The sequence below is a fragment of the Nocardia sp. NPDC047038 genome, from assembly GCF_040644075.1.
GTDB lineage: Bacteria > Actinomycetota > Actinomycetes > Mycobacteriales > Mycobacteriaceae > Nocardia > Nocardia sichangensis.
The window spans coordinates 1-57671 of the sequence record NZ_JBEYVQ010000016.1 but is presented as its reverse complement, the minus strand read 5'-3'; the positions used below and the strand labels follow the sequence as shown (position 1 = coordinate 57671).

Annotated in this window: 52 protein-coding genes (1 of these 52 running past the window's edge); 13 read left to right on the top strand and 39 right to left on the bottom strand. The window is 67.4% G+C overall.

Annotation, left to right across the window (positions count from 1 at the left end):
* The 28 genes from mobF to ABZ824_RS32915 all read right to left on the bottom strand — a co-directional run.
* A protein-coding gene (mobF, locus tag ABZ824_RS33050) for a MobF family relaxase (RefSeq protein ID WP_356967994.1) crosses the window boundary here: on the bottom strand, positions 1–5584 show its 5' portion. It extends 479 nt beyond the left edge of the window; the window shows 5584 of its 6063 coding nt (coding positions 1–5584); the start codon lies at positions 5582–5584; its stop codon lies beyond the left edge, outside the window.
* Between the two features lie 356 nt (positions 5585–5940).
* Positions 5941–6357, bottom strand: a complete 417-nt coding sequence (locus tag ABZ824_RS33045; protein ID WP_356967992.1) for a DUF4326 domain-containing protein — start codon at positions 6355–6357, stop codon at positions 5941–5943.
* A 98-nt stretch (positions 6358–6455) separates the two neighbouring features.
* Positions 6456–6851: a hypothetical protein gene (locus tag ABZ824_RS33040; protein WP_356967990.1), complete on the bottom strand. Its 396-nt coding sequence runs from the start codon at positions 6849–6851 to the stop codon at positions 6456–6458.
* Between the two features lie 99 nt (positions 6852–6950).
* Entirely contained in the window at positions 6951–8555 is a 1605-nt protein-coding gene (locus ABZ824_RS33035) for a hypothetical protein (RefSeq protein WP_356967988.1), read from the bottom strand.
* 372 nt (positions 8556–8927) lie between these two features.
* Positions 8928–9320, bottom strand: coding sequence for a hypothetical protein (locus ABZ824_RS33030; protein ID WP_356967986.1), 393 nt, complete (start codon positions 9318–9320; stop codon positions 8928–8930).
* 151 nt (positions 9321–9471) lie between these two features.
* Positions 9472–9900 (bottom strand): hypothetical protein, encoded by a 429-nt coding sequence (locus ABZ824_RS33025; protein ID WP_356967985.1) that lies wholly within the window; start codon positions 9898–9900, stop codon positions 9472–9474.
* A gap of 19 nt (positions 9901–9919) precedes the next feature.
* Positions 9920–10438 carry a hypothetical protein gene (locus ABZ824_RS33020; protein ID WP_356967983.1) on the bottom strand — a complete coding sequence of 173 codons (519 nt, stop codon included), beginning with the start codon at positions 10436–10438 and terminating at the stop codon, positions 9920–9922.
* An 84-nt stretch (positions 10439–10522) separates the two neighbouring features.
* The gene (locus ABZ824_RS33015) at positions 10523–10732 is read right to left on the bottom strand and encodes a hypothetical protein (RefSeq protein ID WP_356967981.1); all 210 of its coding nucleotides are present in this window, start codon (positions 10730–10732) and stop codon (positions 10523–10525) included.
* Between the two features lie 136 nt (positions 10733–10868).
* A complete protein-coding gene (locus ABZ824_RS33010) occupies positions 10869–11396 on the bottom strand; it encodes a single-stranded DNA-binding protein (RefSeq protein ID WP_280185884.1) in 528 nt (175 codons plus the stop codon).
* A gap of 54 nt (positions 11397–11450) precedes the next feature.
* Positions 11451–12434, bottom strand: coding sequence for a DNA-processing protein DprA (locus tag ABZ824_RS33005; protein WP_280185883.1), 984 nt, complete (start codon positions 12432–12434; stop codon positions 11451–11453).
* A gap of 542 nt (positions 12435–12976) precedes the next feature.
* The gene (locus ABZ824_RS33000; protein WP_356967978.1) at positions 12977–13411 is read right to left on the bottom strand and encodes a hypothetical protein; all 435 of its coding nucleotides are present in this window, start codon (positions 13409–13411) and stop codon (positions 12977–12979) included.
* The gene (locus ABZ824_RS32995) at positions 13408–14175 is read right to left on the bottom strand and encodes a hypothetical protein (RefSeq protein ID WP_356967976.1); all 768 of its coding nucleotides are present in this window, start codon (positions 14173–14175) and stop codon (positions 13408–13410) included. The genes ABZ824_RS33000 and ABZ824_RS32995 overlap by 4 nt, the downstream gene beginning before the upstream one ends.
* A 31-nt stretch (positions 14176–14206) precedes the next feature.
* The gene (locus tag ABZ824_RS32990) at positions 14207–15079 is read right to left on the bottom strand and encodes a bifunctional DNA primase/polymerase (RefSeq protein ID WP_356967974.1); all 873 of its coding nucleotides are present in this window, start codon (positions 15077–15079) and stop codon (positions 14207–14209) included.
* The gene (locus ABZ824_RS32985) at positions 15076–15411 is read right to left on the bottom strand and encodes a hypothetical protein (protein ID WP_356967972.1); all 336 of its coding nucleotides are present in this window, start codon (positions 15409–15411) and stop codon (positions 15076–15078) included. The genes ABZ824_RS32990 and ABZ824_RS32985 overlap by 4 nt, the downstream gene beginning before the upstream one ends.
* 99 nt (positions 15412–15510) lie before the next feature.
* Entirely contained in the window at positions 15511–17421 is a 1911-nt protein-coding gene (locus ABZ824_RS32980) for a ParB N-terminal domain-containing protein (RefSeq protein WP_356967970.1), read from the bottom strand.
* 104 nt (positions 17422–17525) lie between these two features.
* On the bottom strand, positions 17526–17837 hold the full coding sequence (locus ABZ824_RS32975) for a hypothetical protein (protein WP_356967968.1): 312 nt from the start codon (positions 17835–17837) through the stop codon (positions 17526–17528).
* Between the two features lie 183 nt (positions 17838–18020).
* Entirely contained in the window at positions 18021–18239 is a 219-nt protein-coding gene (locus tag ABZ824_RS32970; RefSeq protein WP_356967966.1) for a hypothetical protein, read from the bottom strand.
* A gap of 65 nt (positions 18240–18304) precedes the next feature.
* Entirely contained in the window at positions 18305–19543 is a 1239-nt protein-coding gene (locus ABZ824_RS32965; RefSeq protein WP_356967965.1) for a hypothetical protein, read from the bottom strand.
* A gap of 209 nt (positions 19544–19752) precedes the next feature.
* Entirely contained in the window at positions 19753–20181 is a 429-nt protein-coding gene (locus ABZ824_RS32960) for a hypothetical protein (RefSeq protein ID WP_356967963.1), read from the bottom strand.
* Positions 20182–20227: 46 nt separating this feature from the next.
* Entirely contained in the window at positions 20228–20800 is a 573-nt protein-coding gene (locus tag ABZ824_RS32955; protein WP_356967961.1) for a hypothetical protein, read from the bottom strand.
* A 50-nt stretch (positions 20801–20850) separates the two neighbouring features.
* Positions 20851–21672 (bottom strand): methyltransferase, encoded by an 822-nt coding sequence (locus ABZ824_RS32950; protein WP_356967959.1) that lies wholly within the window; start codon positions 21670–21672, stop codon positions 20851–20853.
* A gap of 121 nt (positions 21673–21793) precedes the next feature.
* Complete coding sequence (locus tag ABZ824_RS32945) at positions 21794–22432, bottom strand: hypothetical protein (RefSeq protein ID WP_356967957.1); 639 nt, start codon at positions 22430–22432, stop codon at positions 21794–21796.
* A 145-nt stretch (positions 22433–22577) separates the two neighbouring features.
* Positions 22578–23261 carry a hypothetical protein gene (locus tag ABZ824_RS32940; RefSeq protein WP_356967955.1) on the bottom strand — a complete coding sequence of 228 codons (684 nt, stop codon included), beginning with the start codon at positions 23259–23261 and terminating at the stop codon, positions 22578–22580.
* A complete protein-coding gene (locus ABZ824_RS32935) occupies positions 23258–24247 on the bottom strand; it encodes a DNA-processing protein DprA (RefSeq protein WP_356967953.1) in 990 nt (329 codons plus the stop codon). The genes ABZ824_RS32940 and ABZ824_RS32935 overlap by 4 nt, the downstream gene beginning before the upstream one ends.
* Positions 24248–24334: 87 nt before the next feature.
* The gene (locus ABZ824_RS32930) at positions 24335–24859 is read right to left on the bottom strand and encodes a hypothetical protein (RefSeq protein WP_356967951.1); all 525 of its coding nucleotides are present in this window, start codon (positions 24857–24859) and stop codon (positions 24335–24337) included.
* 175 nt (positions 24860–25034) lie between these two features.
* Complete coding sequence (locus ABZ824_RS32925; protein WP_356967949.1) at positions 25035–26555, bottom strand: ATP-binding protein; 1521 nt, start codon at positions 26553–26555, stop codon at positions 25035–25037.
* 286 nt (positions 26556–26841) lie between these two features.
* Positions 26842–28257: a DUF3560 domain-containing protein gene (locus tag ABZ824_RS32920; protein WP_356967947.1), complete on the bottom strand. Its 1416-nt coding sequence runs from the start codon at positions 28255–28257 to the stop codon at positions 26842–26844.
* Positions 28258–28346: 89 nt separating this feature from the next.
* A complete protein-coding gene (locus tag ABZ824_RS32915; RefSeq protein ID WP_356967945.1) occupies positions 28347–29087 on the bottom strand; it encodes a hypothetical protein in 741 nt (246 codons plus the stop codon).
* A gap of 224 nt (positions 29088–29311) precedes the next feature.
* On the opposite strand from ABZ824_RS32915, the gene ABZ824_RS32910 reads away from it, so the two are divergent.
* From ABZ824_RS32910 to ABZ824_RS32890, 5 genes are all read left to right on the top strand, one after another.
* Positions 29312–29956 (top strand): hypothetical protein, encoded by a 645-nt coding sequence (locus ABZ824_RS32910; RefSeq protein WP_356967943.1) that lies wholly within the window; start codon positions 29312–29314, stop codon positions 29954–29956.
* A 444-nt stretch (positions 29957–30400) separates the two neighbouring features.
* Positions 30401–31126: a hypothetical protein gene (locus ABZ824_RS32905; RefSeq protein ID WP_217441043.1), complete on the top strand. Its 726-nt coding sequence runs from the start codon at positions 30401–30403 to the stop codon at positions 31124–31126.
* The gene (locus ABZ824_RS32900) at positions 31123–32703 is read left to right on the top strand and encodes an AAA family ATPase (RefSeq protein WP_356967940.1); all 1581 of its coding nucleotides are present in this window, start codon (positions 31123–31125) and stop codon (positions 32701–32703) included. Before ABZ824_RS32905 ends, ABZ824_RS32900 begins: the two co-directional genes overlap by 4 nt.
* A complete protein-coding gene (locus tag ABZ824_RS32895; protein ID WP_356967938.1) occupies positions 32700–33194 on the top strand; it encodes a hypothetical protein in 495 nt (164 codons plus the stop codon). The genes ABZ824_RS32900 and ABZ824_RS32895 overlap by 4 nt, the downstream gene beginning before the upstream one ends.
* A gap of 18 nt (positions 33195–33212) precedes the next feature.
* Positions 33213–35279 carry a hypothetical protein gene (locus ABZ824_RS32890; protein WP_356967936.1) on the top strand — a complete coding sequence of 689 codons (2067 nt, stop codon included), beginning with the start codon at positions 33213–33215 and terminating at the stop codon, positions 35277–35279.
* Positions 35280–35486: 207 nt separating this feature from the next.
* Here the strand turns inward: ABZ824_RS32890 and ABZ824_RS32885 are convergent, their stop codons facing one another.
* The 7 genes from ABZ824_RS32885 to ABZ824_RS32855 all read right to left on the bottom strand — a co-directional run bounded on the left by ABZ824_RS32885 (position 35487) and on the right by ABZ824_RS32855 (position 42368).
* A complete protein-coding gene (locus tag ABZ824_RS32885) occupies positions 35487–36740 on the bottom strand; it encodes a hypothetical protein (RefSeq protein WP_356967934.1) in 1254 nt (417 codons plus the stop codon).
* A 174-nt stretch (positions 36741–36914) separates the two neighbouring features.
* Complete coding sequence (locus ABZ824_RS32880) at positions 36915–37706, bottom strand: methyltransferase (RefSeq protein WP_356967932.1); 792 nt, start codon at positions 37704–37706, stop codon at positions 36915–36917.
* A gap of 192 nt (positions 37707–37898) precedes the next feature.
* Positions 37899–38195, bottom strand: a complete 297-nt coding sequence (locus tag ABZ824_RS32875) for a hypothetical protein (protein ID WP_356967930.1) — start codon at positions 38193–38195, stop codon at positions 37899–37901.
* Between the two features lie 87 nt (positions 38196–38282).
* Entirely contained in the window at positions 38283–38825 is a 543-nt protein-coding gene (locus tag ABZ824_RS32870; RefSeq protein WP_356967928.1) for a hypothetical protein, read from the bottom strand.
* A gap of 116 nt (positions 38826–38941) precedes the next feature.
* On the bottom strand, positions 38942–39901 hold the full coding sequence (locus tag ABZ824_RS32865; protein ID WP_356967926.1) for a phosphoadenosine phosphosulfate reductase family protein: 960 nt from the start codon (positions 39899–39901) through the stop codon (positions 38942–38944).
* Positions 39902–39993: 92 nt separating this feature from the next.
* Positions 39994–41103 carry a hypothetical protein gene (locus ABZ824_RS32860; RefSeq protein ID WP_356967924.1) on the bottom strand — a complete coding sequence of 370 codons (1110 nt, stop codon included), beginning with the start codon at positions 41101–41103 and terminating at the stop codon, positions 39994–39996.
* 200 nt (positions 41104–41303) lie between these two features.
* Positions 41304–42368, bottom strand: coding sequence for a DUF4192 domain-containing protein (locus ABZ824_RS32855; RefSeq protein ID WP_356967922.1), 1065 nt, complete (start codon positions 42366–42368; stop codon positions 41304–41306).
* 324 nt (positions 42369–42692) lie between these two features.
* Between ABZ824_RS32855 and ABZ824_RS32850 the strand changes: the two genes are divergently transcribed.
* The gene (locus tag ABZ824_RS32850) at positions 42693–43178 is read left to right on the top strand and encodes a hypothetical protein (RefSeq protein WP_356967920.1); all 486 of its coding nucleotides are present in this window, start codon (positions 42693–42695) and stop codon (positions 43176–43178) included.
* A gap of 200 nt (positions 43179–43378) precedes the next feature.
* Here ABZ824_RS32850 and ABZ824_RS32845 read toward each other — a convergent pair whose 3' ends face one another.
* Positions 43379–43990 carry a hypothetical protein gene (locus tag ABZ824_RS32845; protein ID WP_356967918.1) on the bottom strand — a complete coding sequence of 204 codons (612 nt, stop codon included), beginning with the start codon at positions 43988–43990 and terminating at the stop codon, positions 43379–43381.
* Between the two features lie 897 nt (positions 43991–44887).
* Between ABZ824_RS32845 and ABZ824_RS32840 the strand changes: the two genes are divergently transcribed.
* Positions 44888–45052: a hypothetical protein gene (locus ABZ824_RS32840; RefSeq protein ID WP_356967917.1), complete on the top strand. Its 165-nt coding sequence runs from the start codon at positions 44888–44890 to the stop codon at positions 45050–45052.
* Between the two features lie 284 nt (positions 45053–45336).
* Here ABZ824_RS32840 and ABZ824_RS32835 read toward each other — a convergent pair whose 3' ends face one another.
* From ABZ824_RS32835 to ABZ824_RS32825, 3 genes are all read right to left on the bottom strand, one after another.
* Positions 45337–48519 carry a type I restriction endonuclease subunit R gene (locus ABZ824_RS32835; RefSeq protein ID WP_356967915.1) on the bottom strand — a complete coding sequence of 1061 codons (3183 nt, stop codon included), beginning with the start codon at positions 48517–48519 and terminating at the stop codon, positions 45337–45339.
* Between the two features lie 131 nt (positions 48520–48650).
* Positions 48651–49250: a restriction endonuclease subunit S gene (locus ABZ824_RS32830; RefSeq protein WP_356967913.1), complete on the bottom strand. Its 600-nt coding sequence runs from the start codon at positions 49248–49250 to the stop codon at positions 48651–48653.
* Positions 49243–50850, bottom strand: a complete 1608-nt coding sequence (locus ABZ824_RS32825) for a class I SAM-dependent DNA methyltransferase (RefSeq protein WP_356967911.1) — start codon at positions 50848–50850, stop codon at positions 49243–49245. The genes ABZ824_RS32830 and ABZ824_RS32825 overlap by 8 nt, the downstream gene beginning before the upstream one ends.
* Positions 50851–51261: 411 nt before the next feature.
* Between ABZ824_RS32825 and ABZ824_RS32820 the strand changes: the two genes are divergently transcribed.
* The 6 genes from ABZ824_RS32820 to ABZ824_RS32795 all read left to right on the top strand — a co-directional run.
* Complete coding sequence (locus ABZ824_RS32820; protein WP_356967909.1) at positions 51262–52059, top strand: hypothetical protein; 798 nt, start codon at positions 51262–51264, stop codon at positions 52057–52059.
* Between the two features lie 59 nt (positions 52060–52118).
* Positions 52119–53246 (top strand): hypothetical protein, encoded by a 1128-nt coding sequence (locus tag ABZ824_RS32815; protein ID WP_356967907.1) that lies wholly within the window; start codon positions 52119–52121, stop codon positions 53244–53246.
* Positions 53243–54712, top strand: coding sequence for a hypothetical protein (locus tag ABZ824_RS32810; protein WP_356967905.1), 1470 nt, complete (start codon positions 53243–53245; stop codon positions 54710–54712). The genes ABZ824_RS32815 and ABZ824_RS32810 overlap by 4 nt, the downstream gene beginning before the upstream one ends.
* Positions 54709–56025, top strand: a complete 1317-nt coding sequence (locus ABZ824_RS32805) for an AAA family ATPase (RefSeq protein WP_356967903.1) — start codon at positions 54709–54711, stop codon at positions 56023–56025. The genes ABZ824_RS32810 and ABZ824_RS32805 overlap by 4 nt, the downstream gene beginning before the upstream one ends.
* A gap of 82 nt (positions 56026–56107) precedes the next feature.
* Positions 56108–57361, top strand: coding sequence for an exonuclease SbcCD subunit D (locus tag ABZ824_RS32800; protein WP_356967901.1), 1254 nt, complete (start codon positions 56108–56110; stop codon positions 57359–57361).
* Positions 57358–57671, top strand: a 314-nt coding sequence (locus tag ABZ824_RS32795) for an AAA family ATPase (protein ID WP_356967899.1), incomplete at its 3' end; no start/stop codon positions are given. The genes ABZ824_RS32800 and ABZ824_RS32795, both read left to right, overlap by 4 nt.

The following is a 57671-nucleotide window of genomic DNA, read 5'->3' as shown; positions in this document are numbered from 1 at the left end:
CGGAACGGGTGGCGTGCAGTGCGCGAGTCGCTTCGTCTAGACGGTGTTTGGCATCGAGTGCTGCGAGGATCGCGGTTTGTGCGTCGCGGTGGCGCAGGAGCAGCTCATCGATATTGACGCTGTCGGATTGTTCGGGCGATGCCGGCGCGTAGGCGGCGGCGTAGGTGTCGGTGAGCGTGAGCTGCTGGTACAGATCGGTCAACCGGTCCGCGAGTTGAGCGTCGGTGAGCGCGAACAGCGGATCGGTGATCGGGGGCTGGTGCTCGACTTCGCCGCTCGGCGCGGGGTGAGTGCGGATCCAGGCTTCGATCTGGGCGCGTCGTCCGGGGTCGGTGGCGGCTTTCCAGTCTCGGCGCAGGATGGCGTGCACGGCGGGAAGGGGTTTGGCGGCCGCGAGGTGGTCGGCGCGCGCAGTCATGTGCTGGGCGGGGTCGTGATCGGGGATCCCGGGTTCGCCGTTGTCGCGGCATTCTCCGCAGAGTCCGTCGTCGGAGCGCCGCGGCGGCACCGGTGTCGCGTCGCGCGGGCGGCGTTCGATGCTGCACGCGACGCATTCCAGGCCGCGGGCGCGATGGGTGGCGGCTTTGTCGTAGTCGAGTGAGTACGCGGCGGGGGTGGGATCTTTGGCTTCGTCGCGGCGGTAGCTGCGCCCGGCGAGGTCGGCTTCGCGAGGCGTCGGGGTTGCTTGCCGTGGTAGCGGTGGCAGGTGGGAGTCGGGGAGTGCGGGGTCGTCGGTGAGACCACGGACCTCGTGCGCATCAGGACGCGCCCAGGGTTGATCGTCGATTCCGGCGCGGGTGTCGTGGTAGTCCTGCTCGTGTCGGCGGGCACGGACCTGCGGGTCGGGCAGCGGGTCGCGGACGAGGTCACGGTCGTGTTGGGTGAGGTGGTCACGAGGCGCTTGGTGACGGCGTGCGCGATCGAAGACCGGTGATGGCGGTTTCCGGTCGGGTCGGTCGTCGTGAACACCGGGATCGGTGGCCGGGGTGCAGGCGTCGATGAGTGCCCGATGTTGGGGAAATTGCTGCCCGGCGTGGCGTAGGCGAGCGGTGGCGACGGGGAAGGCGTAGCGGTAGAGAGTGTCGGTGACCGCGCTGATCACCCAACGCTGCTCGTCGGTGAGCTGGTTCTCGAACTGCCGGAAACGGTGCACCGCCGCACGGATTCGGCCTTCGCGATACAGCTGCGCGATGGCAGCGAGCTCCGGATCGAAACCGGAGGCGACGAGGTTCGCCGGAGTGGACGACACCGGTACCGGTGCGGGTGCGGTTTTTTCGTGTTGGCTGTCGGGCGGTTCGATATCGGGTGGATGCTCGCGGGCGGTCGGTGCGGGGGATTGGGTGGTGGTGTTTTCGCTCATGGGTGCTGTGGTTTCGGTGTGTGGGGTGGTGGGTGTGTGGTGTAGGAGTGCGTCGATGCGCCAGGCGAGAGCGGCGGCGATCTGGTCGGGGCGCAGGCCGGTGCCGTCGTCAGGGGTGGCGGCAAGCAGCAGCTCGTGCGCGGTCGCAAGGATTTGGTGAGGTGTCCATGACGTGCGGCTGGCGCGGTCGACCGCGGCCACGACCCGAGGCCAGGCCGGGTCGTCGACGACCCGGTCGGCGGTGTCGGCGCCGAGGACGTCGGTGAGGTCGGTGAGCCAGTCCGGGCGCAGGTTGTGGTCACGGGCGTCGAGTGCAGAGGCGTCGAGTTCCAGGCGCGCCCACAGTGCGGCGGCGGGCATCTCATCCGGTAGTGGTCGTAGGGCGGCGGCGGTGTGGAGTCGTTCGGTTATGTCGATGCCTGCGCGGGCGGCGAGGTCGATGCGTTCGGCGATCGCGGGCCAATACGGGTCGGCGAGAATTCGCGGCTCGATTCCGTGCACGGTCTCGGCCCACCGATTGACCGGGCGTGCCGGGTCGCCGAGCGCGGTTTCGACGCGATGGTCGAGGACGTCTTGGTGGTCGCGTTCACGCACGGGGTAGCGGCGCGGACCGGTCGGGCGGATATCGGTGTCGTCGGAGTGCAAGCTCGCCCGCCAGACCGCCAGCTCGGCCAACAATGCGGGGTCGGTGCCGAGCAGTGGACGCGCCCAGACGGGCGCGGTCAGCGGTGTCCATTGCGTGGTCGCGGCCCGGATCTGTGCGGCGAGTTCGGCCAGAACACGCGCGCGAGCGTCAACCTGGGTGGTGCTGGTATCGAGTCCGGGTGGTATCGCGGGTGTCCACGGGAACGGCCCCGTCCCGGTGGAGTGCGCACCACTCGGGTCCAGACGCCAGTCCAGGACCGCGGCGGGGTCGCCGGCGGTGTCGAGTTCGCGCTCATCGATCGCGTCGCGTAAGGCGTTCACGGGATCGGTGCCGCTGACGGCGAGGGTGGCGAGGTGTTGGCGCAGAGTCGGGTAAGCGGGACTGCCGGTGAGCCCGGGATGCAGTCGTTCAGCGGCGGCATCGAGGCGTGTGAGGGCGGGCTCGCCGAGGGTGTGTTCGGCGGCCAGGCCGAGGACATCGACGTAGATGTCGAGCGCGCGACCGATGCGCCGGTGCGGATCGAGCGCGTCACGCAGCTGGGTATGCGCCGACTTCTGCGCGCCGTCACGGCCCAGAACCCGCACCAGGTTCTCGACCGCGGTGTGCGGGAATACCGCGTCCTCGCTGTAGAAGGAGCCTTCCTCGCCGCTGAGCGCGGAAGGAATGTAGGCGTGGTTGGCGTGGGTGCCGCGGGTCATCGCGACGTAGAACTGCTGTCGGGTTTCGCTGCCGGTGAGCGCGACATGACAGGCGGCGGTGGTGATTCCTTGCGCGGAATCGATCGTCGCCGCGTACCCGAGACGCACATTGTGTGCGACGTAGTCGGCCGGTAACCGCACATGCGCGCCGGTGTCACTGTGGTGTCGGGCGGTGACACTGCCATCAGGGTGGACAGCTTCGACGGTCCACGCGTAGCCGTTGCGCACCCAATCCCGTGCACTGAAGCGCAGTTTCGGCGCGTTCTGGAGGGTGCGGATCGTGTCGCCGACCGAGGCGGCGGTGCCGTCGGCGAGCGCCACTTCGGGGCCGTCGAGGCCGCCCTCGCGGGCGATTCTGTCGGCGCGGGCGCGTTCGTTGAGCGCGGTGACGGTGTCGTGGTTGGCGGCCAACATGATCGCGCTACGCCCCGCCGCGTGGTCGGCTGCCCAGGCGGTGTAGGCGTCGTCGTGGGTCGAGCCGGTGTGTCCGCCGTGGATTCGGCCGTTGTCCAGATACCAGCCCAGCGCGGCGGGATCGCCCTCGCGCAGCATCAAACTCGCCGACGCCTCGGCCGTGGAGGCAAACCGCACGACGTGGGTGAGCGTGAGCGAAGACTCCGGTGCCGCAGCGGTCATGTCGGCATCGACGCCACCAGCCTCGATCGCGGCAAGCTGGCGATCATCGCCCAGGCAGCGGATCGTCGCACCGCGATCGGCGAGGAATTGGAGCAGTTTCAGGCGTTTGAGGGTGCCGATCTTGACGTGTTCGTCGACGACCACGAGCGTGTCGGTATTGATGTCGAGGACCCACTGCGGCAGCGGCGGCGGATGCTCACCCTCGCGAACCTCGTGTCGGCCGGGGGTGTGGAGGTCGATGACGGTGAGGAGTTTGTCGACGGTCTCGCAGCGCGCGCCGATGGATTCGCCGAGAACCGCGGCGGCGTTGGCGGTGGGCGCGAGCCCGAGCACCGTCCCACCACTGCGTGTCCAGGCGGTGGTCAGCACGGCCATGCCAGTGGTCTTGCCGGTGCCGGCGGGCGCGTTGGCGGTGTGCACGCGCAGCCCGGAGCTGGCGAATCCTTCGATCACGCTGCGCTGCCCGGCATTCAACCGTCGATCCGGATTCGCGGTGTCGTAGTCACCAATCGCCGCGGCTACCACCGCGGACTCCAGCACGCGGGCGCCGGGCTCCACCGATAGTGCGATGAGTGCGTCCTCGGCGGCCAGGATTCGGGTGGACGTGTAGATCCGGGCGCCGGCCGGGGTGTAGACGCTGGAGAAGTCGCGGCGCGCCAGGGACTTGGGGACTGTGGCGAGTTCGGGCTCGTCGGCGATATCGGGATCGCCCATCGGTATCGACCGCGCCGGATCCAGCGCCGCATCCAGCACGGCCCCGCTGACCCGCTCCCACTGGTCACTGGTGATTCTGCCGCGGATCTGGCGTTCGACCTCGGCGCGCACGTTCGCCGAACGCCAGGTCGAACGCTGCTCCGCGACGGTCTCGAGAACCCGATCCGCTGTCCGCGCGATCCACTCCCGCGTCACGTTGACCCGCGGCGAGCGCACCGGATTCAGCGCCGCCGACACCATCGCCGCGACCGCGCCCCGGCCGCCGAGCAGCGCGACAGCCTCCTCGCGCCAACTGCGCCGTTGCTGCGCGAACGACCGCAACAGGTGTTTCGCGGGCCGGGTTTCCAGGGTCGCTTGTTGGGCCAGATCACGGATCTCGATCGGGGTCGGCTCGCGACCGTGAGCCTGTTGGAACACCGCAGCCAGCTCACCGACGCGGGCCCGGATCGCGGTTTCGCGCCGCGACCACGCCTCGAGCAACCGCAGTGGAATTCCGACGATCTCGCGGATCGGGCGCTTGCCCGGGTCGGTCCCGGCCCGCTCGCCGAACTCCACACCCACCAGCCGTTCGCAATGATGCTCGAGGCGGGTGTTGTAGATCTCGCTGACCGTGACCACCACCCGGTACAGTGCGGCGCCGTCCAGGGTCCGCCAGCGGCCGTCCGGGGTGCGGCAACGGTTGGCGATCAAAACGTGTGTGTGCAGATCAGGGTCACCGGCACGTGAATCCCTGTGAAAAAAGCACGCGGCGACGATGCCCTCGACGTCGACCTGTCGGACGCCGTTGCGACCCAGTCGGGTGTAGATGCCGTGGCGCTCCAACCACCGCAATGCATCCGCCACCGCGGCGCGGTGGGCGGCCTCGACCTTCGCCGACACCGACAGCGGCGCCACCGCCCACAGCGCCGACACCGACTTCACCGGAGAAAAAGTTATGTCGAAACCGGCGACCGCGGTCGATGGTGGGCGTGAGTTTTTCGCGATCCATCCCGACAACTCACGTGCGTTCAGTGGTGGCCGTTGGTACTCGTCGGTGAACATATCGAACGCGACATGCGTGCGGATTCGCCTGCGATCCGACTCCGAAAGTGGAGCGCCGGCCGGTCTCTCGTGCGCGATATTGTGTGCGGCATACGCTCGCCCGCACCGTTTACGAAAATCGGAATTCGGTGCGTAAACGCGAAATGGATTACCCAAACGCGACGCTTTATCGGCCGCGTCGCTGGCCTGTTTCGGTGTCGAACCGGCCGCGGACGCGCGGTAGAAGACGGTTTCTTCGATCAGTTCGGCGTCGGGATGGCGGCCCAGTCCGAACAGGGACTTCATCTGCGACTCGGTCACTTCCGCGCCCGCATCGATGCCGAGAGAGGTCAACCCGCTACCGCTCCACACGCCAGGAGACTCGCCGTGGGCGGAGTAATAATCGGACAGCGGGGATCGGCCGCGGGAGTTGATATCGTTCGCGGCTATATTTCGCAGGTAATACTGGTAGCCATTGCCTGCGACGACTTTATGGATCGTCGCGGTCATAAATCCATCGAGCGCCCCGGCTCGACGAAAGTCGAGCGACCCAGGTTATGCAGATTTCGGCTGTTTACGAAAAATCCCAGGATGAGACCGGATCGTTATCGAAATCTGCTGGTGGAGGGTCCTGGATGCAAGAGGTGTGCTTGACAAAAAGAATGGGGATGAAGGGGGTGGATGAGTGTATGGATGGTGGGAGGTGGATGGTCAGGTGGGCTTGTGGATGGCTGGGGACGGATTGGGAAGCGGTGTGCGGGTGATCGGTGAGTGCGTAGGGACTGGGGCGGGTAGGAACCGGAACGGGTGACCCGGTTCCTACCGTGATCACAGCTGTCGGGTGCCCGACGGTCGGGCGGGCACGCTCACCGGTGCTGCCGGGTCCGGACCGCCGCGAGCGGGTCGAGGGCGGGATCGAGGGTCAGGGCGGTGAGGGTGTGGCCGTGGCAGGGTTTGGGCGCGCACCAGCAGCCGAGCACCCGGCGGGCGAGTTCGCCGCGACGCAGGCGGGCGAGGAGGTCGGGTTGGTCGGCGAGGTGGCGGGCGTGAGCGGCGAGCACGTCGTCGCGGTTGCCGTCGCGTCCGAGGACGAAGGGGTTGCCCCAACTGCTGGTGCGATCGATGGGCACGAACAGGTCGTGGCGGCGTGCCCACTCGATCAGGTGCGCGTGTCCGGCGGCGGCGCGCATCGACACCACGACCGAGCGGCCGGTGGCCAGGGTCTGGTGCAGCTCGGTGATCGTGAGGTGCGCGGGGTCACTCGGCGGCGCGGGATGAGTCATGGCGTAGTGGTCCTTCCGGTCAGGGTGGTCGAATGGCGGGTGCGGTCCCTCGGTCCGTGCATCGCGAGCGGGAACGGACGGTCGCGGCGCGGTGCCGGTCAGCCCGGTGGGGCGGGGACGCGGGTCCATCCGCGGGACTGACACGTGTAGTGGCGGTCGTCGAGTCCGACGACGTCGCCGACCGACAGTGACCGGAGTCGCATGCCGTACCAGGTGTCGGTGTGGATCTGGTCGTCGTCGTGTTCGGGGTGGTCGTTGAAGGCGGCGAAGACGCGCTCGAGCAGAGCCTGGTCGGTGTCGGCGGCCGGGTCGACGCTCAGTGTGTAGGTGTAGGCCAGCATCACGGATGCGTCGGGCCGGTACCCGGTCAGCAGGACGGTCGGGTCGGTGTTGAGGTAGACCCGCACCCGGACCTCGGTCGGGCGGCGGGGTGCGAGCGGGGCGTCGCGCAGCGCCGCCAGGGCGCGGCGCGCTCGGTTCGGGAGTCGATGCACGGTGGGTGCTCCTGTCGGATCGGGAGTGGTGGACCGGTCCGCCGCAGGGGTCGACACCGCGGCGGACCGGCGAACGGGAGGAAACCGAGCAGGGGCGGGTCAGGCCACCGCTGCGGTGCGGCGGGTGGCGGGTACGAGTCCGAGGCCGATGCGGCAGTCGGTGCAGTAGTTGTCGGCGTGGACGATGCCGTTTCGGGCGCAGGCGTCGCAGCGTCCGATGCGCTGCCCGGCACCGAGCGCGGACCCGCCCCGGCGCGGCCGTCGCGCGGCGGTAGGACGGGGTGCGCGTTCGGGCTGTTCGAGGTTCGTCGCCATCCACCGGGTGATCAGCCGCCAGGTCGGTCCGGTGTTCGCCGCGGCGGCCCGCACCCGATCCAGCAACGCGCGCACCTGGGCGGGATGAGCGGCGGCGATGTAGGCGCAGCGGGATTCGACGAAGGTCTGCATCTCGAACCCGGCGGGCAGGGCGGGGATGCCGGGGTGGCCGTCGGCGCGGCAGACATCGCAGAGCCCGTCGTCGCTGACGATCACTCCGTGGCGGGTGTGGAAGGGGCGGCGGTCGCCGGAGGGCCGGTCGATCCAGCAGCCCACGCACGGCCACCCGAGATACGGGGTCATCGCAGCGAGGTCGTAGTCCAACCCTGAGCCCTGCCAGGTGGACTCGCGGACGTCGAGTTCGCTGTAGGGCAGATACTCGTCACGGTCGCTGGGGACCGCGAGCCCGGTCCTGCGGGCGGCGAAGCGGGACTGGTCGGCCGGAGTGATCCGCGGCGGGAACTGCGGGCGGGTGCGTCGGGCACGTGCGCCGCGCGCCCAGGCCGAAGGCTTGGGCTCGGTGTCGTGCTCGCGCAGGAACTCCCGTGCCGCGTCTTCGAGCCCGGCGTGACGGCGCTCGGGCGCGATGTGGCGTTCGGGCAGCTCGGGGGCGAGGAGATGGCGGTCGGCTTCGGTGTAGCACTCGGCGACGTGCAGGAAGTACGAGCGGTCCCACAATTCGGCCTGCACGTGCGCCCACAGCTGCCCGGCCTTCTTCCGGGGCTCGGGAACCGGCGGGGTGCGGTCGTCGTCGACGGCGGTGTCGATCGTGTACAACCGCTGCGCCGCATAGCCCGCGTATTCACGGTGGCGGCGCTCGGCGACGGCCAGGTCCCGGCCGCGGTGGCGCAGGCTCACCAGCCCGGTGGTGGGTGCGGGGATGCGGGCGCGGCGGGCGGCGACCTTCTCGGGCTGGTAGCGGGCGGCGTCGGTCGCCGCAGACGGGGTGGCGGTGTCGCGGTCGCGGTAGCGGCGGTCGCGGATGGAGCGACGCACCCATTCGGCCGCCTCGATCGAGGTCTCGGACTGCTGGGGCAGCTCGGGCCGGTACAGACCCGGGTCACCCTCGGCGGTGTGCTCGACGATCATCGACCGCAGCTCGGGGCGGGACTTGGCCATCCACCCCAGCTGACGCGCCGCGGTCTTCCACGGCGAGCGGGTCAGCATCTCGGCGGCGCGATCGAGGAAGGCACGCTCGGCCGGGGACGCGAGAGCCAGCACGGCGGTGAAGCGTTCCCGCGCGGCGTCGGGATCGGTGTCGAGGAGGTATTCGATCTCTCCGAGCGCGGCGGCGAACGGGGACACGGTCTGCACGGGATCGGTGACAACGTCGGTAACGGTCTCGGTGACAGAGTCGGTGGTTTCGGGTGCGTTCAACGTGGCGGTCATCACTGGGTTCCTGTTCTGTCGTCTGGAAACAGCTCGGCCCCGCGCCGGACGCACGCACACGCGTACGTAACCCCGGCACGGGGCTGGGCGGCTGGTCGTCTGACCCGCCTGAGTGCGGCCGACCAGGGTGGGAGCCCGACGCGGCGGAGGGAACGCGCCGAAACGGGCGGCGCTGAATTCGCTGCGCCCAATCACTCGGCCGCCGGGTACGAGACAGCCGGCGCGCCGGGCGAATTCGGTGACGGCCGGGCGCGGGCCCGCAGCCGTGGCGGGATCACGCCCTGGTAGCACTCAGCAAGGCGGGGCAGACGGCCAGCCGCCCAGCCCTCACCAACCGCCACACCCGCCCGCTCACGTGCCCAGCACCAGGCATCAGGTGTGCGGGTCATCGGGGAGGTCGATGGCCGCCCACGCCTGTTGCCAGGCGGCGGTGAAGCTGGTGCCGTTCTCGGCGGCGCTGATGCCCTCGTCGTGGGACTGTGTCGCGTCGTAGATGACGACGGTCCAGCTGTCGATGTCGCTGCGCCGGGCAGCGAGTCCGGCGTCGATGCTGGTGATCAGGACGTAGAGGGTGCCGCTCGGGTCGATGATCGGCCCGGCGTCGGCTTCGATGGCCACGAACGCGAAGGCGGGCATTCCGCCGGTGTCGACGACGCGGGGATTGCCGCCGATCCCGGTCAGGAACTCGACTTCGGGACCGTGGGCGGCGAGCAGCGGTGCCGCGATGTATTCGGGCGCGGGAAAATTGGGTGAGTCGATGGACATTGCGCCTCCTGTCTGTCGCCGGGCCGGTGCACCCACCCCGCGAAGGCCCGGCGACAGTGCGCGTGAGTTCGAGCCGGGTTGGGTGGGGGTCTCGCGAGCGCGTGCCGCGGCGACCTCGCGTGTCGCGGTCGGTGGCTGTGCCGGGTAGAAGTCAGTGCTGCGTGGCGGATTCGAGCGGGTCCACCGATTCGATGAACCGCAGCGGCACCAGCACCGCAGCGAGTCCGAGGCGGGCGTGAGTGCGGACGACGATGTGACGGTGACCGACCGCCAGGACGTGGACACGGTGGCAATGCCCGCCGCGGGTCGTGATCGTGGCCCCGGTCGCTGTACGGCGCAGCCGGTGCAACTCGACCGCGATCAACGCGAGCCGACCAGGCCCACTGTCTGCGCCGTCCGCTCCGGGTTCGTCCGGTTCGGTGTCGGTGATGACGGTGAGGCGTCGGGCTATGACCCGGCGCAGGCGACGGATCCCTTCCCACGGGCTGGCCTCACCGGCGAGGGCATCGAGACGGTCGAGCAGATGGCGCAGGAACCGGATCTGGATCGCGGCCGTCTCACGCGGGTCATCGGCGCTCACTGCACACCCCGCTCCCCGGTCAGGCCACCAACCGGCCGTGCGCGCCGGTACTGGTGCCGGTCACCGTCTCGAAACCGGGGTGGCGGGCCGGTCGGCGGCGGGCGCGGGTTGCGATCGCTTCGCTGGTGGTGCGCACCGCGTCGGTGGCCGGGCTCGGTTCGGCGTACAGGCGCAGGTCGTAGCAGTCCTCGCGGACCGGGCGGCGCACCCAGCCGCGGAACTCGACCTCGACCGGGACCTCGACCACCTCGACGCCGGTGGCTGGGCGCGACCGGTGGTCGAGAGCCTGGGTGTCGGCGGTGCCGAGCCGGGCTGCGGCAAGGGCGAGGACCCTGGACAGGGCGGCGTCGGGTGAATGGGCGTGACCGCGGTAGAGCAGCCCCAGCCACGCCCAGTCCTCGGGCGCCAACTCGGCCAGCGCCGCAGCCATCGCGGCGCGCGCTCGCGTGGGCGCGCGCTCGGCGACCGCGATCAACGCGGACGCCGCCGCTGTCGACGCGGTGACCGCGGGCGCTTCGGTAGGGACTGGCTCGCTCATCTGGGGATCTCCTGGTCCGGGTGAGACAGCGGTGGATCCACACCACTCGCGTGGATCCACCGCTGTCGAGAGGGTGGGTTCGATTCAGGGCTGTTCTTCGCGCATCTGCGACTCGCGGCAGATCCGCTGCCAGGTGCGCACGAGTCGATCACCGGGCCGCAGGGCCGCGACGGCCTCTGCGCGGTCGCTGGACTCGCACCACAGCTGCCCGTCGGGGCCGAGCACGCTGTACCAGCGGGTCGGCTCCCAGTCACCGTGGTCGCGGGTGTCGGTCGAGTTCTCGGGATTGTGCACGCGGTGGTCGACCTTTCGACAGTGGATCGGCGCACGCGGGCGGGGCGCGCGGGATGCGAGAAGGGCGCGCGATCGCTTCCGCGAGCGCCGCTGACGCCGGGCGCGCGCGGAGGTCGGAGTCGGCCGGGACGGGTTTCTAGAACGAGGGCTCCTCGCCTCCGCCGAATCCGCCGCCGAACCCTCCGCCGAATCCGCTACCGGTGGTGGCCCAGGGATCGTCGTCGCCGCTGCGGTTGCCGGTTGCCGCGCCGACGAGCTCGCGGGAGCGATCGCTGCTATCGTTCGTGTTGGTGTGGTTGGGCTTTCGTTTGGTGACCTTGGCGGTGGCGTAGCGCAGCGAGGGACCGACCTCGTCGACCTCGAGCTCGACGACGGTGCGTTTCTCGCCTTCGCGGGTCTGGTAGCTGCGCTGCTTGAGACGGCCGCTGACCAGAACACGCGCTCCGCGGGTCAGCGACTCCGCGGCGTTCTCGGCGGCCTCTCGCCAGAGGCTGCACCGCAGGAACAGCGCTTCGCTGTCCTTCCACTGGTTGGTGTTGCGGTCGAAATATCGCGGGGTGGATGCGACGGTGAAATTCGCGACCGCGATACCAGCGGGCGTGAATTTCAGTTCTACGTCCGCCGTGAGATTCCCTATCACGGTGATGACGGTGTCTCCGGCCATAGCAGTTCTCCTCGAAGTTCGATGATCAACAGGGACAGATGAATTCGCGCGGGATCAGCGCACGGGTGCGGCTCCGAGCCGGTCGTGTTCGGTGTCGGTACGCGGCTGGTCGCCGCGCTGGTGGCGGGGTTCGGGGTCGGCGGTTTCGTTGAGCGCGGTGAGCACGTCGGTGACCGAGTGCGCGGGGCGGGCGTGGCCGTCGCCGATGAGCTGGTGACAGCCAAGCGACGTCGAGAGGGGGCCGGGCACAGCCAGCACCGGGCGGTGCAGCCGCCGCGCCCACCGCGCGGTGGACAGGGTGCCTGAGCGCAGCCCGGCCTCGGGGATCACCAGCTGCCGCGACATCGCCGCGACCAGTCGATTGCGCGCCAGCAACCGCGCACGGTCGACACCCTCGCGCGGCGGGTATTCCGACACGATCGCGCCGGTCTCGGCGACGGCGTCGAACACCTCGGCGTGCGCGGTGGGATAGACGCGGTCGATCCCGGCCGCGGACACGAGCGTGGTCGGCGCGCCGTGGTCGAGGGCGGCTTGGTGGGCGAGCACGTCCACGCCGAAAGCGCCGCCGCTGACCATGTGCACACCCCGCACCGCCAACGCGCCCGCGATCTCGGCGGTGATGCGGGCACCGCGCGGCGAGACCGCCCGCGTACCGATGACACCGACGCGGGTCAGCACCGAGACCGGGTCGATGGTGCCGCGTACCCAGACCGCCACCGGCGCGTCCAGATACCGGTCGTCGGGGGAGTCGAGGTCGTCGAATCCCAGTCCGGTCCAAGCGGGATCGTGGGGGGTGAGCAACCACGCCCCGATGTCGGTGGCGCGGTCGAGATCGCGGGCGGCCAGCTCGGCCACCGACAACCTCGAACCGGGTCCGGCCGGGAGCGCGCCGATCCGGTCGGCGGCCTCCTCGATGTCGGTGGCGGCCGAGCGAGTGGCCGCGAGCGCGCGGGCAGTGGTGGCCGGGGTGAGCGCGGCGCGGGCCAGGATCGCCCACGCCCGCAGCCGTGTATCGGAGACCGTGGCGATCGTGTGCATGGCAATGCTCCTCGAAAGTGGTGGTGCCGGGCCGGTTGCCGGGGCGAGAGAATCGCGGCCTGCCTGGGCACCGGAGTCGGGTGTCGCAGGGTTGGTCAGCCGGGTGCGATGGTGATGCCGGTGAGGGTGTGCAGGGCGTGGCGCCAGTCGGCGAAGCGGGTGTTTAGGTGTTGGTCGGGGATCCGGTGTCTGCAGTCACCTCCGGCGTAGCCCCCCACCCGCCGCAATCGTGGGTGACCGCAGCCAGACACAGCTCGCCGTCCCAGACCCGGACTTCGCTCGCGTCCGTCTCGCCGGCCGGGTCCGCGGTGAGATCGTCATCGCCGCGACAGAACTGGAGACGCAGGCCCGCACCGGCCGTCGCGACGGTGGGTACCGGCGATCGCGAGACCGGTTCGGCGGTCGAGGGATTCGGGGTGGGATCGAGCATGCGGGTACCCCAGACTCCGGTGGTCGAGGGCAGCGGTGGACGAACGAACCGACACTGGCGGGGGCACCTGGCCGGACTCGCCCGCCCGTGTCGTATTCCGTGGTGCCGGATCTCAGGAGGGGCCGGTGTCGGAGAGTTCGACGGAGAAGGTGTTCGGGTAGACGGTGATGACGAGCCAGGCCGCAGTGTCGGGTCCGCGCAGCGTGTCGATGAACGCGGCCCCGTCCTCGCCGAAAGACTCCGTCAGCGGCAGGTATTCGACGAAGTCGTCACCCAGCGGCGGGCCGTGATGCCAGTGGGTGCCGTATCCGTGGCCGTGGGCGTAGACGACATGCATCTTGCTGTCCGGGGGATCGGCCTCGGTGCGGGCTTGGCGGGGCAGACCGTTGCTGGCCAGATAGATGCCGTCGTCTTTGACCCAGATCAGCGACGGCGACCCCACGCCGGTGTTGTCGAAGGGCGGAAGCGAGTGTTCGGCGGCGGCCATGGCGTGCTCGGCGAGGTCGAGTACGTCGGCGCGGGGAAACCACAGTTTGGCGCAGGTCATCGCGGTGAGGTGTCCTTCCTGGTGGTGCCGGTATCGGTGGCCGGTGCCGCGGCGGATCGCTGGACCAGGCATCGCCAGATGCGCGCGCGGCTGCGGGTGGCGGGGGTGAGCGCGGTGAGCAGTGCCGGGTCCAGCCCGCGGTAATAGTCACTGCCCTCGATCTCGTGGCGGTGGGCCAGTTCGACCCGGACCCGGTCGCCGGACCCGCCGCTGCGGGCGAGGCGGTAGAGCAGCTGATGCGCGGTGACCTCGCCGGTGGTGTCGGCGATCGCGGCGGTCAACACCGTGTCCCAGCTGGTCGTGGCCCAGGCCGCGACCGTGTCGGCGGCCGGGGTGCGATCGCTGCGGAGCAACCGCTGCCCCTCGGGCAGGTGCTCGCGCAGATACGTCAGCGCGAAGGCGTCGATATCGGTGTCGGCGGGCACGGTGACCGCGACCGCGCGTGGTCCGGTGAGCCGATAGCGCGAAGCGAGCCGGTCCTCGGCCTCGACCCCGTCGAGCCAGTGCCTGCGGTCTCGGCCGAGCACGTATTCACCGCCGGGCGGGTCGTCGAAGGCGTCGATCAACTCGGCGCGGCAGGCCGGACTGCTGGCTTCGGCCAGGGTGGCGTCGCGGAAATCGCGCCAGTCGTCCCATTCCCAGCCGTGACCGGCATCGATCACCACAGATCGGCAGTCGGCGACGACGCCGTCGACATACACCGACACCCAGGTCTGGGCGGACGGGTCACGGACCACCACGACTTCCACGTTCGGATCCGGCATGATGTCTCTCCTTCCAGCTGCGGTCGATGGGTCATCGGCGCAGGTAGCGGGGGCGGGAGCGGGAGTAGCGCAGCCCGTTGGCGATAGTGCGATCCGCCTCGCTGCTGGTGAAGCCCTCGACCCCGACGTGCACCGCGGCGGCGTCCGCGAGCACGGTGCGGGCGTGGTGTTCGCTGATCTCGTCGGCGGCCACCAGCCGTCCCAGCACGAGCGCGGACCGGAACAGGGTGTGGTTGCGCAGATGGACTCGTGCGCTGGCGACGCGGTGGGCTTCCCCGGCGAGGATGGCCGCGAGGTAGGCGTCGGGATGCGTCGCACCCGCGCAGGACCGAATCGTGGGCGCGGGTGGTGGCGGGGTGAGCAGAACGACGAGCTCGGCAGGCAGTTCGGCGACCGGATGCTCGGCGGCGACGATGTAGTCGCCGTGGCGGGTCCGTGATCCGGGCGCGATGACGTAGCCGCCGTGCCCGCGGGTGTCGATCCCGTCCCCGAGACGGCCGATGCTGCACGGCAACCGCGGCGTCTGCGGGGCCCGGTAGTAGAGATGCCAGCCGTGCGGGGTCGCCACCGTCCACGTCACCGGCACCGGCGCGCTCGAGCGTGCGTCGAGCCGGGTCATGGCGTCGGCGAATCCGGTGGCGGGCGGGCTCATATGGCGGGGGTCGAGGTCGATCACGCACAACCCGGCAGGGCCGGTCGCGATCGCCACGTTGCGGGCCGGGTCCTGATCCCACCACCGGTTGATGCGGGCCGGGTCGGTGGAGGCGTGGTCGGGCCAGCGTTTGAACACCGGCGGCTTCTTTGCGCCGGGCCGGATCGGGAACACCGGCCACCCGCGCGCCGCGATGTCGAGAGCGAATGCCCGCAGATCCACGACGTCGGCCTGCGCCGACGTGGCGGTCACCACCGCGGTCCCACGTGGCGGGCGGTGCGGGCGATCCACACTGCGGTGGCGTGCAACTCGCGCACGCGTGCACAGACCGCCTCGAGGGTGGCAGGCGGGTCGGGGTCGGCGGGCAGGCGCGGGTAGTCGAGATGGTCGGCGCGCAGCAGTAGATGCCAGGACAAGCTCATCTGGTCGAACACGCGCACGGTGGCGCGGAAGCCGCCGTCGGCCTCGACGGTGACGGTGATGTCGGCGGGCTGGGCGTCGACCAGGCACAGGCTGCGGGCGCGATAGCCGTTGTCGTCGGTCCGGGCCAGGGCCTCGATGGCGGGTTCGTCGGGGGTGCGCACAACTGACTCCTTCGGAGAAGGCCGGAGAAGGCCGGGACGCGGCCCCGGTGCGCCCGAAACTCCTCCGGGCGCACCGGGACCGCGGGGATGCCGAGACGGTCAGGCCGCGTCGGGCAGGTCCTGCTCGTTGGCCTCGGTCTCCTCGTCCGCGTTGAGATCAACGACGCCATCGGCCCTGGTGTCGCCGGGTTCGCCGGTGGCGGTGGGGTTGTCGATGTCGATGTCGACGGCCTTGATCTCGCCGAGGGCGGCGAGTTCGACCGGGACCAGCGGGTAGCCGAGTTCGCGCAGGAAGCTCAGGTAGCGGCGTACGGCGGATTCGGTGTAGCGCCACAGGTCCTTGTCGGCGCGGTGCTCGTAGCCACCCAGCACCAGCGCGAGCGCGATGACCTGGGCGCGGGCGGGTTTGGTGGTGTCGAGGGTGGCGAGCATGTCGAGGCGGGACCGGTAGCCCTCGATGCCCAGCAGCTTGAGCGCGGAGTCGAAGGCGTGGTATTCGCCGGTCAGTCCCGGATCGGCCAGCAGGGACCGGGTCATGAACAACGCGGCTTGGGTAGGCGGGGTCTTGCGGGCCAGCAGCCGGGTGACGAACTCGATACGGGTCGCCTTGGCGGCCAGACCGAGCTTGTTGAGTTCGCGGACCCGCCGCCGCGCGGCCCGCTCGATCTCGGCCGCCTGCGCCGCCGCTTCGGCTGCCGCTTCGGCGGCGGCGCGCCGATCCGCGGCGACCTGCTCCTGATCGACCTGACCGAAACGGGTACCGCGCTCGCCGAGGTGCTCGCCCTCACCGACCTCACCGGCAGCGGTGTCGGTGTCGTCTGCGTTGTCGGGCTCGGTGTCGACGCGTTCGCGCAACCCTGTCGCATCCAACAGGTCGCGGGGCAGGAAGTACTCGCACAGCAGCTGGTCGCGCTGCTCGACTTCGCGCGCGTGGCGCAACCCCTCGGCGGGCTCGGCGTCGGGCTGATCGCGGGTATCCCAGTCCACGGTGTCGGGGTCGACGATATGGCCGGACTCGATTTCGACCCACACCTGTTCCTCGGCGATCTCGAACCACGCCAGCCACGCTGCGGGGTGGGCTCGGATGTGCTCGAATTCGACGGCGTTGCCGTCCGCGTCGACGAGTTCGCCCGCGCACAACAGTCCCATCTCGGCGTCATCGAGGTCGGGGTAGTCGGTGAGGATCCCGAGCCCGGCCTGGGCATACGGGAGGGCGTCGGCGAGGTAGGCGCGGCGTTCGGCGCGATCGGCGGCGATCCGGTTGGCTTCGTAGTCGAACACCCCGCTGCGGACGTTGAGCAACCGCCGTACGGCGTCGAGGTCGCCGACGTTCTCGTATTCGGCGATGACCGCGGCGTGGGTCAGGTCGTACTGGTCGTCGTCGATCAGAGTGCGCGCGGTGGGCGAGGTACCGACCTTGCCAACGAGTTTGATCTCGTCGCGTTTGGTCTGCAACGCCTTCGCGACGCGGGTGACCGAGGCGCCGAGGTCGAGCATCGCCGCGATCCCGGCGGCGCGGTCGCTGTTGGTGAGCGGGATGCGGCGGTCGTTGAGGGTGATCTGTTCGGTGATGCGCTCGATCTCGGCCTCGTTGGTGTCCACGCTCGGGTCGAAATCGCGGATGTAGACCGGCACCTCTGGCAGTTCGTAGGCCAGCGCGGTCAGGGTTCGGACCTGCCCGTCGCGCACCACCAGACGGCCGTCGGGCATCCGGATCACCAGGATCGGGTCCCGGACCCCGTGTTCGCGGATCGACTCGGTGACTTCCGGGTGATCCTCGAGCTGGAAGGTCTCGCGCACGTTCTTGTCGATCTCGAGCAGGGCGGGATTCACGGTCGGGCCGGTGCACAACCGGTCAAGGGACCCGGGTGCCTCGTCGGTGTCGGCTTCGCCGGGGTCCGAGCTGCGGTGTTCGGTGTCGGTGGGGGCGGGACCGGGTGCCGGGTCGACGGCGGGGGCATGCTCGGCGATGTCGGTGTCGGTGGTGGGCGTGTCGGTGTCGGTGGGCATCGAGATGGGCTCCTATCTTGAAAGAGGCAGGGACCGGCCAGCTTTGGACTGGCTGGTCCCTGCCTCGTGGGATGGGACTTCGATGGATGGGGCGAAAGCGCGGGCTAACCGCTCGCGGGCTTGGTGAGGTTCGGGGGCTCGCCGTCGATGACGATGTCGAGGTCGTCGCGGGCGATGGCGATCTCGGCATCGATGCCGCCGTGTTTGTGGTGCACGTCGCGGTAGCAGGCGCGGCACACGACCCCGGATATCGAATCGGCGCTGCCCTTGCCGCTGGCGTGACAGCACGGTGTCAGCACCGCCGTGTGGTGAGTGGCGAATCTGATGACGACACAGCCTTCGGCGTCGAGGCCGAGGATGTTCTCGACAGCGTCGAAACCCGCGGGCAGTCGCAGTTCTCGCTTCTTCTTCGTCATGGGCAGATGTCCTTCCAGGGGTCGGAGGGGTTCTGTCGGCGCGAAGCAACACGAGATCGCGGTCGCCGGGCGATGTCGGTGACCGTGTGGCCGGTGGCGAGCTCGGGGGACACCGGAACGGCCAGCGGTCCCGGGCCTGCCGATGTCGCTACCGACCGCGTGCGGGCGCTCGGGACAGGGGTGCTACTTCTTGGGGCGGGGGGCGACGTTGATCGGGCGCAGGTACCGGGCGCCGTGCGGGGATTCGGGGTCGGTGTAGCCCCAGTGCTTGGCTTTCCAGTCCGGGTACTGCTCGCGCCAGCGGTCCACGGTGTCGGGGCCCAGCGCGGTCACAGCGCCGGCGGCGCCGAAGTGCTCGGCGGTGTCGAATTCGGCGCGGGTCAGGGTGGTGGTCTCGGCCATGGGCACAACTCCTTCGAAAAGCAGGGACAGGGATATCGAGCGGGAGAGTGGTCCTCGGGTGCGGGTCAGACGAGGGTCATCGCGGTGAGGGCGAGGTCGTCGAGGTCGTCGGCGCGGTCGGGGTCGGAGATGGTCTGGGAGTAGCTGGTGACCGCGTTGGCGATCCCGGCGGCGGTGCGCTGTCCCCCGGCGATGAAGTGCGACAAAATCCCCGAGCGCTCGTCCTCGGTGAACCCGAGCTTCTTCGACACGACCTCGAGGGTGCGGTCGGGCTGGGTCACCGGGGTACCGGCGTGGCGCTCGAGTTCTTCGACCCGGGCGGTCAGGAACTCCGGCGACATCCACTCCGAGACCTTGTCGCGGGTCTCGGCGGTGATCACCGCGAGCCTTTTACGCTGGGTGTCTTGCGACCACGAGCGGGTGCCGCCGATTTCGAGGCGGTCCCCGACGTGGCGTTTGGTGAACGCGAACAACGGCAGCGTGAGTCCGTTGCCGCAGATCTGCACCACCAGCTCCGGCTTCAACGTGACCGCGTGGTGGCCGATCTCGGAGTTGGAGAACCGCAACCCGGCGAACACCACCGGCTCCGAACCGGGCCGGTAGCCGCGGCCCTCGCGCGCGGCCAGCCGCCGCCCGGTCTCGATCTGCCCGGCCACACGACGGCGCTCGGCCTCGAGGTCGGGGTTGGCGAACGGGGTCCGATAGTTCTCCAGGAACGTCGGCGCGAGGGTGCGGATCTTCGGCGAATACACCTTGCAGTGCATCGAGGACTCCGACAGATCGCAGGAGCGCACCGTGACGTCGGTGTCGGCCAGGCGGATACCGTCGAGCACCGCGGTGAGCACGTCGAGGTTGTCGATGATCCCGTAGCGGTCCGACAGCACCGCCCGCAACACCCCCGGCTCACCGGGCGTGGAGGAGGTGAACAGGCGCAGCAGGAACGAGCGCTCGTCCGGCCCGCCGGGCAGGCGCGGATCGGTCGGGCCGTGCAGCAGGCCGTTGACGTTGGCGTCGTAGAGATCGGTGCGCTGTATCTCCCGCAGCGACTTCAGGTACCCGGCGGGGATCTTCAGCTTCGACCCCAGATGCGAATCCGCGGCACCGGTCGGCCGATACAGGCCATCGACAGGGGTGACGCCGCGGTCGTCGAGGACCGGCTCCACACCCGACAGCTGCAACAGCCCGTCGCAGGCGCGCAGCGCCGACGCGGGGGCCAGGACGTCGAGTTTGGCGGCCTGCTGATCGTTGAGCAGACCGACGAGGTCTCCCAACTCGGCGTGACGCACACACGAGGCGATCGACATGACGGTGTATTCCTCTCTGGGACAGGCGGATACGACGCGACACCCACCGGGTGCAGCGGGTGTCGCGTGCAGGAAGGGGCGTAAGGGCAGTTGCAGGGATCACAGACAGCACGGGCCGACTCGACCGCCTCGCCATAGGCGAAGGCGTCGGGCGTGTGAGGTTGCTCGATCGCGGTGACCTGCGTGCGCCTCGGGCTGGTGAGTGCGGTTCAGGTGTCAGGGGTGAGCGGGTCGGCCTCGGCCGCGACGTCGAAGACGAGGTTGCCGATCTGTTGGATGAGTTCTTCGACGGCGTCGAGCTGTTCGGAGGTGAGGCCGGGAATCCGCACGATCGCGGTGGTGCCGAAGGAATCCTTGTCCTGCCGGCCCGCCTCGGCGTCGGCCTCGGTGTCGAAGGCATGCAGGTAGAACTCTCTGCTCGCGCCGCCCTGCTGGATGTAGACGAAGGATGTCTTCGGAGCCGCAGCACCCGCGAGCCATGCGGACAGGCGCCGGATCGGGTGCAGAATGTGATGCGCCCGGTCCTGCGGGTCGCACTCGTCGTAGTCGCGTTCCTCCCCGATCTCCGCATAGGCCAGGACCGCACGCAGGTCCGCCAGCACCGCAGGCGTGAGGGTCAGGTCGGTGTCGAGCATCATTGAAACTCCTCGGGTGGCTGCGATCAGCAGTACGGATCGGCGCGGGTCAGTTCCGCTGGCGCAGGGTCTGCACGAGCGCCCAGGCCGCATCGGCCTCGGCGCGGGCGGCGGCCAGACGCCGGTAGCCGCGCTGCTGGAGCACGTCGATGGTCCCGAGAGCGGTGGCTGCGTCTTGGCGGCGCGCATCGGCGCAGAAGTGGCGATGGCGGGCGGCACGGTCGTCGGTGAGGAACTCGGCGGTGATCTCGATGACGGTGTCGGACATCAGTTCCCGCAGGTCCGCATCGGCGGTGGTGAGAGGATGGCCCAGTTCGAGGTGCAGGCGTCCGGGCTCGCCCAGGCACACCGCCGCCGCGGCCCCGCGGCCGGGCTCTCCGGGGACGAAGCGGGCCAGCACCCGCGGGTTGCCCAGGGGCTCGCCGTGGGCGCGCAGGCCGAAGAACCGCACGATCACCATCGACCGGCGTTCGGGGATGCCGTCGACCAGGACGGTGTGTTCGCCCATGTCGGTGAACACCGTCCCGGTCAGGGGTGCCTCGTCGGTGCGGAACAGCGTGTAGGAGGCCCCGTAATCGGTGGAGTTCGTGTCGGTGCTGAGGCTGAAACCTGGTGTGGGCATGACGAATCCGGGCTCCTGTCCAATCGGCGGGTACGAGGGGTGGCGGTTTTTCAGCTGGCGCGGGTGGCCCGGTCCCACGGCGCCACCACGGCACCGGCGCGTGCTCGGCGGCGGCGCGCGAGGGCGGTGTCACCGAACTCGGTGGTGACGATCTCGGTGCGCGGGGCGGGGTGATGCCAGTACGGGTCGTGGAAGGCGGTGTTGACACTGCATCCGGGCTCGAGGGCGATGCCGGTGCCGGAGGAGAAACGCTTGTATTCGGCGTCGCCCTGCCCTTCGAGCATCTCCTGGCTTCCGCTGTAGTGGAAAGGCGCCGAGGTCTGCGGCACCAGAAAAACGCCGTGGCGGGCCAGGTGCGAGGCGAGTGCGATGACGTGGTATTCGAAGCGGGGTCCGCGGTAGCCGGGGGCGTTGCCGGTACGGGGGCGGGGGCCGAAGGGCGGGTTGGCGATCGCGGTGTCGAACAATCGCCACCGCTGCCGCCCCACCTCGAACACATCGGCGCAGACCCAGGTGGCCTCCGGAACCAGCTTCATCCCGACCGCCACGAACTCGGGATCCGATTCCACGCATACGATTTCGCGCGCGGGCAGCCCACGAGCCTGCTCAAGGGGGTTGCGGCAGGCGAAGGCGAGCGCGCCGATCCCGGCGCACAGGTCGATCACCCGATTGCCGACCACGTCCAGGGACATGCAGTCGGCCAGATCCGTCGGGGTGAAGAACGTGCCCTCGACGGGGCGGGCCTGGCTGGCCGATTCCTGGTAGTGGGTGAGGACGAAGCGTTTCTCTTCTTCGTCCAGGTCGCGGCGTAGACCGGCCAACCCGAGCGCTTCGCGATGCGCGGTGGCCTCGGCACGAGTAAGTCTGCCCATGAGAGATCAACCTCCGAACACAGGAAAGACGCCGCACCTGAGCCGGGTCCGGCGAAAAGGGGAATGGATGAGGAAACGGAGCCGGCCCTGACCGGAATGCGCTCAGGCGGCGGGCCGAGGTTCAGGTCCGCGCGGTGGGTGGCGCGGACTCGCCGGGTGCGTGCAGGATCTCGAATTCACGCAGGGCCCACCCAGGGGCCGCACGCAGTTCGCGGCTGTCGATCTCCACGCCGGAGTCGGTGATCCGAGCGCGCCGCCAGAGGGTCGGGGAGCACACCAGGACCTGCTGCACGGCGCCGATGCCGTGGCCGTAGGTGTAGGCGCGGTCCAGGCGTATGACCGCGCCGACCGTCCGGCGGGCGGTGGCGAGGGCGCGGTGGTGGCGGAGCGCGTCGGCCCGCCACTGGCAGGCGTCGGGATGGTCAGTGGGGGTGAGCGCGTCGAGCACGCGGCGGGTGACGCCGTGGTGATCGCCGGGGCCTTCGGTCTCGTGCAGGTGCTTGACGACGATCTCGGACACACCGCCGCGGTGGTGGCGCTGGTAGAGCAGCACGTGCGCCGACACCGTCACTGGTGTGGTGGTGTCGGCGATCGCGGCGTAGAGGGCATAGGACCAGCCGCCGTGGCGGCGGCCGGTGCCCAGCGCGGCGCGGCAGTGCGCGACCAGCATGTGCCCGGTGGGCAGGTTCTGGCGCAGGTTGTCCAGAACGAAGCGGTGGGTGTCGGTATCCACCGGCACCCGGAACCCGGTCGAACCCATGCGATCTCCTCGCAAGTGGGCGCCCGCGGGCGCGGGGTGGTCAGGAGGTGGTCTGGGATGAAGTCGCTCAGCCGTTGTTCGGCGGCATCGACGAGGTCTGCGAGCAACGGGTCGATGCCTTCGTTCGTGCGCGATGCCACCGGGGTCAGCGGTTGTCGTCGCCGAGGTACGGAGCGTGCTCCTCGACCTCGCCGTGGTCGAGGACTGCCCGGAGTTGCCGGACCCGGGCGGGACCAAGGTTGTGGGCGATGCGCATTCCTGGCGACGCCGGGCACGCCGCAGCGGATTCGAGCTGCTCGCCCGATAGGGATTCGAGCCAGGTCAGGACTGCCCGCAGATCGGTGAGGGTGACGACGGTGACGCCCTCGACCTGGTCGAGATCGTCGGTGTTCTCCGGTGTCACGGTCACGACGTAGCGGAATTCGGTGCGCGCCGCCGCCGCGACAACGGTGGCGATGGTGTCCGGCGGGCCAGCGGCGCGCAGGCGGCCGTCGAGGCCGAGTTCGGCGAGAAACAGGACGTGGTCGAGGAGCCCGCGCCAGGGCGGGTCGACGGCGAGCTGGTGGACGGTGACCGCGACCGCCAGATCGTGGTGGGGCCGGTGGCCGATGCCGCCGACGCGGTAGAGGCGAAACTCCTCGCCCGGATATTCGGCGTCGCTGTTGACCAGCCCGGCACGAACTCTGTGGCGGGTCTCGGGCGGGACCGGGTGCGCGGCCACGGAGGCTGCGACCGTGTCCAGCGCGGTGGTGGGAGTGGCGGCGAGCAGGGCCAGTTCGGTGCCGCCGTGGCGGGTGAGATTCGCTGTCCAGGCGAAGGTGTCGGTCACGCGGGTTCTCCGTTCGGTCGGTCCGGGGCGTCGTCGCCGGGAACCGATTCGGTGGTCAGATCACCGGCGAGCAGGTAGATGTCGCGGGGTGAGGCGAGTGGGGTGACGTCGTGGCCGGCGATGAGGTGGTTGCCGGGGCTGGAGGTCGGGGAGGTGATCGGCCCAGGCACGGCGTAGGTGTTGCGGCCCAGCCGCTGCGCCCACGTGATCGACACCTCGCTCCAGCACCGCCGATCGGCCTCGACCAGGACGGTGGCGCGGGTGAGCGCGGCCAGTAACCGGTGGGCCGCTCCCACTCGCTGCGGTCGCGGCGGGGTCCCGGGCGGGTATTCGCTGACCAGCACACCGGTGCCAGGTTGCGCAGAGCGCAGGTTGTGGTTGTGGTGGCGGTAGGCCAGGTCGGTGCCGCACGAGAGCACCGTCAGTGTCGGTGCCGGGATGTGGTGGGCGGTGGTGAGGGCGTGGGCGGGGATGCCGGGACCGCCTGTGGCGGCGACGGCCATGCCGCGGGCGGTGACCTCGGCGACGATGGCGGTGGTGGCCTCGATCCCATAGCCGGTCGGGCGTGGTGTCCCGGCGACCGCGACGGCGTCCTCGGCGATCTCCGGTAGCCGGGCGGTGCCCGACACCCATAAGGCGAGGGGACCGACGATGTATTCGGGTCCCCACCCGGGGGCGTGCAGTGCCGCCAGATGCGCGGTCGGCCATTCGGGGTCATCCGGGGTGATCAGTCGACCCCCGCCTGCGTAATGTACGACCAACTCGGCAGCGGCGCGGTCGGGATTCGCGCGGGCGACTACACCTGGATCCACCTCGGCCTCGGCGGTGCCGGTGGCCAGCGCGGTCGCCGCGTCTTCGACACCGAGCCGGTCGATCAACTGCCACACCGTTTTCGACGGTCCGCGCGCGGCGCGCGAGAGCAGCGCCCACGCGAGCCGCCGGGGCTCACGCACTGCTCCGAACGGGCAGTGCTCAGTGCTGTTCATGAGCGAATTCCGTTCTGCTGGTGGTTGAATCGGCCTGGCCGATCGGGGCGGTACTGCTGAGCGCATCGGCGCGGCCGGTGGTGGGTGTTATTCGCCGAAGGCGTTGAGGGGCCGGCCTGAGCGCCAGTTGGTCCAGGCGTCGGCGATATTGGGGCGCGACACACTCGCGGCCACGAGCACGGCGTAGGCGCGGGCGAAATCGACCGCGTCACCGGACCCGATCCCGGCCGCGTCACACCAGCCGCGCACATACCCGAGGGCCTCGGCGCACAGCCACCACGCTGTCCGGTTCCGTAACGCGGCGTCGCATTCCTCGAATCCCGGCACCCGCTCGACCGGGGACGGGGCGGGAGCGAGGTTGGCGGTGAGGTCGCCGGTGACCCGCCACGCGACCCACGCTTCCGCCAGGCCGGGGACGAAAACGTTGTCTTTGGTGAGGGATTCGGTGACTCGGTCGGCGTAGGCGGACGCGAACGCCTGGGCGGTGGCGGCTTCGGGGGTAAAGGGGTGTTGGATGTGCAGTGCACCCCAGACGAAGCCTTCGGCACGCGCGCGATCGTTGTCGATCCGGGCGCGGAGGCCGGTGTCGGCGGGCGAGGCGGGTGTGGACATGGGGGTGGCTCCTTCGAACGAACGACAACGCCGCTCTCGTCGGGAAAGGATGGCGGCGGGTTGACTGGGGCGACGGTGGACCTCGACGCACCCGGCAGGCCAGCTCGGTGACCACGAACCCACCGACCCGCACCCGGGGAATCGCCAGCGGGTTCGGGTGCGCGGTGGGCTGGAACTATGGTCTGCCGAATCCGTGCAGGTGCAGGGCTTCGACGATGTCGTGGGTGTTGGGATGATCGGCGCCGCGCAGGTCGGCGATGGTCACCGCGACCGCGAGGGTCCGGTCGGCGCTGTGGCGAGTGATCCGGCCCTCCCGCAGTGCTGCCTCGAGCGGAGCGGCCTCGGTCCGTGACAACGGAAAGTGTTGGCGCAGAAGCGATGAGGGGACGCGGGCGTTGGTGGTGTAGCCGTGCTCGCGCCACCGGGCCGCTGCCGCCGTACGGGCCGCGGTGACCCGGCGGCGCACCTCGGCGCTGGTTTCGCGGGAGTCCTCCCCGAACCCGCCACGGTCGTCGGGGTTGTCGCGGATGGTGATGTCGACCCGTTCGGCCAGGACCCGGTGCAGCCGCTCCCGGTGGCGGCGCTTGGCCGCTGGCGGGCAGGCACACGCGGCATCGCGGGCCGCATGGCACAGGCATTCCGCCGAGGTCAGTACCGCGAGGGTGTCGCAGGGCAGCCGCAGCAGGTTGTCGCGGTTGGCGACGACGACCTCACCGTCGTCCAGCGGTGACCGTAGCGCGTCGAGCGTGCGCTGGTGCAGGTCGGGATAGGACTCCAGGTGCAGCACGCCGAGGTGGGCGCGGGCCAGCGCGCCGGGACGTGCGGAGGCGGCGCTGCCCAGCAGTGCACGGGCACTGGAGGAATGGTGGACTTCGACGTAGGGGCGGGCGGTGATCGATGCCAGCGGACCCTCGGGCAGGGTGCCGGCCAGCGACGGGATCGCCCGGACCTCCAGCGACTCGGATTCGGTCAGCCGCGGCAGTAGTCCGGGCAGGCGTTGGGCGAGCGCGCCGAGCCCGGCGGCCGGTGGCCCGATCAGGCGCAGGTGGTGGCCCCCGGCAGCGGCGACCTCGAGCGCCCATCGCGCCCGGTAGTGACCACGCACATCGCTGAGGTCCACGCCGGTGAATTCCGGTGGTGCCGGGACGGCGGCGGGTACGTCCAGGGTGTGGTCGGCCCCGCCGAGCCAGGCCAGCACAGCGCCGAGATGATCGGCGCCGAGAATGGTCATCACCGGCACGAGGGCGGCCTCGGCGAGGCTTTCGCGCGGCACGATCACGAGGGTGCGTCCGTGGTCGCGGGCGGCCAGGACCGCGGGCAGGATCCCGCGCACGGGCCGCAGACGGCCGTCGGGGGCGAGTTCGCCGAGCAGTACGACCCCATCGAGGCGCGGTGCGGGGATCGTGGCGGGGGCGGTGGCGGCGAGTACCGCGACCGCCAGTGCGAGGTCGTGCATACCCTCGATGCCCGAGCCGACCGGCGGCGAGATCGTGAGCGTCACCCGGGCCTGCGGCCACCCCCACCCCCAGCCGCAGCTGGCGACCGCGGCGCGGACCCGGGCGATGCGCGCGTGCGGCTGGTCCTCGGACGGACCGGTCACGGTGAGCGAGGGCAGTCCCGGCGTGATCTCGGCCACGACCTCGCGCAGGTGCCCGGTGAGTCCGCGCACGATCATCGAACAGGCCACCGCGCCCATCACCGCCCTCCCTCATGTGGGGGGTCGACGGACAGGGGCAGACGACGGGTCGATACTGCGGCGTGACGGACAGGAGTGGAGGGCATGGTGGTCTCCGTTCTCGGTGCGGGACATGGACGGGAAGCCGCAGGAGGGCAGGCCGACAGGGATCGGTCGAATGGCGGCCGAACGGGTCGGCGGCGCTGCCGCTGACGCCGGATGCTGTTGTGTGACAGCGGATTGCGCGAGCCACAACGGGATCGCGGGCGGTCGTTGGCCCGGTGTCGCCCGCAGGGGTGTCGGCGGGTCAGGCGGTGGGCAGGTAGGTGCGGGCCTCGACCAGGACACGGACCTGGTTGTGGACCTCCTCGGGCCAGCACACCGGCCCGGTGATCGCGAACTCGGTCACCGGGAGTTCGACCGGGTCACCGTGCACGCGCCCGGCCGGGCGGCGGCGCGCGCGCAGACGCAGCACACCCGGTTCGGTGATGGGCTCGGGCGGGGTGGCGAACCAGTGCGAAGGGTGCGCCCACACCGCGTCGTATTCGATGCCGTCGATGCGCCAGGACCAGTGCTCGGCCTGGAGGCCACGGTGGTAGTCGAGTTTCGTCTTCCCGCCCTTGCGTTTCGGGCGCGGCGGGAGGCTGTTGGTGTCGAGGTCGGCGAAGATGTCGGGGAACCGTTCGTGGGCCTGGGCATCGGTCATGACGGCGGTGATCTCGTGGAAGCGCACGGTGTCATCGGTGGTGATCCACCGATGCCCAGTCATCTTCGCCGCGATCGTGTGCACTTCCAACGGGGACAGTGAAAAGTTCACCACCGACACCGATTTCGGATTCACTCGCGTGATCTGACGCCACGTCGCCCCGCGGGCGCGCACGAAGTCCCCGACCGTGAAATCGTCACGGCCCCAGCCCGGAGTCAAGCCTTGGTCGATCTGGGTTTGGCGGACCTGTTTCCAGTAGGCGATGTCCCGCTCGCGCTGGGTCATTCGGGCCAGCACGCGCGCCCGGTATTCGCCGGTGGCCGGGCCGGTGGTTTCGGTCTGATAGACGTTGCCGTCGCTGTCGAGGAACCGGCGGGTGTGTCCGTCGAGGGCGCGTTGATCGCCGCGCTGCTCGGCCTCGAGGGTATCGATCCGGTTGGCCACCGTCCGCGCAGAATTCCGGTGCTCGGTGGTGTGGGCGGCGGCCTCGGCGCGATGGTGGGCGCGGGTGGCGTCGCGGTCGGCTTCGACCGAGCGGCCCCACGCCTTCCACGACTTGTCGATGGCGTTGCGGTGGCGGCGTTCGGAATGGTGCCCGATCTTGACCGGCTCTCCGAACGGGGGCAAGGCGTTGTGGGCGCGCTGATGCGCGGCTTCCGCGGCGGCGGCTTTCGCGTCTTTGCGGGATGCCTTGTTCTGCAACGCATCGACTCGGTCAGCCTGTCGGAGGGCGCGGTCGGTCTCGGCGTCCTCGGTGGCGCGCACGCTGCGGTCGATGTCCACCTCGACGGTGTATCCGGCCTCACGCAACTTCTCGGCGGCGTAGTCGATGTGGTACTGCTTGGGCTGGCGATCGCGGGAGGACACCACGATCCAACAGCCCAGACTCCGCGCCCACCGCCAATGCCCGACCGCCTTGCGCACCGCGCACATGACCTCGTAGGTGCCGTCGTCGCGGACGGTGCCGGTCAACAGGGTGCCTTCCTCGGCGGTATGGGAAATCGTGAGTGCCGACAAGAGCGCCACATCCTTCCAAGAGTTGTCGACATGCGCATCTACGCATGCGTGAGGGTTGGGTTCGTCCGGCCGTTTTCTGTAGCCGCGGGTCAGTCGCGGCGGGGTGAGCTTTCGGGCAGCTGGTAGTCGTGGGCGCCGGTGCGGGTCAGTTCGTCGCGGGTGAAGTCGTCGACGGGTGCGCCGATCCACTCCGCGGTCAGGCCAGGTAGGGTGGCCTCGCCGAGCAACCACGACTCGAGGGTGTCGCCGACCTCGAACAACCTGCCGGTCGCTCGGTCGTCGACGCACAGGCGCGCGGTGTCACCGCAGCGCACGCGGATCAGCGACAGTCCGGTCGTTTCCTCGATCGCGGCGAACAAGCCACCGATCCGCTCGGAGGCCACCGAGACCAGCGGTGCCGGGCCTAGACGTGTGGTGAACGCGTCGGGGTCGGTGAGCGCGCGCAGTACCGCGGTGAGTTCGCGGCGGCGTCCGGCGAGGACGGCGAACACCACATCGCCGAGCGAGTCGCCGATACTCGAGTTCCGGACCGCGGCGCGCACCTTGGGCAGTTCGGTGCGGGTGAGGCTGCCGCCGACCATCGCCAGCAGATCCGCCACCGACACCACCGCCGCCTCGGGCGCAGCGCTCACGCCCGCCGGCTCGACAGCGGTGACCGACGGCGGTTCGATCTCGGTGTCGTCGTCGCATCCGCCGACCTCGAGATAGGCGCCGGTGAGAAGGTCGTCGTCGCCGACCTCCACCAGAGCGAGGCTACTTTCGTCGATACCGACGAAACCGGAGGTATCCAAACCCGACACCCACGCACGTAGTTCCGGGACGGAGATCATGAGCTTCCTGCCTTTGCTGTTGTCGGAAACAGAGTTCGTCGATTCGGTGACCGGGTCGCTCGGCAGCGTCGACCGCGACGAGCCAGAGGAGGCGACGCGACCGGGGGATCTGCGCTGCCGATGCTGGATGGCGTCGCCGTCGCGGTGTTCGAGGGAGCTGCTGCGGGCAGTGCGTGTCCTCTTCCGGTCATGGGCTGTCAGAGGCGACCCGTGATAGGTGGAGCATGCCGTTGGCGATCTCCACGATGTGTTCGAGGTGGAAACGGATTGCCGCAGCCGTCGAGAGTCCACTGTCGGGGAACAGTATTTCGCTGAATCCGGTGGTCACGGCGACGCTTTCCTGCCCACCGCTGTGGTTGCGCAACATGAGGCTGAAGCCGGGAAGCTGCGGGGTGTTGTCGTTGGTCGACGAGCATTTCCAGGCGAGGGTCGCCGGTGCGAACGTCGGCATTGCGCGCGGCGTAGAGCAGTGCCACCAGGTCGCCGGCGGGCTGCTCGTCGTGACTGCACGCGATGTTGCCCGCGATCCGATGCCCTTGCGCCGCGACCCAGCCCGCGAACGCGGCCTTGTCCAGAGCGAACGGGCACGGATCGTGATGGCCGATGACGAAGGCGGTCTCGGGAGAACCGCTCGCCGGTGCGTCGGCGGGCTCGTAATCGCTGAGCAGCTCGTGTGCACGGGCCAGCAGATCCTTCTGCTACGTACCGAGGACGTCGTGGGATCCCCGGTAGCGGCCCACAGCTCTGCGGCGGTCGCTACTAGGCACTCGATTTCCTCGGTGGTGAACCCGGTCCTGATCGGGTACATGGGCGGTCCCTTTCTGCTCTGCTGTGGCGATATCCGTGCTCGGCCGCCACACCAGCGGTGATCCGAGCGACGGTGCCGACACGGAGGGATGACGCAGCGACACCACCGGTCCGGTCAGTGGACCGCCGCGTGATCCGCACGGCGGGACGGCAGGACGGTCGGCGCGGGCCGAAACTGTCGTGGCCGCAACCGGAGTGGGTCATTCCGCAGGGCTGGTGCCATGCGCCCGGCGGTGGCGGCGTGTTGTGACTCGCACCCATATGCATGGCCATGCCCGCGCTTGGTGACGCTGGCAGAGGCGTTGCGAACAACGATTCTTGGCCGGGCCGCGTGGCGATAGTTGGCCATCCAGGGACGTGGGCTGCGGGCTGGCCCGGTTATCGATTGGTTTGTGGGCCAGTGGGCCGCGGACATCCGACGCCGTTGTCGCGACGCGACTGCGGTTCAGGAGTTTCCTTCGTCGAGTTCTCGATGTAGCAGTCAGATCGGCTGATACGTTGAGCGCGTGGACCAAAGGGCCGATCCACTGAGCGCAGAGGATCCGGTGACCAGCCGGGAGCAGGACGCTGTTCGGATCCTGTTGTTGCTCGACAGCGCGGGCGAACCAGTGGACGACACCGAGCGGAGGATTCCCGGGCTGAGCACCGCGGTGTGTGTTGTCCGCACGACGGTGCGGTTGCTGAAGCTCGACTTCTGGCTGCGCAACCCCGACTACCTTGCAGACGAGCTGCTCAACGACTACGAGAGCAGTCGCGAGGAGCCGCTGCTCGCCATGGCCGCGTCGATCTTGGAGTCCGAGGAACCCGAGGTGCGTCGATACCCCATGCTGCGCAACAAGTTCGGCGCGTGGGAGAACATCGACAACGCGATGGCGGTTCTACGCGGTGCGGGCCTTGCCGCCCGCAAACGCAGCGGCACGATCGAGCGGGTGCGTCAGAGCGATTTCTACCTCCTCGACGAAGGCAGGCGAGTGGCCCGCGAGATCGTCGCCGACGAGCCGGTCTTCCAGTACTACGTCGACCGGGTCGACTTGGTGGTGAGACTCGCGGATGGTCTCGGCGGAACGCAGTTGAAGAACCGCCAGTACTTGCAGCGCGAGTATGCCGATACACCACTGCACGAGCACATCTCGACGGTGGCACCGCGGGCACGTGCCCGCTTGGCGGCGCTGCAAGCCGACTTGGCCGATTCGCGTGAGGCTGTGGACACTACGCAAGGAGAACGACGATGACCGGGCTTGTGGGCGACGACCAGCACGCCCTGTTCACCGGTAAAGATGCGAGCACCGTGGCAGATGGGGGCGCGCAGGAGCCGCCGGTGTCCGGTGAAGCGTTGCTAGATACGCGAATCGCAGACCGGGCCAAGGTCACCGCGGAACAGGTACGGGACGTATTCGCCACCTACGGGTGGCCTTTGGTGTTCACCCCGGCCCGCCCGCGGTCGCTGCGCCTGGTACGCCTGCGGTTGGAGGGAGTCCGCGCGGGCAAGGTCGCACCCGGCGCGTTCGATACGACATTTGATTTCACCACGGGCCTGACGGCTCTGGTCGCGTCCAACTTCCGGGGTAAGACCAGTGTCCTGGAGCTGATCACATGGTGCCTGCGCGGGACACCGCGGCGGGAATTGCAGAGCGGTGTCCGGGGCTGGCTGAATCACCTCGACCTGGACATCACCGTCGCCGGACAGTCGATGGGTTTCCGCTTGGACATCACCGACGGGGCGATCTCGTCCGCGACCGTCCTCACCGCACCCAGCGCGTCCATCCTTGCTCATGCCCGGGAACCGGACCCCGCACAGAAAGTGACTGTCCTGCTCCAGGCGACCGGCGAACAGAGCTACGCCGAGCAGGTGGCCCACCTGATGTTGGACCGGCTCGACCTGTCTCAGATTGTCAGCACGCTAAACGAGACCAGCACGCAGACCCACGGATGGCCAGCCTATTTTGCCGCGATGTACCTGGGCTCAGCCAGCACGAAGATCCTGCTGGGAGACCATCCGATGTCCGGCTTGGCGGGCAGGCTGCTTCAGGTCTTCTTGGACCTCCCCGCAGCCGCAGCGCTCACCCGGGTCAGGACCGCCCGCGATGTCCGCCGTAACGAGGCACAAGCCCGCCAAGCCGAGTGGGAACGCGAAGCGGCCCAGCGTCTAGAAGAGCGCACGCGCATCGAGGCCGAACTGGTGACCGCACGCGCACGACTGGCCGAGCTCACCGCCGCCGCCGGGCACAGCGGATCCCTCACGGAACTCGCACGAAAAGCCGCGCACCTGGCCGGGCAGGTCGCCGACGCCCGAGCGGTCGACGACGACGCCCGGCGCGCCGAGCAGAGCACGAAAACCGACCGTCAGCGGGCAGCCAAGCGCCTGGCCGACGTCCGCGAGAGCAAGGTCGCCAGAGCGCTGTTCCAGGGACTGGACCCTGACGCCTGCCCGCGGTGCGATCAGGCCATTACGACCGACCGCAGGCACAGGGAGCACCACTCCCACGCCTGCGCCGTGTGCGACCGCCCGGTCGACACCGACGACGCCGAGGCGATGGAGATCATCGCAGAGGCAGAGGTCCGCTTGAACGCGGCTGCGGAAGCCGAAGACCAGGTGAGAGCCCACGCGGAGTCCACGCGTACTCGGCTCAGGGCCCTCACCGCGGAGTTGGCTACCGCAGACGAACTTCTCCGAGCTGCGCGGTCGGCCACTGCGCTGCCCGAGGTGATGCAAGCCCAGCAGGCAGTCTGGCGCCTCGAAGGCGCGTTGGAAGTCCTGCCGGCTTCGTCCCCGCCGGGCGGGGACGAAGCCGACAACGCGAGACGGTGACTCTGCGGGTGCTGGACACGGCGGTGAAGATCCTAGACGCCGACAACAAGAACGCCGCGGACGCGCTGTTCAATGACTTGGGGCGAGAGGTCGTCGACCTGTCCCGTCGGTTCGGCATGCTCTCGCTCGAGAACGTGCGCATCGACCGCGGTGCTCGGATGAAGGTCACCAAGGACGGGGGCGGCGAGGACTGGTTCAGCGATTGCGATTCCGGTGCCCGCCTGCGCCTGCGCATCGCATTGGTCATCGCCCTGCTGCGCGTCGGGGCTGCCTATGGCGTCTCGACCCACCCGGGACTGGTCATGATCGACAGCCCCAAAGCCGAGGAGGTTCAAGACCTCGACGCAACTGTCCTGTTCCGCGAACTCGCGGCGGTCGCTGAAGAACAGGGCATTCAGGTCGTGATCACAACCCGCGACTACGACCTTGTCCACACTGTCCTCGACGCCAAGCACACCATCGAAGCTGACGAGAACGAGCCGCTGTGGTGACCAGGCCAGGAACACGACGTGGCTGACTTGGCCGATCGCTTGAACAACCTTGCCGCAGCCGGGCAGCGGGTGTCCTTCACAACGATCGCGATTCCCGTGGCGGAGATCCTCGACAAAGCCCGCGAGATCGCCGCAGGTCCATTGGCGCCGTTGCTGGCCGAGGCCATTACCGCGGACGACGCCGACCAGCGATGGGCGGATGTCACCGGACTGTTCGTCGACGGTCTGGCGGCGCAGAAAAGCGTGCTGGCCCTGTCCAGCGCCTTGGAAGTACTTTTGGCCCGTCCAGCGGTGCTCAGTTCTCACGGACCAGCGCTGCTCGACGCACTTCTCGACCAACTCGCACAGACGGTCCAGGACGCCCCAATACTCGCCGGTACCCGGCTGGACGCCGCAGTGCGGTTGGCCATCGGCAAGGCCGTGAAGCCCTTTCGGGTGTGGGATTTCCTCGAACGGCTCTCCGTGCTGGACGCCCCGGAAGACTTCGTCGAACTGCTGCCGCGCACCCTGGGCGCGGCACTCGACAGCTGGGCGGAGGAGACGGAAGCAGCCACCACGCTGCGCCGCCTCCTCGGTGAGCTGGCCCAACTGGAAGCTTCCGACTCGGACGCGGTCTACGAACTAGGCTGCGACCGACTCCGCAACGCTTTATCGAGCACCGACCTGACCCAGGTCACCCAACACCTCATAGATGCCCGGCGAGATCTCGCCGCCAGCACCACCGACGAAGCCCGAATCGACGCCGACTGCTTGATCGCGGCCTGCGACGCGGTTCTCGCTTTCAGCCGCCACGACACCGGCGCAGTGGCCAACGCGGCTGTACGCCTTACGAGGGCACTCGAACAACTCACCGCATGGCAACTGCGTACCCACCAGCCCACCTGGACCCGCCCCCGTCGCTCGGCCCTGCTCGGATGGCACCAGCTCCTACTGCTGCTGGACACAGCCTCGAATACTCTCGCCGACACGGTTTGGATGAGCCCGTGGAACGCCCTCGACGCCGTCCTCTCCGCCTACAACTCGATCCGCACCGTCCAACCGTTGGGCCCCAGCACCGACGCGGGTGTGGCCTTACTCGTAAAGCCCGCAATCGAAGACACCTTCTTACGCGAGCAGAACTTCCTGCACATCCTCGAACGCGCCGTAGATCAATCCGAACAGCACACCGGCCACCCCCAATTCGACCACCCAACAGCCGAAATTCTCCTGGGCAGAATCCGCGCCCGACAACCTCGCACCCCCAGATCCAGCGCGCCCGACGGCGAAGCCAACCCCGACGACGAAGACCCACAACCTACGCAACGGCTGTACCGCCTGGCGCCACTGCTGGTCCGCGCCATGGGCGAGAAGGCAGCACTAGACCTCACCGCAGACCTGACCGACGACGTTGTGTCTTTCCTCGGCGGACTTGCCGAGCAGGCAGATCAAAGCCGCTTCGACGCAAACGACCCAGTGGTAGGTCCGATCGTGCACCGCATCCTCGACCAGTTGGCCGGACACGCCCACTACACCGGGCGAGTACATGTCACCTTCTCAGCGCTGGTGTACCAGACCGTCCTATTCCTCAAGTCGCGCCTAGACCTGGAAAAATCCAGCCTTCTGGGCAAGAGGCGCCGTAACGGCGAACCGGTCTACGACTACCGCCAGCGGCCCGAGAAAGACCAACGCCAACCGCTTGAGGAGGACCTGCAATTGGACTTCCGTAGCTGGCTGGACTCGGGCCCCCTCCACTACGCGGCAAGTGCTGAGCCAATCGACTTGGCCCTCGGACGGGGCGACATCATCGTACGCTTCGACGCGCTGCGCTACTTGGCCGAGATCAAGAAAGATGATCACGACAACAGCCGCCAGCACATCGAGTCCACCTACCTGACTCAAACGACGGAATACAGCAACACCAACGTCCCCTTCGGCCTGCTCCTCGTACTCGACCTGACGCCGAAGACCTCCAGCAGCGGCACCCTCAGACTCGATGAGCTGATCTGGGTCGCGACCCACCGTCCGGCAGGAGCCACAGTTGATCGGAAGGTCGTCGTAGGTATTTTGCCTGGCAATCGATTGCCACCCTCGGATTACTCAAAGTGATGGCTCATGAGGCCGCAAGCCCAAGGCCAATGAGTTCCGCGCCGCTGTAGCCCCTATCCACGCCAACTCATCGAGAGGTGGTGCGAACCCCACGAGTCGGCTCTCTGCGTGGAACGTACAACACTCGACATCACCGGCGCCGCAGACAAATCCGGAAAACGGCCACCGAGAGCCCCAGTTGAACGGTGAAACACGGGTACTGGCCAACTATCGATGAGAGTGGTCAATTACCCCTGCAAGGCACATGTGTTCGAGGGCCAGCAATCGTTGGTCGGCGTGTCCTCCCCACCGTGCCTCGAAACCTGAACGTTTCTTCGGGTTGATCGTGTTCGGGGCGGCGACGAAGAACTCCTCCAACCGGGGATAGCCCTGGGTCTCTTCGGTCAGCCAGAGCCGGGAATGCTCCCCGTCGGTCCGCGCAGCAATCTTGAGGCTATCGGCGAGTTCGGCGACGAACCGTTGGGTGCCGGCGCGGTCGGCGCGGTGGATGACCTCGACCGCGCGCCAAGCTTGGGCACGCGCGCTGTAGCAGCGCCGCACCCGGTACACCGCCCACTCGCACGCGTCCATCGCGGCGTCGGCCAGGGCATGGACCTCGTGCGCACCGTCGGCGCGCAGCCTGTCACGCAACGATTTCCCGGGCCCGAACAGTCCGCTGCGATGGTTCAACGCCAGCGCGCAGTACTCGTCGACCAGATGCCGGAACGCCTCGTCGGGATGGGCGCGGTAGCGGGCGAGCTGGTCGGGCCAACTGGGCACGCTCACGAAACAACACTGGCGGCAGCAACTTTTCGGCCACCATACTCCGAACAGTCCGAACAGGTAGCCCTGGCACATCGCCCTGCTCATGCCCGCGGAATGCAGCGGGTAGATCGGGTATCGGCGTCCGCCCATCCGCACCGAGGCGTCGCGTTCGATCCTTCCGAACTCGTCGTGGTTGAAGCCCACCGCGTGCAGGTAGGGTCGTGGACCCAGATGTGTTGCCCGCCAGGCGTCGAGGGGCTGGCCCTTTGCTTTTGCTGAGCAGGCTCGTCCGCCCTGGGAAGGCATGACGCCGTTACCGCGGTGCTCGGCGGAGAGCGCGTAGAAGCCGTGTTCGTCGGGGTCGGGATGCAGCCGGGTCGGGGTGCGGGTGTCCTGCAACACCACGATCCCGTCGGCGACCTTGGGACCGGCGCGCGCGACTTCGACAAGGCGCACCCGCCTGGCAGCCAGCAAGGGCAGAATATGGGCAGCGACCAGGTCGCAGGTCGATGCCCATTCGTCCCCGGTTTGAGCGACCATCACGATCAGATTCGACAGATCGGCCAGCAACTGCGGAGGACGGAAGTCGGGGTCCAGCAGAGTACGGGTCACGCCCGCCGCGCTCTCGACACCGAGCCCGAACGACCAGCAGATCGGCATCGCCTCGTCGTCGAAAAGCGTTGCCAGAGAGAATAATCCCTCCGCATCTTCGATCACAGCAGGACTCCTTTCGGCAGGTGAGACGAGTCGCGTACGGGTGGGCAGGATCGGAGCCGCTGCGCCGCGGGGCGGCCCGGACGGGCAGGCGCCCGGCGCACCCCTTGCCCTGGGGGGTGGCCGAGCGGTAGTTCGGTGGGGAGCACCCCTTTTCGGGTGGGCGCCGGGAGCGGGCTATCGGGGGTCGAGGGGGCGGCGGGCGTGCAGCAGTACGGTGTCGACGTCTGTGCCGGAGGTGGTGAACGCGCGGGAGTCGATGTCGGTGAAACCGCCGTGTTCGGTGATGAATTCACGCATGGCTCGGTGGCTGCGGTCGGTTCGGTAGCCGATGTTCGCGGGTGCGAGGGCCAGCAGTTGACCGCCGTCGAGCAGCAGCTCCCAGGCGGTGTAGAGGTGATCCATCCACACCGTCGCCCGTCCCGGCAGCGCGAACGGCGGGTTCATCACCACTCCCGCGAACTGCTGCGGTGTCGGTGTCGTGGCGAATTCCTCGAAACTGGACACCACGACGGTGACCCGCGGGTCGTAGGAGATGCGGGCGGCGCGCTCGCGATCGGGCTCCACTGCGGTGACGTGCACGGTCGGGTTGGCTGCAAGGATCGCGCGCACGAAGACGCCGTCGCCGGCCGAGGGCTCGAGGACGTGGGCGCCGGGCGGGAGAGCGGCGATATCGGAGTGCTCACCTGCGACGACGTGGCGCGCCAGCGGCTCGGGTGTGGCGAAGTACGCCTCCAGTACCTTCCTGGTGGTGTTAGGGGTCGTGCCGCGCGCCACGGCAGCTTCGATGATCTCGGTGGGGTCGCTGGGGAAGACGTGGGCCTGTGCTCGGCGGTTCCATTTCCCGCCCATGGTCTCGATGACCCGGTCGACTTTGCGGTAGTCGGCTTGGCTGAGCCGCTTCGGGAGATACGAGTTGTTGCCCTCGATGCGCGACTCGGCCAGAATTTCGCGCGCGAAATCGGGCACGGGCGCAGAAGTTCTTACAGCCATTGATGATCGCCTTTCACACTGAAACGGCAGGACAGGAGAAGGGGGCGGTAGCGTGCGCACACGCTGTGGGTGAAGCGGAATCGGCAGGTGTCGTACCGGGTTCGAGGTTCGCCACGTTCACCGGTTCACGGCCGGGCACTCGCTGCGGGACGCGAGCGGGGTTGTCTGTCAGGAGGGTGAGCCGATGACCAGTGCCACCCATTCGTCGCCGGACTCGACCGCGAGGCAGTAGTGCAACGAAGTGTCCTCGGCCATGGTGGTGATGATGCGCAGCCGGTAGGTGTTGGTCCAGGTGCGCAGTTCGTCCCGGGCGACGGTGAGCCGGTGCTGAGCCTCGGGATCCAGGGACTCGAAGTGGGCGGCGTAGTCTGCGAGGCTGCCGGTGTACAGGGTTGCCGCGTACTGCGCACAGGTAGCGGCGCGGTTCCTCGTGCACGCAGCACTCACGGTGGCGGACGTGGACACCACCGACCACCGATGCGCCGCTCTCGGGGCACCTGCACCGGAGCGCGGGCGGCGCGACGCGGACCGTCGACGGCTCGACGTTGTCGTTCATGCGTCGGCTTTTCGGTAGATGCGCGCGAGCAGGGTCCGCACGGCGTGCAGGTGCCCGCGGCGGGTTTCCACGTTGAGATAGGTCGACAGTTCGACCGCGGCGACGAAGGCGTCGACGAGCTTCTCGCCGAGTTGGTCGACCTCACTCTTCTTGTCCAGCAGTTCCTGGACCTGCTCGCTCAGACGCGTGATCTGTTGTCCGGGTCCTGCCATCCCGGCCGGGACGAGATCCAATCCGAACTCGGCGGCCAGCATGCCGAGCAACTCCCGCCCGTTGGGCAGCGGGGCCCGATCGGCGGCCTCGACCACCGCCAGGCCCTGCGGGGTCGAGCAGATCACGCAAACCTCGCGCGGCTGCTCGTAGCTGCACTGGGTCCCGTGCACCTCGTCCAGCGGCTCGCCCTGCTGGATCAACCCGTCCAGACGCCATCGGCCGTCCTCGAACACCATGTGCACCTTCACCGCGTCCTCGATCCGATGCTCATCGGGCATGTACGGATCGAAATCGGGGTGATAGGCGTCGATCTCGTTGTCACTCATGATGTTTTCCTTTCTGCGAGTTCGAATGTGGGCGTGCGGATCTCGGTTCGGGTCCGGCCGTGCGGGGACACGAACCGACGTCGGGGAGAGCCGGGCGTACCGGGAAGAGGGCGGGTTCAGTCGATCCAGTCGGCGACCGGCCTGGTCCCGGTGTCGGTGGCGGCTTGGGCGATGACCTCGGCCATGGACACGTCCACACGGAAGCGGTGCCCGATGTCGGCCTCAACCGCTGCGTACTGCGCGGCCAGCTCGGGGTGCAGGCGCGCGGCTCGCACCAGACCTGATTTCGATGAATAGATGCAGAACACACACGACGCGCGCGGAAATCCTGCACTGTAAGAAGAATGAGGCCGGGTGCCCGCCGACGCGATCCGCGCCCACACCGTCTCGAGGTCCCAGCCGTGAATCGGCAGCCACGTATCCACGATCCGCCGCGAATTCGAGACACTGGCCTTCGGAGGATTCCCGGCGCTGCGGGCGGCAGCGCACCGCGGGCACAGACACGTCCTGCCGGACTCGTGCACGAAGGCGTGCCGGTTCGCTCTCTCCGCGGACTCTTGACTGCGATGGCCCATGATGTTCAGCACCCTGATCGGGCGATCGACGATCCCGGCGGCGCGGGATTCCGCGACCAGCATCGTGATCACCCGCCGCGCCGGAGATCGCTTGAAATCGCTTAAGCACCAACGATTTCGATGAGATGGCCATTTTCCGCGTTCGGTGACACGGTCGAGGAGGTCGCCGCCTGTGCGCGACACCACCTCGTGGCGCAGCCCGTAATGGTAGGCGTGTTCTCGTGCGAGAGCCGAGGTTTCCGGCCAGTCGGAGCGGCCCATGTCGGCATGGACTGTGGTGACCCGGTCCAGCACGCCGAGGTGGTGGAACTCCTCGACCAGAACATCCACCATCGCCTGGCTGTCCTTGCCGCCACTCAGGCTCAGAAGGTAGTGGTCGTATCCACCCAGGTCAGGCCCCGCAGCCACCGAGAAATCGATCCCACCGCGCCCGCGCCGCAGTGACCGCTGGGCGGGGCCACGCCGAGCGGGCCGTCGCGTCGTGGCAATGGGCGTGGTCACGGCCGGGACCGCCTTTCTGTGTCGGTGCCGCTGCGGGCAGCGGGAGGCAAGGGGCGCGCACCGGTGGGGAGCGTGCGTGGTGTCGGATCCGGTCAGGCCGCCGACACCGTTCGTAATCCGGCGTCGAACAGCGGGATCTGTTCGCTGCGAGTGACTTCGGTGCGGGGCGCGATGCGGGGCCGCGGGCGTGGTGCGGGTTGAGTGGGTGCCGGTTGCTCCCACAGTTGGGGGTCGGTGGTGACGCGCAGGTGGTGGTTGAGGCGCAGGGCGTTCATGGCCTTTTCGCGGAAGGCCACCGCGTAGCGCAGGCAATTGCGGCAATCGGTCACCCGCCGGCGCGCGCTGTCGCCATTCGGGCGTGAGAGGTGCATGCAGCCGGGCATCGGTGTCCGGGCGCGCCGCGCTGCCAGTGACCAGGATTGGCTGTCAGCGCTGTGCAGAAGATGCCCGGCCAGGACCAGGGTGCGCAGCGAGACTCCGTAGCCGTGCATCCTCATCCCGAATCCCGCGAGCGCGGTCAGGACGTGGGCGACATCGTGGTCGGCGCTGCTACGTCGGCAGATACTGCCGATCCCGACCCAGCGGCTAGCCAGATCGATCCCCGCCGAGCGATACATCCGGTAATGCTCGACATATTGGCTGGGATGCCACCCTTGAAGGGTCGGCAGCCACGGGACGTGATCGAAATTGTGTGCCAGGTACCGGTAGTTGTCGAGGGTGAGTTGCTGATGATCGGCGATGCTCAGGCCGGTGCGTCGCAGGCATCCGGGTTCGCACGGCAGGTCCTGGATGCCGACGAACCCGGGTGGCCCGATGTCGTCGATGAGCCGCGACCACAACGCCCCGTACTCGTCCGGCACGGCCCACCAGGGGTGATGATGTGGATCGGCGGTGAGCACGAGAGCCGAGTAAGCCCCCGAGTCGCCGCTGTAAGGGGCGTGGTTGATCCGGACCGGGAACCGCTCCCCCCTGGTTCGGTAGCGCGCCAGCCGCGGCGCGGACAGGAACACCGGCACAGGTGTGGTGTTGAGCAGGCTGGGTTGACCGACACCCAGATAGAACTGCATCCGCCGCGCCGGATCAGGATGGTCAGCGGTGACGGTCCACGGCGTGATCGGTCCCCACGGCGTGTCCCACCGCCGACCGCCACTGTCCTCGGACACGCGCTCGGGTGCCGGGTCATCGAATGGTGAGGCCATCATGCGAACTCCTTCCACACCGGGACGACGAAGCAACGGCGGCCCCGACCGTCCTCGGACACCGCAGGCGTATTCGCCGCATTCGGGGGGCCGATGACCCTCCGATTCGATTCGGGCGGCACACACCGATGAGGCGGCAGCGCAGCGAACGGTGCTGTCGCGCTGTGCCGCGCCGTGTTCGGCCCGGCCCGGGTTGGCTATCGCTACGGGATGGTGATGCCGAGGTCGGCGGCGGCTGCGATGGCGAACCGCGCGAACCGGTGCACTACGCCTGGTGGGAGGGCACGTTCGAGCGCGGCGTGGAGCAGCCGGGCGAAGATGTGCGTGGGATCGGCCTCCAGTGCGACCGTGATCGCGAGCCCGGCCAGCGTGCCGTCGCCGCGCAGGTGTGCGCTGTAGGCGAGCAGGACCGCGGCCTCGGCGCGGTAGCGGCCGGTGAGGCTGCGGGTCAACAAGATCCACAACCTCTCCGCGGCGACGGCGTGCTCGCCGATGGCGATCGCGGGCAGGCACTGCGACACCGTCGCGATGCTCAGCACGGCCCCCAAGCGTGCGAGGTCGCTCGGGGGGAAGGTGACACCGTCGGCGAGATCGGCGATCGCGTACAGCACCTGCTCGAGGTCGCGGCGGTCGCGGACGGTCATCTCCAGCTCGTGCTCGACGGCCTGGCGGCGGCCACGGACCTCGGCGACAGCCCCGCCCAGCGCCGCTGACACCGGGACGGCGAGCGCGGGATCGGTCCTCAGCGAGTCGGCCAACGCTGCCCGAGACTCCAGGACAGGCATCCCGAGCGCTGCACGTTGCCGCGCGGAGGGTGTGCGAGCGGGATCGGGCAGCGTCCCGGATTCGGTGGTGCCCGACAGCGACCACCACGATCCACCGGCCACGATCGCGACCGTCGCGAAGGTACCGGACACGCGGACGGGACTGGCGGCGAGGCCGCGGACCACCTGCTCGACAAGACGATGGTCTCGCCCGGATGTGGCCCGTCCGTCGACGCCCGGCGCGGGCAGCCGGTCATCGACGACGATCACGAAACCTGTGGCAGAGCCCATTTTCGCGAGCAAGGGCCGCAGGCGGTCGAGGATCGAAGCGGCACTGTCGGTGAGGTCGAAGCGAGGCAGCGCCGCCAGCTCGCCGCGGTCGGGATCTGTCGATCCTGCTGGGATCAGAACCAGGATCAGCGACCGCTGCGGGATGAATCCGATCATGCCGGGGATCGAGGCGATCAACCGGCCCGGAGACGGCAGTGGCTGAGGTATGGACATCACTAATCTCCTTGGTAGGGAATAGAACAACCTCCGAACAACTCATTGCTGGTGCCGGTATGACATCGGAATGGGAATGCCGAGGGCTGGCGCCGACCGCAGTGGGGCTAGTCGGGCACCGCAGCACCGGACGGGCGGAATCGGCGCGGCATTGGTCTTCCACGAACGTGAACGACGAGCGGATGATCACGATGGGTGGGCGGGGAGTAGCATCGTTGCCGGAGGATCAGCAGGCTGGCCGATATTGTTGGAGGTCAGCTCATGGCTGCACGTCGACCGCCGCGCTCACCGCGAACGGCTCGGTCACCGGAAATGACGCAACGGGTGCAACGTTCACGCGAGCGTGTGCGCCGTCGCCGAGAACTCGCCCGCGAACGCGACCGCGCGATCGCCGCGGCGGTGCGCCGCTATCTGTCCGACTGGCAGGCGATCACCGCGTGCGAGACCAAACGCGACGCCGAGATCGCCGAACTGCGTCGGCAGATCAGCGTCGTCGAAGACGAAGCCGCCGCACAGATCGCGAGTCTGCGCGCCGACCAGGGCAGCGCGGCGATGATTATTCGAGACCAGCCCGGCCACACCGACGATGACGTCGCTGACCTGCTGGAGATCACCCCGAAACAAGCCCGCCAACTCATCACACTCGCCCGAACACAGGCCAGCGACCCGCCCGCCCCGCCGGAGGACGCCGAAACAACCGACCTCACGCGCGAGCAGACGCAGCGGACGCAGGAGAAACAGACCTACACCGACGGCACGGAATCACCGGGTGCCACCAGTGTCCCAGCGCAGACCGAACAATCGAGATGACACCGGCATCGCCGCCGACTCACCGAGGTCGGCTGCGCACGAGAACCTGATCGGCGGCGTCCAACTGTCGACAAGCACCAGCCAGCGCTGCAACACGCAGAATGATTTGCCGACCGGTTCGACAACCTGCCGATTCGACGACGACCGTGCCGGGCCCGGAGCGAGAGTCGACCGGTGCGATGGGCGCTATCGCAAGGCGACTATCGGGTGTCGTTGTAGCAGCCGACCTTCCAGACATGCCATCGGAACTGCTGCGGCGACAACGACTGTCGCACCGGTATTCCTGCCACGGGCGAGTACGGCCAGAACGCGGTCCCGCAGCGATGGCAATAGAACCCGGCCCTCCACAGCGCGTGCGCGTGCGGGCGTCCGCGCAGGATTCGGTTGTTGTGACGGCGTCGGCCCCGCGCAGCCGCGAGCGTCAACAGGCCCGGCGAGGCGTAGACCCCGACCATGAACACCCCGGACACAGCCATCGACATCTGGGCTCGTCCCGGTTCTTCGCCGACAGTGCCGATGGCCAGAACGATGAGCATCAAGAACGCGGGTACCAGCAACATCCAGCCCACTCGGGTCAAACGCCGCGTCGGTTTCCAGTCGGGCTCGCGGGCGAAGCTGTTGGCCAGCGCGGTGGTGTGGGTTCGATCGACGGTCATGGTGCCGAACACCGGCACGAGCCCGCTACTCGACACTCCGAAACCCGAATACGATCCGCTCTCCATCGAGACCGAGGTCCCGTCCGAGCACAACGCGGGCACACTCTGCACCCAGTCGAGCCGTCCACAGCTCGGGCAGGTGATGTCGATATCCATCCGCCGATCTCCCGGTCGGGCCGCCGCGTCGTCACGGCGGCGCGGTGGTGCTGCCTGCGATGTAACCTCTGGCAAATCGTATTGAACACCGCCGGAACCGGTGTGTCGATAATCCGAATCTACGTAACGCATGGTCTGTTTCCTCTCATGGGCGCGTGAGGGAGGGCTCCTGTCGGTGAATTCCGGCAACGGGTGCGAGCCAGCAAATAGCTGGTAAATACTGGTGGGTTCTCGGTCGGGGGATCTTGCGGACCACAACCGCTGCCATGTCGATCAGGGGCCGTCCTCGGAGTGCATCTGTGTGACAACTCACACCATCGCTGCTCTGATGGATACGCCCCCAGGCCCGTTCGGGGCCGCTAGAAGGTCTCCTCGTCATCGAGGTTGTGACGTGCCAGTTCTGCGAGGTCCTGGACCTGGTCGTACGGTTTGGTCCGAGCGGCGACAGCAACGGTGACCCGGATCTGATCGTCCTCGCCCGTGCGCTCCGTGTGGCGAACCAGCGAAGAGACGAGATCTCGGGTTTCACGTGGCTACGCACAAAGTTCGGTGATCGCTGCGCCGCGACCAAAATACGGACCTGGTCCTCTTCGGTACCATCGACGATCAACAGATCATCGATGTCGCTGGCGTGGGCTTGGAAGTGCACCTGTGTGATCGGCAACTGATCTGTCTCGGCGCGGCCAATGCCCAGTGGCATTGCAGCAACGGCGACGCTGGCTGGTGGACGAGCGCTTTGCGGCTACTTATCGGATGTCGCCCGTGGGTCGCGCCTGGTTCGCGTGTCGTGGGGTCTAGGACGGGTCGAACTTTGTTTCGCCGCAACCGGTCTCGAGTGCCGAGGCGTACAGGTTTGAAGCTGGTGTCGCTGCTCCGAGTGGTGCGCGGACATGAGCCGTGGCGGCCACCGTGCTCCCCGACGCCCTCGCCCGCCACGGCCACTACACCCTCGCCGGCCACCACCCCGGTCGCCGACCAACCCGCGACCATCCTCCCCCCGCCGCGGAGCACCCCTCCGGCGGCCCGCCCACGCACCCCGACACCTACTCGCTGCGATCCTGAACGGCGAAGCTACCGGGTCAGCAGCGCCCCATGCACATGCGCAACCACAGCCTCTCCGCGCCGCACTCGTGCTCGAGCGCCGAGGTACCGCGCGATCGCCGAACATCTGGCCGAGATCTTCGACGGTGAGCCCACTGTGCGACCCGGACGATACGAGTGATGGCCAGCAAGCCTTCGAAACAACAGCCAGGTAGGACGCCGAGCAAGAGATCGTCAGCAGCACGGCCGGGCACTGTACGTGTCGACTGTCGAAACGTCTGCTTCAGCGGTTCACGCGCGCGGTGCTAGTTGGACTGGTCCTCGGCAACATGTTCTGCCTGCTGGAGGATCAGGTTGGTTGCCGAAGCTTCTTGGTCGGGTGGGTAGCCGTGCTTGAGCAGGAGGCGCTTTATCCTCGTGCGGAGCTTAGCCCTGACGGTCTCCTTGATATTCCAGTCCGTCTTGGCATCTTCGCGGATGATGGCGGTCAGTTCCTGCGCGATCGCGCGCATGGTCGCGTCCTGCATCGCGATGCGGGCCGATTCGTTGTCTCTGAGGGCGTCGTAAAAGGCCAGTTCGCTGTCGGTGAGCCCGGTTTTCTCTCCGCGCTCCTTCTGGGCCTTAATCGCCTGTGCTATCGCGACGATCTCTGCCATCACCTGCGCGGCATCTATGGTGCGGTTCTGGTACCGGTTCATCGATTGGGACAGCATCTCGGAGAACCGTCTCCCGGCGACGATGTTGCGCTTGCTGATCACCTTCACCTCGTTCTGGATGAGGCGGCGTACGGCTTCCAAGCGGGCGTTCTTCAGATCGGCGGTCTCGAACCGCGTCTTGAACTCGTCGTCGATGACCGAGATGTCTGGCACGTCGATCCCGGCTTCGGCGAACAGGTCTATAACGCCGGAGCCTGAGATGTGCTCGGAGACGATCTGCCGGATCGCAGTGTCGAGTGCTGCGTCGGACTCGCTGCGTCGGGCGTCGGTCTCGAGCTTGGCGAGCTGGCCACGGACAGCGTCGAAGAACCCGATGTCTTCGACTACCGCGTGTGCCTCGTCGGAAGTTGGCACGAGCGAGTACAGCTTCTTCAGGCGGCTGGCGTGTGCCATGAACCTCTTCTTGAGGCTCGGCTGACCATCGCTGTCGTCGTCGAACTCCCTGGGTTCGGCGTCGCCGGTGTCGTCAGTTGACCGGTCTGTCTCAAGCAGGTGGTCGACGACAGCGGTGACTGCGTACAGAAACGCTTTGTGCCCGCCGTCGCCGAGGATCGTCACCCAGTCCACGCCGTGGAGCAGGTCACTACAGATCGAGTGTTCGATGAGCATCTCCGGGATCGCCGCCTGACGTACGTCCGCGCCGATGACCCGTTCCCTCTTGTCCCGCGGGGTGTAGGTGGCGAGCGCATCGTGTAGGTCGTTGGCAATGCCGATGTAGTCGACTACCAGGCCGGACGGCTTGTCCTTGAACGTGCGGTTGACGCGAGTAATGGCTTGCATCAAGCCCGCCGAGCGCATCGGTTTGTCGACGTACATGGTGTGCATCGGCGGGGAGTCGAACCCGGTCAGCCACATGTCCCGCACGATCACCATTTCCAGCGGGTCGTCGGGGTTGCAGGCGCGGGCTTTGAGGTCGCGGCGCTGTTGCTTGTTGCGGATATGTGGCTGGAAGCGCTCCGGATCGGTGGCGTCGCCCGTGATGACGACCTTGAGCGCCCCTGTTTCATCGTCATCGGAATGCCATTGCGGGCGTAGCCTGACGATCTCGTCGTACAGGTCGACGGCGATCCGGCGGGACATCGTCACGATCATGCATTTACCTACCAGCACGGAGTTGCGAGCGTCCCAGTGCTCGACGATGTCGACGGCGAGCTCTTTGATCCTCTTCTTGGATCCGACGATCGCCTCGACCCGCGCCCATTTGGTCTTCAACCGCTCCGCGATCTCCTCCTCCGATCCGACCGTCGCGTCGTCGAACTCGTCGTCGATCAGGTCGCGCGCGTCCTCCGGCAGCTCGACCCTCGCCAACCGCGGCTCGTAGAAGACCTTCACCGTCACACCGTCGGCGATCGCCTGCGTCATGTCGTAGACGTCGATGTACTCGCCGAAAATCTCCTCTGTCGAGCGGTCCTTCTCATCGATCGGCGTACCGGTGAACCCGATGAACGACGCGTTCGGTAGCGCGTCCCTGACGTTGCGGGCGAACCCGTCGATGAGGTCATAGTTCGTGCGGTGCGCCTCATCGACAATCACCACGATGTTGTTGCGCGCCGATAGTGTCGGGAACTTCCGGCCTGCCTCCCGGTCTGCCTTGGTGAGCCCGAACTTCTGAATGGTGGTGAAGATGATCCCGCCGGACTCGCGGCCACCGAGCAGCTGTTTGAGGTGGTCCCGCGAATCGGCCTGAACGGGTGCTTGCGGCAGCGGCGAGCCCGGCTTCGAGGAGGCAAACGTGTCGTCGTAGAGCTGATCATCGAGATCGTTGCGGTCTGTGAGGACCACCACCGTGGGGTTTTCCATTGCCCGGGCAGACATCACCAGGCCCGTGTAGAACGCCATCTCCAGCGACTTGCCCGAGCCCTGCGTGTGCCACACCACCCCGGCACGCCCATCACCCTCAACCGCTTCGACGGTATGATCGACGGCTTTCTTCACCGCCCAGTACTGGTGGTATTTCGCCACCGCCTTCCGAGTTTTTACGCCCTCTCCAAAGGTGGCGACGAAGTGCCGACACAAGTCGAAGAACACGTCGAGGCGGAACATGCCCCGTGCGAGTACTTCGATCTGTGGCATCTTCAACCCGTCACGATCACGCGGATCGCGGGTGTGCCCGTCGATCGTCTTCCAAGCCGCCCAGTGGTTCCACGGGGCACTGAACGATCCCGCCAGAGCCTCGACACCGTCGGAAACGACGGACACCTGGTTCCACTTGAACACATCCGGGATCTGCGACCGGTACGTCTGCGTCTGCTGGTACGCCCCTTTGACGGTCGCGTACGCCTTGCCGGTCCGCTTCAACTCGAACAATGCCATCGGCAGGCCGTTGACGAACAGCAGGATGTCCGGCCGCCGAGTCTTTTTCGGTCCCTGAATCGAGAACTGGTTGACGGCCACCAGATCGTTGTTGGCGAAGTCATCCCAGGCGATCAACCACGCCCGCGCCGCCCTAGCGCTCCCGTCAGCGTCGCGATACTCAACCGGAACCCCGTGGATCAAGAACCGATACGCCCGCCAGTTCTCCGACTCCACCGCTGGAGATTCGACACGCTTCACCGCCGCGATAACGTCCGCCACAGCTTCGGGCGGCAGATCGGGGTTCAGGCGGACCACGGCGTCCCGCAGGCGGCCCTCCAGAATCGTCTCGCGATAGTCCGCCCGCTCGGCCTTCGGCTCTCCAGGCGCGATTTCCGGACCGAAGAGATGCTTCCATCCCAGCTCATCGAGCAACTCCAGAAGCCACTGCTCCAAATCGTCCTCAGTCGGCGTCGACACCTACCCCACCCCTCGAGAACCTCGACACGCATCCGGCCAGATACAAACAGCGGAGATTATCGAAGGTGCGGACGCTGGAGTCGGCCATCGCAATCCTGAAATTTGGAGACCGTGGTTGCTCATAGCTCTTCCTATGTTGAAGCGGAAAACCGCTGAAAAATCGCAGCCGATAAGCGTTCTGCTCGATCGATCTCGCGACGGTTGTGGGCGATGAGTTCGTCAAGGGCTCCAAGCGCGGCAACAAGTCGCTCTTGCTCCTCTATCGGCGGCAGATTAATCACCACTCGACGAAGGTCTGTCAAACTGACGTAGGGAGCCATATCAGTCTGGTCCTTGTAAATACCGAGCTGACCCGCGAACTCCAGTGAACGCGCCCAGTGATATAGCCATGTCGAGTTCAGTGCATCTTCGTTGAGGCTCCGCAGGAAGCAGACTTGAGGACTGTACGAATGTTCCGGGAAGTCATCCGGTACGCGGGCAACTCGTCCAACGGTACCTTTCGTCGTTATGAGCACATCGCCTGGCCGAGAGACTTTCGCGCCCATTTTCGTTCTGAACTCGAGTCGGATGTGATCCTTGTATGACGGTTCCAATCGTCCGTCAAGCACGTCAGCGACACGCAGGATGGGTAATCCGGTGGTACCAAGTTGATCCGCACGAGTTCGGTATCCATCACTGAATATGAGATCGCCTCGGGCAGACAACTCGGCCAAGGTAAGTGACTTACGCATCGCATCCCACCAGGGAGTCGAGTGCGGCAAGCGCTGACGCTTCGAGTTCAGCCCGCTTCTTGAAACCGTCGCGGATCTCGTTGGTGAGTCGGGTGATCTTCTCATCGAGGGGTTCACCGTCATCCTCGGCTTTTTCAGCACCGACGTACCTACTCGGCGTGAGGACGTAGCTGTGCTCGGCAATCTCGGCGCCCTCGACAACGCGACAGAACCCGGGGACATCCTGGTATGGCTGGCCGTTGCTGGTGTCGGTGCCGCGCCATGCGTGGTAGGTGTCGGCGATCTTGGTGATGTCGTCGGTGCTGAAGGCTCGAAGCGTACGGCTCTCCATGTAACCGATCTTGCGGGCGTCGATGAACAGCATCTCGCCCTGTCGTGGCCTGGTCTTCGCCCCGTTCGGTCGAGCGGCCTTGTTCTTGGTAAGGAACCACAGGCAGACCGGAATCTGCGTGCCGAAGAAGAGTTGCGGCGGGAGGGCGACGATGCACTCCACAAGGTCAGCTTCTACTAGCCTTTTCCGGATCTCGGCTTCCCCGTTCTGCTGGCTCCCCAAGGACCCGTTGGCTAGGACTGTTGCCATGGTCCCTGTAGGTGCCAAGTGATACAGCATGTGCTGTATCCAGCCATAGTTGGCATTGGCATCCGACGGAGTTCCGTAGCACCATCGGACGTCGTTCTCCAGCCTGGTGCCGCGCCACTTGTCCTGGTTAAAGGGAGGATTCGCGATGACAAAGTCGGCGCGGAGATCAGGGTGCTGGTCATTGTGGAACGAGTCGCCCCACTCCGCGCCGAGGTTGGCGTCGATGCCGCGCAGGGCGAGGTTCATCTTCGCCAGCCGCCACGTGGTCGGCACCGATTCCTGCCCGAAAACGGAGATGTCATTGTGCACGCCGCCGTGTGCTCGGACAAACTTGTCGGCCTGGACGAACATGCCGCCGGAGCCACAGGCGGGGTCGAAGACGCGGCCGTGATAGGGCTGAAGCATCTCCACCAGCAGTTGAACCACGGAGCGTGGTGTGTAGTACTGCCCGCCGCGCTTGCCTTCACCTCCGGCGAATCGGCCCAGGAAGTACTCGTAGACGCGGCCGAGCACGTCGAGGTCCTTGTGCTCCTCAGCTGCGAGGTCGGAGCGAGAAAAGACGTCGATGAGCCCGCCGAGCATCTCGGGGGTGAGCTCTTGGCGGGTGTAGTTCTTCGGCAGCACGCCGCGCAGCGTCGGGTTCTCCCGTTCGATCGCCGCCATAGCCGCGTCGATCCGCGCGCCGATGTCGGCCTGCTTGCCGACCTTGCGCAAGTCCTCCCACCGATGCCCGTCGGGAATCCAAAACACGCCTTCGGCGGTGTACTCGTCGCGGTCTTCGAGCACCGACCACTTCGCGCCCTCGCTGGGCATGAAGTAGTCCGAATCCGGATCGTTGACGAGTCGGGCCAGCTCGTCGTGGCGTGCGGTGAACGTGTCCGAGACGTACTTCAGGAAGATTAACCCCAGCACGGGGTGCTTGTACTCGGCAGCATCCATCGACGAGCGCAATGCTGTCGCCGAATCCCAGAGCACCTCCTCCAGGCTCTTGTTCTGCTTCGCCCTAGTCCTCGGCGGCACTGCGACCTCCTCTTCAATTCGTCACGCTCGTCGGTCAACTGTATTCGTCGGCCATAGACTGCCTGACCGAACGGATGGGGTTCGACTCCCCCGTGTGACCTCGAGTCGTCATCGGTGCCGCGCACTCGACAAGGTCATCGTTGACGCTGGCTCTCGTGGCCGTAACCTCAAGAGTGGGTAAGCGGCGGGCACACGACCAGTCGGACCGCTCCTGCTCCTGCACGAACACCGCCTCCCCAAACTGTGAATCTGCCTGCACTCTAGCGTGATTCACTGCTTCACAATCATCATCATGTGGTCGCCTGCGATTCCGCAGAACAAGCGACGACCATGTAGACATCATGACATTGCCTTCAGTAAATGATGGAATTTACTGGATAAGGGTGGAATGGGTGTGATAACATATCGGTCGTGACCACCCCCTTGGAGGAACTCGAACGACGGATCGAGAACCTGCGCATCGACCTACGTCGTGCCACGATCGCAGGTGATTCGGTGCGAGCTCGCGAACTGAGGGCGGAGCTACGTCGAACGGACAAGGCCTGGGAAGACGCTCTGGCGGCCTTGGCGCCGTCCGTGGATGAACCCGAGCTGGTCGGTCACCCCGGATCGCTGCTGTCGATTCGGGATCAGGTTCATCAGGCATTGACGCTCGTAGGCGTGGCATCTGCGCCGAAGCTGATCGCGGCGGTGCAGGATGCGTTCTTCGGTGGCGGACTCGGTGGATCCAAGCTGACCCACCTTCGCCGGGATGAGGAACGTTCGTTCCGGTCATCTCCTTACGCTCGCCCCTACTACCTGTGCAGCGCGCTGACTGCGGATCGTCTGACTGCGGCCCGAGGTCTGCTGGCCGTGTCGACCTGGCCGCTGAGCCGCCGAATGATCGGCCCACTCAGCCCGCGCGTGGACTTCCTCTCTGCGGCCATCAACGTGGCGGAACAGGTGGGGCGGATGGGGGAGCCGACCTTGCCTGCGATGCGTCTGCTGTGGCGGTTCGCCACCACTATCCCCGGTGCTGGCGAGAACTTCGACGTGCTGGAGTGGGAGACCGTCGCCGAGGCGGCCCGTGCCGAGCTGGCAATACATTCCGACGCTGACCTAGCCGATCGCGATTCGGCGGCAACGCGGGCCGGGTCTCAACTCGATGACGTCCAGCAGTTGTTCGGCGCCGTGCTCGAGGTTGTTTCGCGCTCTACAACTGAACACTGATCGCGCAGCATCGATTACTCTTCTCATCCACGCTTGCTTCCCTTGTGAAGGAAGATCATTTGAACGACAACGACTTTCGTCTGGATTTTATCCGCGGGTCGGTCACCCCGAAGAAGCACAACGCCAGGACGATCGCCGCCCTGACCAGCAATCCCGGGTGCGCGCGACGTAGCGTTCTCGATGCCGCCGCGGTCGATAAACAGGAACTGGCAGAGCATCTGGGATACCGTCCCCAGTTCGGGCAGTCGCCCTTCGACCTGACACGCGGCAAGGCCTTCGAGGCCTTCGTCAAGGACCATGGCTGCACCGAGCTGCTCAAGCTGCTGCGAGAGCATCTGCAGCTGCCGCTTCCACAGGTCGCCTACGCTGATCTCAACAACGTGGCCGGTCACGACACGCTCGAAACGCGCTACACGAACTCGCGCCAGCAGCTAACACGAGCCGGTCGGTCCGGGCCCGGCGCGGGCACCCTGTTCGATCATCCGCTGCTGCGGATGAACATCGCCGGCCACAACGCCTATCTCGAACCGGACCTGATCGCGTTCAAACTGTCCGAACAGTTCCACGTCGTGGAGGTGAAGTCCTTCCCGATCATCGACGGCAGCGCCAACCCGGCGAAAGTCGCTCTCGCGGCGACACAATCGGCGGTGTACGTGCTGGCCCTGCGGCAACTGCTTCAGGAGCTGCGGCTGGATCCGTCACTGGTGTCGGACGAGGTGTTCCTCGTCTGCCCAGAGAACTTCTCGAACCGGCCGACCGCAGCACGAGTGGATGTCCGCAAACAACTCACCGTCCTGCGCCGCCAACTCGCCCGGATCGCTGACATCGGCACCTTATTGGGCGCGCTGCCACCAACCCTGACACTGGACTTGTGCCGCGACCCGGAGGGAAAGGCTACCCGCTCGGTGGCCGACCTGTGCGCTGCTCTGGACGCTATCGAAGCGCGATACGCACCCGAATGCCTGACTACCTGCGAGATGGCACTGTTTTGCCGAAACGAGGCGCACGATCGCACCTCGCGATTGGGTCGATCGGTCCAGGAAGACCTCGGCGGTATCGAATCGATCACCAGGACCCTTCACCTGGCGGAAGGAACCCGGACCCCCGGCGAGCACGAGTACGAGGCGACACAAGTGCTGAGGATGGCCGCACAGCTGCGAATGGACTGCCTGGGCGGTGTAGCATGAGCACGCTCACCGCTCTGGCTCGCGCATACGCCGTGAAAGCCCGTCGTGCACAGCCGATCACGACAGTGCGGCACATTCATATCGAGGACCATCCGATGGTCTGCGTTCCCCTGAGCTTGGCCGGTGAAGTGATCGCGCCCTTGGCCGCGCTGGTCGGCACCGATCGCGACCACCCGGAACTGCTCATCGTGCCGCAACCACGCGACCGGGTCCTGCGGCTCGAGTTCGCCCACGAACTGGCAATGCGGGTCCTGCACTACATCGCGACGTGCCGACACGCCACCACCGGGCCAGCCATGGGCACAGCAGCACAACTCTGGGTGCCCAATCGCGGTGGCGTCGAATTCCTCCGACTGCTCGGCCGCTCGACGCGATTCCGCTCCACCACCGGCGAATACCCGGCTCCGATTCCGGTACCGGACCTTGGGCGATGGCTGACCTTCTACGCCGAGCGAGCCGACCACCCCGGATCCTCGCTGCTCGTTGCCGCCACCGACGCCTTGGCCCGGCACTGGGCGAGCGGGCAGAGCGACCTCGAAGACGCCAACCTCGCCGCGCTGCTCGGCTGGATAGAACCACCGCCGGATTCCGATGGTGCCCGAGCCGCACTCGATGCCGCTGATCCATTGATCTGGCCCCCAGCCGGACCGGCCACCGACCCGACATTCGACCGGGAAGTGCTGGCACCAAGTATCGCCGAGTACGACCGCGCCACCACACGACGGGACCGCCTTGTCGCCACCACGCGTCTCGAGACAGCACTGCGTGAGCAGCTGTTGCCGACCTGGCAGCTGGTGTGGCGCGGGATCGACTGCTTACGAACCCTGGCCCCGGGAGCGCACGTGCCCGCGCGCTGGAGCCGAGATATCAAGGAATTTACCAAGTTCGGCGATCGAGTCGCCAAACGGCAGCGTCCACAACCCAAACGAGACAGCGCGGTGGCCGCCGCAAGGAGACTGAACGAGCTCGAGCGGGCGCAGGCGGAGTACGACGCGCAACGGGCTTTCGACGACCTGCTCGTGATGGCCGAGTACCGCCTGTCCGGCGAGGCATTCGCCGGAACTGTTACCACCGTCAACCTTCAGAACCCTGCCGGGACAAGACGCCGATCCCCGAAGCCGGTGATCACCATCCACACCACCGATCCGGTCAGGTTGACCGCCGACGAGGGCGCTGCGCTGGTGGACCAGCAGCGACCACAGCAGAAGGCCTCCATCACTGCCATCCGCAGCCGGGCCGACGGTACCGAGATATCCCTCGAACTGTCGAGGGGAATGGGCCACGGCAAGACCCCGCAACCCGGCAGCGTCCCCGCCGTCGGCGACCTCGTCTGCTACAGCCGACTCTCGGACCGATACACACCGACGGGCAAGTTCCCCGATCGCAGCGACACCCCGTGGACCCACGGCGGGCCCCCGGACGAACCACTGCCAGCAGCCCAGGACGCGAACGAGGAATGGTCATGAACAGCGTTGTCGCACAACAGGTCGACCATGTGATCGCAAGCGTGCTCGCGGAATTCCAGCACGGCAGCCACCGCGGGGTGGTCGTGGATTCGCCACCTGGTGCCGGGAAATCCACACTGGTGGTGCGCGTGGCGGTCGAGATAGCGCAGTCCGGCGAGCCGGTGATGGTCATCGCTCAGACCAACGAGCAGGTCGATGATCTTGTCAATCGACTGGGAATGGACGCGCCGACTGTGCGGATCGGGCGCCTGTGTTCGCACGACTATGTACCCACCGCCCAGGTGGCGCACCCAAATATAGTTGTCGGCCAGCAGTTGTCGAACCTCGGCGACGTCCAGATCACCGTCGCTACAGCCGCCAAATGGGTGTATGTCACTGAAGGCCCCTGGCCGTGGGCCATTGTCGACGAGGCGTATCAGATGCGATCGGACATGCTGTTGCGCGTGGCACTACGGTTCGATCGCGCACTGTTCGTCGGCGACCCTGGCCAGCTGGATCCATTCTCCACCATCGACATCGATCGCTGGACCGGTCTGAAGTGGGATCCGATGCAGAGCGCCGTCGCGGCGATGCTGCGCAGCAACCCCGACCTGCCGGTTCATCAACTCCCAGTGTCATGGCGGCTACCGCCGTCGGCTACCGAGCCGGTGTCCTCCGCGTTCTACCCATTCACCGGATTCCGTGCCGCCACCGAGCCCCATCAGCGTTATTTCTCCTATAGGACAAGCGGATTCGGGACCGCATCCGATAACACTCTCGATCTGGCGGCGCAAACGGGATGGGCTCTGCACGAACTACCAGCACGCCACACCGTGCGCACCGATACACAAGCCATCGAGACGATCGCCGACCTGGCGCACCGCGTCCTACTTCGCGGCCCTGTGGCCCGATCCGAACGCAGCACCGACGAGACCGAGGTCGGCGCAGACCGGATCGCCATCGGCGCCGCCCACCGCGATCAGGTTGCGGCGATCCGGCAGGCCCTAACCGCCCGCGGCATCGCCGAGATCTGTGTGAACACAGCAAATCGCCTGCAGGGCAGCGAGTACGACCTCGTCCTGGTGCTGCACCCGCTGTCCGGACGCCGCGATGCCACCGCATTCCACCTCGAATCGGGACGGCTGTGTGTGCTGACCTCCCGGCACCGGCACGCCTGCATCGTCGTCGCCCGCGCCGGCATTCAACGACTGCTCGATGCCCATCCGCCTAGCGAACCGATGCACTTGGGGGTCCCCGCGAAATTCCCGGACGGCTGGGAAGCGAACCAATCCATGCTCACCCATCTACAGAACCACCGAATATCCGCCACATAACACCGAATTCATCTACGTTATCAATATTTTCGATCAGGCGTGCCGAAAGGCACGCTTCCCCTCCCGCGCCCGGAAGAAGATCATGAGAATCCTCCACACCTCCGATTGGCATCTCGGCAAGATGCTGTATCAGCGATCCCGCGCCGAAGACCACATTGCTGTCCTCCACGAGATAATCGATATCGCCCGAACACGCGAGCCTCACCTTATAATTCATTCTGGCGACCTGTTCGATCATCGCCGGCCGTCCTACCGCGACGAAGGCATCGCGATAGACGTCCTGCAGGAACTCGCTGCGATCGCCCCCATCGTAGTGCTTCGTGGCAACCACGACTCGCCCCACTGGTTCCGCCATTTCGCCCGAGCGTTCGGGCCACGCAGCGGAATTCACCTTATCGACAGCCGACGCGATCCGAACGACGGTGGAATACTCCGCTTCGACGGACCCGGCGACACGACCCTGCGACTTGGTGTACTCCCGTTCGTCGATCTGGCTACCCAGACCAACGTATACGACAATCCCGACCAATGGTATTCGTCCTACGCCCGGGCTGTGGGCGAATTCGAACGAGAACTCGCCGCGGAATTGGTGCGCGATCTGGACACCAGCCGGGAGATCGCCGTGTTCACCGCACACGAATACGTGCGAGGCGCTGAACTCAGCGGGACCGAACGAGCAATGCACATCGATGACAAGTACGCCACCGATCCCGCGGACCTGCCCACGGTCTCCTACGCTGCGCTCGGACACATCCACAAACCCCAACAGCTCCGCATCAGCGGCGTCACCGCCTGTTACGCCGGATCCCCACTGCAGCTGGACTTCGGCGAAGCGGGCGAGCAGAAGAGCGTCGTCATCGCCGATCTGCACCCAGGCCAACCCGCCGAGATCACAACAGTCGCGCTCCGAAGCGCGCGGCAGCTGCGGATCTTCGAAGGCACCCTCGACAAACTACGGGCAAACGCATCGACCTTCGGGCGGGACCTGTGCCTCTTCAAAATCCACACCCCGACAAACGATCCCACGCTCGCCGAGCAAGTCAGCGCGATCGTCCCCGACGCGGAGATCGTAGGAGTACGACCGATATTCGGGGATGAACCGGAAATTATCACCGCTGACATTGTTGGCGCTGAGGCCGACTCGGATCTACGGACATTATTCGCTGAATTCCTGTCCACCCAGACCGGGCCAAAGGCGGACCCACAGATTCTGCACAAACAGTTCGACCGCATCCTCACCTGCTTCGAAGACGAGGTCACCTTCACCTTGCCGGACATCGAAGCGCTACTGGCCGAACCCGACGACACCACTGACCTTGAGGAGAACCAGCGATGAGACCGCTGCATCTGAAATTCAAAGGTTTGCGCTCATATCAGCGCGACCAGGAAATCGACTTCACCAATATCAACCTGGCCGCCATCATCGGCAACACCGGCGCTGGGAAATCATCGATCCTGGAAGCGATGTGTTTCGCTCTCTACGGCTACCCGACATGGGCCAAACAGAACAGCAGCTGGCTGGCAGCCCACGGAGGCGACGGCGCCGTGCGTGCCGAGCTGACCTTCCGGGCAGGCGACAAAACCTGGTGCGTGCGGCGAGCGACAACCATCGACAACCACAAGCGGACCGATGCCCTCACCTGCCG

What these genes read in the sequence shown, in the direction of transcription:
- ABZ824_RS33045 (WP_356967992.1), bottom strand. Translation starts at nt 6,357, where the DNA reads ATGACTCATCCCGCGCCGCCGAGTGACCCCGCGCACCTCACGATCACC.
- ABZ824_RS33035 (WP_356967988.1), bottom strand. Translation starts at nt 8,555, where the DNA reads ATGACCGCCACGTTGAACGCACCCGAAACCACCGACTCTGTCACCGAG.
- ABZ824_RS33030 (WP_356967986.1), bottom strand. Translation starts at nt 9,320, where the DNA reads ATGTCCATCGACTCACCCAATTTTCCCGCGCCCGAATACATCGCGGCA.
- ABZ824_RS33020 (WP_356967983.1), bottom strand. Translation starts at nt 10,438, where the DNA reads ATGAGCGAGCCAGTCCCTACCGAAGCGCCCGCGGTCACCGCGTCGACA.
- ABZ824_RS33010 (WP_280185884.1), bottom strand. Translation starts at nt 11,396, where the DNA reads ATGGCCGGAGACACCGTCATCACCGTGATAGGGAATCTCACGGCGGAC.
- ABZ824_RS33005 (WP_280185883.1), bottom strand. Translation starts at nt 12,434, where the DNA reads ATGCACACGATCGCCACGGTCTCCGATACACGGCTGCGGGCGTGGGCG.
- ABZ824_RS33000 (WP_356967978.1), bottom strand. Translation starts at nt 13,411, where the DNA reads ATGACCTGCGCCAAACTGTGGTTTCCCCGCGCCGACGTACTCGACCTC.
- ABZ824_RS32995 (WP_356967976.1), bottom strand. Translation starts at nt 14,175, where the DNA reads ATGCCGGATCCGAACGTGGAAGTCGTGGTGGTCCGTGACCCGTCCGCC.
- ABZ824_RS32980 (WP_356967970.1), bottom strand. Translation starts at nt 17,421, where the DNA reads ATGCCCACCGACACCGACACGCCCACCACCGACACCGACATCGCCGAG.
- ABZ824_RS32975 (WP_356967968.1), bottom strand. Translation starts at nt 17,837, where the DNA reads ATGACGAAGAAGAAGCGAGAACTGCGACTGCCCGCGGGTTTCGACGCT.
- ABZ824_RS32970 (WP_356967966.1), bottom strand. Translation starts at nt 18,239, where the DNA reads ATGGCCGAGACCACCACCCTGACCCGCGCCGAATTCGACACCGCCGAG.
- ABZ824_RS32965 (WP_356967965.1), bottom strand. Translation starts at nt 19,543, where the DNA reads ATGTCGATCGCCTCGTGTGTGCGTCACGCCGAGTTGGGAGACCTCGTC.
- ABZ824_RS32960 (WP_356967963.1), bottom strand. Translation starts at nt 20,181, where the DNA reads ATGATGCTCGACACCGACCTGACCCTCACGCCTGCGGTGCTGGCGGAC.
- ABZ824_RS32955 (WP_356967961.1), bottom strand. Translation starts at nt 20,800, where the DNA reads ATGCCCACACCAGGTTTCAGCCTCAGCACCGACACGAACTCCACCGAT.
- ABZ824_RS32950 (WP_356967959.1), bottom strand. Translation starts at nt 21,672, where the DNA reads ATGGGCAGACTTACTCGTGCCGAGGCCACCGCGCATCGCGAAGCGCTC.
- ABZ824_RS32945 (WP_356967957.1), bottom strand. Translation starts at nt 22,432, where the DNA reads ATGGGTTCGACCGGGTTCCGGGTGCCGGTGGATACCGACACCCACCGC.
- ABZ824_RS32935 (WP_356967953.1), bottom strand. Translation starts at nt 24,247, where the DNA reads ATGAACAGCACTGAGCACTGCCCGTTCGGAGCAGTGCGTGAGCCCCGG.
- ABZ824_RS32930 (WP_356967951.1), bottom strand. Translation starts at nt 24,859, where the DNA reads ATGTCCACACCCGCCTCGCCCGCCGACACCGGCCTCCGCGCCCGGATC.
- ABZ824_RS32925 (WP_356967949.1), bottom strand. Translation starts at nt 26,555, where the DNA reads ATGGGCGCGGTGGCCTGTTCGATGATCGTGCGCGGACTCACCGGGCAC.
- ABZ824_RS32915 (WP_356967945.1), bottom strand. Translation starts at nt 29,087, where the DNA reads ATGATCTCCGTCCCGGAACTACGTGCGTGGGTGTCGGGTTTGGATACC.
- ABZ824_RS32910 (WP_356967943.1), top strand. Translation starts at nt 29,312, where the DNA reads ATGCCGTTGGCGATCTCCACGATGTGTTCGAGGTGGAAACGGATTGCC.
- ABZ824_RS32900 (WP_356967940.1), top strand. Translation starts at nt 31,123, where the DNA reads ATGACCGGGCTTGTGGGCGACGACCAGCACGCCCTGTTCACCGGTAAA.
- ABZ824_RS32870 (WP_356967928.1), bottom strand. Translation starts at nt 38,825, where the DNA reads ATGAGTGACAACGAGATCGACGCCTATCACCCCGATTTCGATCCGTAC.
- ABZ824_RS32860 (WP_356967924.1), bottom strand. Translation starts at nt 41,103, where the DNA reads ATGATGGCCTCACCATTCGATGACCCGGCACCCGAGCGCGTGTCCGAG.
- ABZ824_RS32855 (WP_356967922.1), bottom strand. Translation starts at nt 42,368, where the DNA reads ATGTCCATACCTCAGCCACTGCCGTCTCCGGGCCGGTTGATCGCCTCG.
- ABZ824_RS32845 (WP_356967918.1), bottom strand. Translation starts at nt 43,990, where the DNA reads ATGGATATCGACATCACCTGCCCGAGCTGTGGACGGCTCGACTGGGTG.
- ABZ824_RS32830 (WP_356967913.1), bottom strand. Translation starts at nt 49,250, where the DNA reads ATGCGTAAGTCACTTACCTTGGCCGAGTTGTCTGCCCGAGGCGATCTC.
- ABZ824_RS32810 (WP_356967905.1), top strand. Translation starts at nt 53,243, where the DNA reads ATGAGCACGCTCACCGCTCTGGCTCGCGCATACGCCGTGAAAGCCCGT.
- ABZ824_RS32805 (WP_356967903.1), top strand. Translation starts at nt 54,709, where the DNA reads ATGAACAGCGTTGTCGCACAACAGGTCGACCATGTGATCGCAAGCGTG.
- ABZ824_RS32800 (WP_356967901.1), top strand. Translation starts at nt 56,108, where the DNA reads ATGAGAATCCTCCACACCTCCGATTGGCATCTCGGCAAGATGCTGTAT.